This is a genomic window from Arthrobacter sp. FW306-1B-G06A (assembly GCF_058781765.1).
This window is the reverse complement of sequence record NZ_JBYSXB010000002.1, coordinates 114,369-171,736: the sequence shown is the minus strand read 5'-3', so window position 1 is coordinate 171,736 and position 57,368 is coordinate 114,369. Positions and strand designations below refer to the sequence as shown.

Here is a 57,368-nt window from a genome sequence, read left to right as displayed (position 1 = left end):
ATCCGTCTTGACCAGCCGGAAGACCTGCCGATACAGGTACCGGCAGGGCCTCCCTCACGGCCGGGAAGGCTTCTAGGGTTGAGGGCGTGGATAACCCGAATGGAAGCATGAAGCGATTGCTCGTCCCGTCTGCGGCGCTGTTGTGGGGGTTCCAGTTTGCGTTTCTCAACCCCGCGCTGGCACTCCTGCTGGTGGCGCTCTTCAATGCCACCCCGGCCGAGGTGGGGTGGGTCCTCGCGGTCTACAATGCCAGCGGCTTCGTAGCTTCCCTTCTTGTGCCGGCGTATGCCGACCGTGCAAACGACTACTTGCGCCCCATGCTGGCCTGTGGCGTCCTGACCCTGGCGCTGTCCACCCTCCTGGCCGTGAGCACTTCGCTGCCGCTCGCCGTCGTGGGCTTGATAGTCCTTGGCGGCCCGGCAGGGGTCGGAAGCTCGCTCTTGTTCGCCCACCTCAGGCACTCAGGCGCCGGAATGAGCGACGTGATGAACACCCGCGCGATTGTCTCTTTCGCCTGGGTCGCGGGACCGCCCCTCGCGACATTCATCATGGGCACGCTGGGCAATCGGGCCATCCTGCTCGCGCTTGGTGTGGTGGCCGTCCTCAACGTCGCCACGACTGCTGCCATGATTTCCCGACGGCGCGCTGCCTCCGACGAGAATCGTCCCAAGGCCCATGCCGAAGAGGATGGGCACCCGTTCTCGAAATTCGGGGTCGCCGCCGTCGTCTTCGCCTTTGTCGCCTTGCAGGCCACCAACAGCGCCGCTGTGTCCATCATGAGCCTGTTCGTGACCCAAGGGCTCGGTGTGGATGTCATCTGGGCGGGCATCGCGCTTGGCGTGTCGGCCGCGCTTGAGATACCTGCGCTCTTCCTCATCGGGCGGCTGGGGCGCCGCTACTCCAGCCGGGCGCTCATCGCCTCCGGATGCGTGGCCGGGATCGCGTACTACGCGGGCATGGCCTATGTCTCCAACCCTGCCACCCTGATTGCGCTCCAGGTCCTGAATGCCTGGTTCTTCGGGATTGTGGCGGGCGTGGGGTTGACGTTGTTCCAGCGGCTGATTCCCCGTCCCGGCGTGGCTTCGGGGCTCTACACCAACACGCGGCGCGTCGGCGCTATCGTCTCGGGCCCCATCATCGCTTTGGGATCGACGACGGCGCTCGGCTACCAGGGCATCTTCGCGGCTTGCGCCGCACTCACGGTCTTGGCGCTGGTAGTCATTGTGCTGGCCGGGCGGACGTCGCGGCGAATGCCGCCGAAGGAGCGTCCTGCTGGCCCTGCGCCAACCCATGACGCTATCGCTTGAGCCTTACGACGCGCAGGAGGATGCCTGCCGCGAACATGAGGACGCCCAGGGCCGCCGATAGCGGCGGGAGCGTGCTCACGAGGACCACACAGGCCAGGGCTCCGAACACCTGGAGCGCTTTGGGGTATCGGCGGTCTTCGGCCGGCTGGGTATACGCCGCAATATTGGCGACCAGGTAGTAGATGAGGACGCCGAACGAGGAGAAACCGATCGCGCCGCGCAAGTCGGCGAACGCGACGATCACGCAGATCACGACGGCGAGAGTGACCTCGGCCCGGTGCGGGACACGGTACCGGGGGTGGACGGCGGCGAGCCAGTGCGGCAGGTCGTGGTGCCTGGCCATTGCCAGGGTGGTCCGGCCCAAGCCCGCGATGAGGGCCAACAGTGCACCGAGGGAGGCGACGGCGGCTCCCGCGCGGACCGCCGGGACGGCCCAGGCTAAGGTCCCGGCTCCGACCGCGGCAGCGAGCGGCGTCGGGGTGGCAGCCACACCGTCCGGGCCGAGCGCGGCAAGGAGAGTCACGGCGATGATGGCGTAAATGACGACGGCGATGCCCAAGGCGATCCCGATGGCACGCGGAATCGCCCGGCGGGGGTCCCGGACTTCCTCTCCCATCGTGGCGATCCTCGCGTAGCCGGCGAAGGCGAAGAACAGCAACCCTGCGGATTGAAGGATCCCGTACCAGCCGTGCGAAAGCAGTCCGTCCCCGGGGATGTTGGCCGGAGACGGGGCAGAGCCGCCCCAAGACGCTGCCACCCCGACGGCGAGGGCCGCCAGCACTGCGAGAACCAGAATGCGGGTCAGGTCAGCCGTGCGGGTCACCCCGTGATAGTTCACCGCGGCGAGGACGACGACGGCGGCGATGGCCACGGGACGTTCCCACCCGGGAGGGGCGGCGTAGGCGGCGAATGTCATGGCCATGGCCGCCGCGCTGGCGGTCTTGCCGATGACGAATCCCCAACCGGCCAGGTATCCGGCCCAGGGTCCCAGCCGTTCACGGCCGTAAATGTAGCTTCCGCCCGACGTCGGGTACGCGGCGGCGAGCTGGGCGGAGGACGTCGCGTTGCAGAATGCCACAGCCGACGCGATGACGAGCCCGATCAGCAACCCTGATCCTGCGGCGGAAGAGGCAGGAGTGAAGGCGGCGAACACGCCGGCGCCGATCATCGAGCCCAATCCGATCACGACCGCGTCGAAGGTACCCAGCCGACGGGCCAGGCCCTGGGGGTTGCTCATGGGACTAGGACTTCCCCGTGACTGTCAGGACGATGAGGACGCAATTGAGTCCCACGATCAGTGCAGCGCTGGTCCACCCGGCAATCCTCAATGGCGTGGAATCCGTGTGGATGCCCATGACTTCGCGCTTGCCGGTGAGCCGGATCAGCGGAATCAAGGCGAAAGGAATGCCGAAGCTCAGCAGGACTTGGCTCAGCACGAGTGCCAGCGTGGGTTCGATGCCCGCGCCGAGAATGGCCAGCGCCGGGACCAGCGTAACCACCCGGCGGAGCAGTAGGGGTATTCGGATCTTAAGGAGCCCGCCCATGACCGTTGCTCCGGCGTAGCATCCGACGGACGTTGAAGCGAGGCCTGAGGCAAGCAAACCGATACCGAAAGCCACGCCGATGATCGGACCAAGGGCAGATGTCACAGCTGCATGGGCACCGGCGATCGTGTCGGTTCCTTCGACTCCCCGCAGGCTGGACGCGGCCAAAAGGAGCATGGCGATGTTCACGACCCCGGCAAGCACCAAAGCCCCCACGACGTCCACGCGGGTGATCTTGATGAGCCTCGTCCGTTCAGCGGGGTCCTCCGAGAAACCATGCCGGTCGCGGGCCAGGGCTGAATGCAGGTAGATCGCATGCGGCATGACCGTGGCGCCGAGCATGCTCGCGGCAAGAAGGACAGTGTCCGTGCCCTCGAATCGCGGCACCAGACCCGCCAGTACGCCACCGGTCTCCGGGGGATTGACGAAGAGACCCGACACGAAACCAACGGCGATGACGGCCAAGAGCATCATGATGGCGTATTCAAAGGACTTCTGGCCCCGTGACGACTGGAGCGCCAGGAGCAACATGGAAGCCACTCCGATGATGATGCCGCCCATGAGAAGTGGCAGTCCGAAGAGGAGGTTGAGGGCCACGGCTCCGCCGATGACTTCGGCCATGTCGGTAGCCCCGGCCACCACCTCTGCCTGGACCCAGAACAGTCTGCGACGGTGGGTTCCCAAGCGTTTGCCCAGGAGCTCAGGAAGGCTGTGCCCGGTGGCCAATCCAAGTTTCGCCGATTGGTACTGCACCAGGACCGCCATGATGTTCGCCGCTACCAGGACCCACACGAGGAGGTAGCCGTAATTCGCTCCCGCGGTGAGGTTTGCGGCGACGTTGCCCGGATCGACATAGGCGATCGCAGCCACGAAAGCCGGCCCCAACAGGAGCAGCCGGGACTTCCACCGGGGTTTGCTCGCCGGTCGCTCAACAATCGTGGCAGCCATGGTTTCCTCAACAGCGGGGATACGGACATGATGAGGATACCGTTAAGTTAGGCATACCGAAAAGTAGTTTTTAGGTGCAGCTTGATAAGGCACGCGCTTTGCCCAACTGACTGGCAGTAAGTGTCGCTTTGAGCCCTCAAAACGACATCAACTGCGAGTTAGTTGGGTGCGGCTCAGGCGTGGGTGGGTTCTTCCACCAATGCCGTGGCGATGCTGTCCGCGTCATCGAGTGCGGCGAGGTACCGTTCGGCATCCAGGGCCGCGGCGCAACCCGTGCCGGCGGCCGTAATGGCCTGGCGGTAGCGGTGGTCCACGGCGTCGCCGCAAGCGAAAACTCCGGAGAGGTTGGTAACAGTGGTGGGGGAATCCACCTTGATGTAGCCCTCGGCGTCGAGTTCCACCTGTCCTGCGACAAGGTCCGTCCGCGGGACATGTCCAATGGCCACGAATATGCCCGTAGCCGCATGTTCACGCGATTCACCGGATCGTGTGTCGGCCAGGGTAACCCCGGTAACCTTGGCGTCGCCGTGGATCGCCGTGATCGCCGAGTTCCATGCGAAGCGGATTTTCGGATTGTCCTTGGCCCGTTGGGCCATGATCCGGGAGGCCCTTAGCTCTTCCCTACGGACGACGACGGTCACGGTCTTCGCGAACCGGGTCAGGAACATCGCCTCTTCCATGGCGGAGTCGCCGCCCCCCACCACGATGATTTCCTGTTCGCGGAAGAAGAAGCCATCGCATGTGGCGCACCATGAAACGCCGTGTCCGCTCAGCCTCTTCTCTTCGGGCAAGCCGAGTTCTTTGTAGGCGGAACCGGTCGCAAGGATTACGGCCGGTGCCTCGTGGGTGTCGCCGGAGCCGGTGACCACGCGCTTGAGGTGCCCGGCCAGCTGGACTTGAGTGACGTCGTCGAACACTATCTTCGCGCCGAAGCGCCCGGCTTGTTCCTGCAGGCCATCCATGAGCTCGGGTCCCTGGATTCCGGCGGGGAATCCGGGGAAGTTTTCCACCTCCGTGGTGTTCATCAGCGCGCCGCCGGCGGTGACTGATCCAGCAAGGACGAGGGGGCTCAGGCCCGCCCGGGCGGCATAGATTGCCGCGGTGTAACCGGCGGGGCCGGATCCAATGATGATCAGTTGTTCTTTGCTCATGGGACAAGTGCAACAAGGTCGGGGGATTCAATCAAGGGCTCGTCAATCCATGTGCATAATGGGTGAATGTTCAGCGAAGCCGGAGCCGTCCTGATCCGGCCCATGAATCCCGAGGATTGGCCCTCGGTCCGTGCGATTTTCACGGAGGGTATCGAGACCGGGCAGGCAACCTTTGAAGCGGCAGCCCCGGACTGGGAGCAGTTCAACGCGGGCCGCCTTCCCGATCACCGATTCGTCGCTGTTGCATCCGGCCTCGTGGTGGGGTGGACTGCTGTTTCCCCTGTGTCTGCGCGCCCGGCATATGCCGGTGTCGTCGAACACTCGGTCTATGTCGCCGGTTCTGCGCGCGGACGGGGAGTTGGAGGCCTGCTGTTGAAAACGCTGGCTGCGTCGACCGAAGAGCACGGCATCTGGACCATCCAGTCGAGCATTTTCCCCGAGAACCAGGCCAGCATCCGCCTTCACGAGGCCAACGGATTCACCATTGTTGGCCGTCGCGAACGCATCGCACGCATGAGCACAGGGCCCCTTGCCGGCCAATGGCGCGACACGCTCCTGCTTGAACGGCGCTCACGCCGGGTCTGAGCAGCGCGGCCTGAGGGGGGCCGAGGGTGGCTTATGGCACTTGGCAGAGGCCGTTGAGGGCCGCCCACTGGAGGAGCATGATCGACTTTCCGTCCACGATCCGGCCGTCGTTGATCATGGCGAGAGCGTCGGCGAAGGCAATCTCGATGGTTTCGATGTCCTCGCCCTCCGCGGCTACTCCGCCGCCGGGGCCTGTCTGGTCCGCCGGGGTGTAGGGCGCGACGTAGAAGTGCAGCCGTTCGGTGACAGATCCGGGGCTCATGTATGCGTCGAAGACGTGCCGCAGCGTTCCGACGTCGACGCCGAGTTCCTCGCTTGCCTCGCGCCGGATGGCCGTTTCGGGATCGTCGTCGTCCAGCAATCCGGCAGCAGCCTCGATCAGCATGCCGTCCGGATGATCGTTGACATAGGCCGGGAAGCGGAACTGCCGCGTGAGCAGAACCGTGCCCCGGCCGGCGTCGTACAACAGAATCGTCGCGCCGTTCCCGCGATCGTAGCTTTCGCGTTGCTCGGTGACCCATCGGCCGTCCCTGCGGCGGTAGTCGATGGTGGTGCGACGCAGCACGTGCCAACCGTCGGAAGTCACTTCGACGTCGCGCACCACCACGGCGGGATTGCGGTCGAGGCCCCGGCCTGCCTGGTCGAGGCCGGTGCGGCCGCGGTGGTCGGGGACATCAATTCCAGGACGCAACGTCGTGGGAGGGGCATCGATTCTCGGAGTCATCCCGCTAGAATAGTGCATGATCGTGCAACATCAGGAAGGAACGCGCATGCTTGCTGCCGAACGGCACCAATTTCTCCTCTCGCGGCTTGCGGCCGATGGCAAGGTGATCGCCAAAGACATCGCCCGTGAACTCGGCCTGTCCGAAGACAGCGTGCGCCGCGATCTGCGCGAGCTTGCCGCGGCCGGGCTCTGCCAGCGTGTATACGGCGGTGCGCTGCCGGCTTCTCCTGCGATTGCAGACTATGCCACCCGCGCTACGGTCGAGCCGGAGAGCAAGGGTCGCATTGCTGCCTGCGCCGCTTCGATGATCCAGCCGGGTTCCGCCGTGATCCTCGACGGCGGCACCACAACCCTCGCGGTGGTCCACGCGCTGCCGGCGGAGCTCGACTGCACTGTGATTACCCACAGTCCGACCATCGCCTCGGCGCTTGTCGAGCATCCCCTCATCGAGGTGTTCCTCCTCGGGGGCCGCTTGTTCAAACACTCTGCCGTGACCTGCGGGGCTGCGGCCGTCGAGGCCACCCAGGCCGTTTCCGCCGAGTTGTTCTTCCTCGGTGTCACGGGAGTCCACCCAGACCACGGGCTGACCACCGCCGACGCAGACGAAGCCGCCATGAAGCGTGCCCTCGCCGCCCGTGCGGCAGATACGTACGTCCTCGCGAGCGCCGAGAAGATCGGGGCCGTTTCGCGCTACTCGGTGTTGCCTTTCGCCAGCGTCGCCGGCCTCATCACCGATGCGCCAGCCAACGATCCCACCATGGGGGAGCTCTCGCGCCTTGGCGTCGCCCTTGTGGGCGCTGGATAAGCGGGCTTGCCCCTACCCGGACCGGTCCTCGTGTGCACGGGTGACGAAGTGTTCAACGCGCCGGTCCGGAACCAGCCAGATCATGGCCACGACGGTGTACGCGGCGACGGCGAGCAAAGGATGGAGGAAGCAGAGGCCAAGGCCGGCCACATAGATGAGCGGCGACGTCTTCCCCTTCCAGTCCCGGCCGATCGCCTGGGCCAGCGCACCCTGCCGGCCCTGGCGCCGGATCAACGACTGCTGCAGGACGTAGTAGGCAACGGCGGCGCACAGCAGGTTGAAACCATAAGCCAGCACCGGGACCTCGGCGAAGCCCGACTCATCCATCCAACGTGTGCTGAACGGGAAGAGGGATATCCAGAACAGCAAATGCAGGTTCGCCCAGAGAATTCGGCCGTTGACCCGATCCGCCAGATGGATCATGTGGTGGTGGTTGTTCCAGTAGATCCCCACGTAGACGAAACTAAGCAAATAGCTGAGGAATGTGGGAAAGACGCTCAGCAAGGCATGCCATGTCGGTTCCGCGGGCACCCGCAGCTCAAGCACCATGATGGTGATGACGATCGCGAGGACGCCGTCGCTGAATGCCTCAAGCCGGTTCTTGTTCATCGCATTGCCTTCATGGGGACATCATCGTTGCTGCGGACTCCCGCGGCCAAGAGATTACGCCCGCCCTTCCCGCCTAGCCCAGCGTGGAGGCATCAATGACGAAGCGGTACCGCACATCGGAGGCGAGGACCCGCTCGTAAGCGTCGTTGATCTTCTCGGCCGGGATGACTTCGATCTCGGCCCCCAGCCCGTGTTCGGCGCAGAACTCGAGCATTTCCTGGGTCTCCCGGATGCCCCCGATCGCCGATCCGGCGAACGAACGCCGGCCCCCGATGAGTGCGAAGGCGTTGACCGGCAGCGGTTCCGCCGGTGCGCCCACGTTCACCAGCGCGCCGTCGAGCGCCAGCAACTGAAGGTAGGAGCTGATATCGATCGGGGCGCTGACGGTGTTGATGATCAGGTCGAAGGTCCGCGCGAGCTTTTCGAAGGTGGCCGGCTCGCTCGTGGCGAAGTACTGGTCCGCGCCCAAACGCAGGCCGTCTTCCATCTTCTTGAGCGACTGGGACAGCACCGTCACCTCGGCGCCCATGGCGTGCGCGAGCTTGACGGCCATGTGGCCCAGCCCGCCGAGTCCGACCACGCCGACTTTCTTGCCCGGTCCGGCACCCCAATGCCGGAGAGGCGAATAGGTGGTGATGCCTGCGCACAGCAGGGGAGCGGCGGCGTCGAGCGCTATCCCTTCGGGGATCCGCACCACGAAGTCCTCGGTCACGACGACGTGGGTTGAGTAGCCGCCTTGGGTGATGGTGCCGTCGCGGTCAACGGCGCCGTAGGTCCCGGTCATGCCTTTCAGGCAGTATTGCTCCTCGCCCTTGCGGCAGTTCTCGCATTCGCGGCAGGAGTTGACCATGCAGCCGACGCCGACGCGGTCGCCGACCTTGTGGCGGGTCACGTCGGAGCCGATTTCGGTGACGATTCCGGCGATTTCGTGGCCGGGGGCGAGCGGGTAGGACTGCGGTCCCCAGTCGCCGCGGACTGTGTGGATGTCTGAATGGCAGATGCCCGCGTACTTGATCTCGATGAGCACGTCGTGGGCGCCGACGTCGCGGCGCTCAATGGTGGTCGGTGCGAGGGCTTCGCTTGCGGACGGGGCTGCGTAAGCATTGACGGTCAGCATTATTCTCCTGTTGGTGGACGGAGGATTGGCACTATCCATCCAACAGGAGAATTCCGACGTGAGGGAGTCCCTGCTGGTAGGGGTACTGGCAGGGACTCCCTCAACGGAATGGGATCCGTTGCGGACTAGCTGGCGCCGAGGAAGATCGGGTTCGTCAGCGCTGCCATGGGACCGAGCGGGATGACTGTTCCCATCTCCGTGCCGCTGCCGGATGTTCCGTCGATCTTCGGATGCCGGACCTCAACGCGCACGTAAGCCGCGAGCTGCGGGGTGGTGACCCAGGTGCTCGTTCCCTGGCCCGACGCGGGAAGCGTGACCTGCTGGGTCTGTCCTTCATCCGTGATGAAGCGTACGACGCCGTTCGGCACGCCGGCGATTTTCGCCGTCACCGTGACGGGGGCACCTGCCGCGACGTTGAGCCGCTCGCCCACGGTCGCGCTCTTGCCGCCGGACGTGACCTGGAAGTCCACCGAGACGTCAGCCGACTCGGCGATCCAGTTCCGGCCATTGCGGATGCCGTCCAGCAGGGCATCGCGGGACAACGCTGCGGCGTTGACCACGTTGTGCGGGAAGCCAATGACCTGCGGGACGCTGTGGGCGTCGCTGTTGCCCATCGCCGGGAGCCACCGGCCACCGGTACGGACGGAGTGCGCGAGCATCGAATCCCAGGTGTTGACGGAGGACTCGTCGTCCAGGGTCCACGGGCCCGTCCATACCTCAACCGCATCGGCGTCGTCATAGCCGAACTTCCAGCGGCAGGCGACATACGGGCAGTACGGGTGAGCCGGAACAACAATTCCGCCCGAGGCGTGGATCCGCTGGGCTTCCTGCTCGAACCCCTTGTCGCGGGCACGGTAGCGCCAGTCGATCCATTCGCCCGGCTCCAGGCCGAGCGCGAGGTAGTGGCCGTTGCGCGTGGTGACTTCCTCGCCCGTGAGGATGAGCAGGTCGTTGCCGGCAAGCGGCCCCCAGACGCCGTGCGATGCCGGCGTGTTGTGGTCCGTCGAGATCATGAAGTCGAGGCGCGCGGCGCGGGCGCCGGCTGCGACGTCCTCGGGCGTGCGCTTTCCGTCCGAGTAGACGGTGTGCAGGTGGGCGTCCCCGCGGTACCAGCCTGCGCCGCGGCCGGCAACCTGCTGCGGCGGATACTGGGGCTTGAAAGGGGCGACGTCGGGTCCGTACTCAAGCGTGACGTTCACCGTGTAGTCAAGGCCCTGCTCGGCCACCTGGTACGGGCCAAGAACGACGTTCCACGTGCCCTTCCCAATCGGCCCCGGCAGGTAACCCGGCGTCGTGTCGCCGGCGCTGATGCTGAATTCGGTGCGGAAACCACCGGACCAGCCGCGGAATCCCTTCCCGGCGAGGTCGGTACCCTTCTCATCGAAGATTCCAATGTCGCAGGCGTTCGTGAGAAGTCCGGAGGCCACCTGGGGCTTGCTGTAGGTGTACGAAACGCTGATCTTGTTGACGCCGGCCGGGACCTCGATCGGCAAATAGACGAAGTCCGCTGCTCCCGGATCCAGATGGCCGGTGATCGTCTTGCTCTTGCTGGTTCCGGTAGCGGCTGCCGCGAACGAAACCGGGGCCAGGGTCAGAGCCGCGCCGGTCAGTGCGGCGGCCAGGAAGCCGCGCCGGGTAGAGGAAAAGGAGACATTGTCGCCCGAATGGGCTTTGCATGGTGAAGTCACTCACTCGATGTTGCACACCGTTACTGAACAGTAGGCAACGGAACCAAGAACGCAGCATGAAAGCGGAGCGTCAGCAAGCGGAGTCCATTCAGTGGACCCGTCGTCAATTGGCCCTTGCCACGAGCCATGCCCGGCCTTACTGTTCTTGGCATGCACCAAGGGCTGGGGCGACGGCGCAACCATTCCCATGTACCGAACAGGACGGTGTTTTAGATGTGCGATATTCCGGGTTTGATCAGTCGCCTTGAAGCCCAAGACCTCGCTCGATTGCGCGAGGCAGGCAAAGAAAAGCCCCTGGAACCGGGGATGATCGCCGCTATTGATGCCGCGGCCGGCGGGCCGGGCGAGGGCCGCGGGTACTACGTGGTCAGCGGTTCCCTGTATCCGATCGAAGCCAGGGACTACCACCTCAGGGAAGATGTGGCGGAGGCGCTGTTCGCGGCGGAAGGAACATCCGTAGGCGCCACGGCCTAGGCCCGGGGACGCCGTAACCCAAGCCGCAGGCACCGGCCCACACTGGAAAAAACAGGTGGGCCGGCGTTGTGGTCTGGAGGGTGCTTGTGACTACAGCGCGCCCAACAGCTCCTGCATTTCCTTGATCTCGGCCTCCTGCGCCGTCACGATGTCCTTGCCGAGTTTGAGGGCATCGGCGTTCTTACCGTCGGTGCCTTCCTTCTGCGCCATGGCCACGGCCCCTTGGTGGTGGGCGATCATGTGGGTCAGGAACAGCCTGGCTGCATCCCGGCCTTGGGCGGCCTCGAGTTTCGTCATGTCCTCGTTGTCCACCATTCCGTTCATGGTGTGGCCGCCCGACATCCCCGCGGGCTCGTTCCAGTCCTTGAGCCAGCCGGTCATCTTCTCGATCTCCGGGCCTTGGGCTGCCTTGATCCTGCCGGCGAGCGCAGTCACTTGGGCAGGGATGCCGTTCTTGGCGAGTATGACGTCGCTCATCTGGACGGCCTGGGCATGGTGGGGGATCATCATCCGGGCAAACTCGGCATCCGCCGCGTTATGGTCTCCCGCGGTCGCCGCGGCCGGGGATGCGGCCGAACCAGACGAAGAGGCGCTTCCGTGGTCCATTCCCGGCATGCTGCTGCCGCCGGTTCCGGCCGAGCAGCCGGCGAGCGCGATTGCTGTGGCCACGGTAAAGGTGGCGAGGGTCAGGTTTTTTCTCATGGTTTTGGGGTCCTTCAATCAATCAGCCTGCAGAAGCGCGGCTGCGTGGGACGCGCACAGCAAGCCCACTGTGTGGGGCGGCGCGTCAGGGTGGAGTCTTGTGCAGCGGGCCGGCAGCCCGGTGCGGCGGTGGATTTTACGTGCGGCTGATGCAGAGATCGCCCGGGGAAGGACTACCCGGGCGATGCGAATATCCGGAGACCAGGGTACCGGCCTCTGACGTGCCCGCATTGGCGTAGGGCGGGACACCTGGTAGGGGTGCTGTCAGGGTGTTATGGCCCGGAGCGGGGACGCAGACGGCGTGCAGGGCCGACATCGTGGTGCACGTGCCCGGGCTTGCACACGACTGCGCCGGAGATGAATCCGCGTGCTGAACTATGTGCGACGGGCCGATGACAGTGGCGGGGCCCACGACGGCGGACTGGCCCATAGCCGGGGTGGCGTGCATGCTGTGCCCACCCGCCATGACATGCATCCCGACGATTCCGCCGATGATCGCGAGCAGTCCTGCCAACAGGCCCGTGCGGATGAGGAAGGCGGTGGCGCGGCCCCGTGAGGGGTCGGTCATGGTCTTCCTCCTTCCGTAGCTTGTTCGCCCGGTTCGCGGGCTTTACGACGGCTTCAACGAGTATAGGCGCCGTTCAGTTTCATTCTGCCGCACTCACCCTGCCATCGTCCGTCCTGTCATGGTCCTTGGTGGTTGCGCGGCTTTCGCGGCGGCGGCTTCGCGGGCCAGGAATGCTCCGAGTTCGCCGATGGTGCTCATCAAGGGAGCCGGGAAGACGACCGTGGTGTTCTTGTCCACGCCGATCTCCACCATGGACTGCAGGTTGCGCAACTGCAGGGCCAGTGGATGGGCCATCATGGTGTCAGAGGCCATGCCCAGCGCGGCAGCGGCCAGGGACTCGCCTTCGGCGGCGATGATCTTGGCGCGCTTTTCACGCTCGGCCTCGGCCTGGCGGGCCATGGCGCGCTTCATGCTGTCCGGCAGTTGGATGTCCTTGAGTTCCACGAGGGTCACTTCGACGCCCCATTCCAAGGTCAGTCCGTCCAGGATCTGGCGGATGTTGGCATTGATGACGTCCGTTTCTGCGAGCGTTTCGTCGAGCGTGTGCTGACCCACCACCTTGCGCAGCGTGGTTTGTGCGATCTGGTCGATCGCGGCGTAGACGTTTTCGATGGCCAGGACGGACTTGATGGCGTCCACCACCCGGAAATACGCGACGGCGGAAATGTCCAGGCTGACGTTGTCCCGGGTGATGATGCCCTGGGACTGGATCGGCATGGTGACGATCCGCAGGGAGACCTTCCTCAGGCGGTCGACGAACGGGATGATGATCACAAGGCCCGGGGTCCGGAGGCCCTGGATCCTCCCAAGCCTCAACAGGACACCGCGCTCATACTGCGTGACAATGTGGACGGCCATCGCAAACCAGATGACCAGCAGGACAATCAAGACAATCAGCCAGGTGATGGCGTCCGCTGTCATGGCCGCACACCGGCTTCGTCGCTAAGTGCTAATGCGTTCATGGCGGAGATCCTTCGGTGGCAGTGGAGGGAAAAGGGAGCCCACTTTCCGCAACGAGGCAGGCGAACCCGCTTACGTTGTATCTCCAGTAAATACCTTGGATTCGCCGAGTTGTAGGGCCACAAATGAGAGGAACGCCCCTCTGGGACGTTCCTCTCAATTTCGTGGCTTAGACCCTTTCGCGGGTCCGGTCGATAACCGGCTCCGGATCGTTCCTGAGCTCACGGTAGCGGCGTGGGAAGGCCCAGAACATGAAGTCCTTCGCGTCGACCTTGGGCTCAGGGCGTTCCTCGGGTTCCTGTGAGGCATCTTTCCTGGTGTCCCGCCGGAAATCCTTGTTGTAGCCGTAGCACATCACAGACCTCCTTCTAGCAACTGCCCTTTAATCGTCCTCCCGATTCGGCAAGCAGTCCACCTTTCAACGGCTGATCCGCTTATAGGCACAATGGAGGAGTGAAATCCCCACCCGTTCCCCGGAATGCCGCGCTCGCATACCGCCCTTTCGACCTGGACACCATCGGCGAGGGACTCGTCTTCGGAGAATCGCTGGGGGAACTCGCCAAAGCCCTCGATACAAGGGGAACGGCAGGAACCGCCGTCGTGCAAGCGCCCCCGGGGACCGGCAAGACGACGCTCGTGCCGCCCTTGCTTGCCAACATCCTGCTCGCCGACGGCGCGGCCGGCGCGGTGACCGGAAGGCAGCGCCCCCGGGTGATCGTGACCCAACCACGGCGGGTCGCCGCACGCTCAGCGGCACGGCGCCTCGCCGCTCTCGACGGCAGCCGGCTCGGCGAACGGGTCGGATACACGGTCCGCGGCGAAAGCCAGGCGGGCCCCGGGACCATGATCGAGTTCGTGACTCCCGGAATCCTCCTGCGCCGCCTGCTCGCGGATCCGGGGCTTGAGACCGCCGGGGCTGTGATCCTGGACGAGGTCCACGAGCGCGGCCTGGAGACGGACCTGTTGCTCGGAATGCTCATCGAGGTCCGCGAACTGCGGGAGGACCTCACGCTCGTCGCGATGTCCGCAACCCTCGACGCGCCACGGTTTGCCGCGCTGATTGGAGGCGCCGGAGAAGGCACAAGCGGAAAGCACGACGGCGGCGGGCCGGCACCCGTCGTCGACTGTCCGTCCGCGCTGCATCCCTTGACGGTGGACTGGGCGCCCGCGGCAGGTCCACGGTTGGACGGACGCGGCGTGACCCGCGCCTTCCTGGACCATGTGGCGGACACTGCCGCGTCGTCGTACGCGGACACCCTCGCCGCTGATCCGGACATCGACGCCCTGGTGTTCCTTCCTGGTGCGTGGGAGGTCTCCCACGTCGCGTCCCGGCTGCGCGCCAGACTGGCTGCAAGGGCCAGGGACGTGGAGGTATTGGAGCTTCACGGCCAGGCAAGCCCGGCGGAACAAGACCGGGCGGTCTCCGGCCGGGAGCCCGGCGGATCTCCCCGGATTATCGTCTCGACTGCCCTGGGCGAATCCTCCCTGACCGTTCCGGGAGTGCGGCTGGTCATCGACGCGGGGCTGTCCCGTGAACTGCGGCGCGACGCCAACCGCGGCATGTCCGGCTTGGTCACGGTCTCCTGCTCCCGAGCCTCCGCCGAACAACGCGCAGGACGCGCTGCACGCCAAGGGCCAGGGCGCGTGGTCCGCTGCTACGAGCACAAAGCATACGGCGCCGCACCGGCCCACCCCACACCGGAAATTGCGGCCGCCGACCTGACGGGCGCGGCCCTCGTCCTCGCGTGTTGGGGATCGCCGGGTGGCCGGGGGCTCGCACTTCCGGACTCCCCGCCCCAAGGCGCGATGGACGATGCCATTGAAGTGCTGCGGGAACTTGGCGCCATCGACGCGGACGGACTTGCCACGGACGTGGGGAAGACCCTGGCCCGGATCCCCGCCGATCCACGACTGGCCCGTGCATTGCTGGATGGTGCCGCCACTGTCGGGCACCGGGCGGCTGCCGAGGCTGTCGCCCTCGTGGCAGGGGATCAACGGGCTCCCGGAGCTGACTTGACGCGCCTGCTGGCCACACTCCGGGCAGGCAAGGACCCCGCGGCCCGGCGTTGGGCCGAGGATGTCCGCCGCATGGAGGCGATCGCACGCCAGGAGCGATCCGGCGTCGGGCCTTCCCTGACCGCACCGCCGAGCCTGCCTTCACTGGCGAGTCCTGCCGAAGCCTTGGGGTTCGTGGTCGCGCTTGCGTTCCCCGACCGTGTTGCGCGCCGCGTTCCAGGCACCGGCCCTGAACGCTACCTGCTGACGTCGGGAACACGTGCCGGGCTGCCGGCGGGCAGTCCGCTCGCCGGCCACGATTGGCTCGCTGTGGCCGAGGTATCCCGTGCGGACGGCCGGGATGCGGCAGGCACTGGCGCCGTCATCCGTTCCGCTGCACCTTTGGCGGCGGATGCGGCGGAAGCTGCCGCCAGCCACCTCCTGAGCGATACGGTGGAAGCCGAATTCACGCGGGGCCGCGTCACCGCCAGGCGGGAACGGCGGCTGGGTGCGATTCTGCTTTCGTCGACGCCCGTACGGCCCACCATCGACGACGGTCGCGCTGCCGTGGCCCGCGCCCTGGCGAAAGAAGGCCTGGGGACCATTGGCTGGTCGACGGCAGCCGATACCTTGCGCCGGCGACTGGCTTTGCTGCACAGGGAACTGGGCGATCCATGGCCGGACGTCTCCGAGCCAGCCTTGCTGGCCAGGCTGGAGAAGTGGCTGGCACCGGAGCTCGAAGCGCTCGCAGGAGGCGCTGCGACGAACGGGATCGACCTGGCCGAGCCGTTGCGGCGGCTTTTGCCGTGGCCCGAGGCGGCCCGGCTCGGTGAGCTGGCGCCGGAATGGCTTGAGGTGCCGAGCGGTTCCCGGGTGCGGATCGACTATCCGGACGTTGCCGACGACGACGGCCGGCCGGTCGTGGCGGTCAAGTTGCAGGAGTGCTTCGGCTGGGCTGCGACGCCGCGCTTGGTAGGCGGACGGGTGCCGGTGCTGTTCCACCTTCTTTCTCCGGCCAGGCGACCGCTGGCCGTGACAGATGACCTGGCCTCTTTTTGGTCCGGCCCGTACGCCCAGGTCCGTGCGGAGATGCGCGGGCGCTATCCGAAGCATCCCTGGCCCGAGGACCCGTGGACAGCGCCAGCAACGGCCAAGACCAAGCGGAAGATGTGACCCCGGCTTGCCGGTGGTTCCAGCTGGCTGGGAGGCGTTCACAGGCTTTTTCTTTAGGATGCCACGGTGATGAACATGGAATTGCGTCCCGCTGACCTTGTCAACGACTGGTGGCAGGCCGTGCTGCGGGGATTCACCACACAAGAGGTCCCGAACCTTGCGACCCCTGTTGTGCTGGGCATCCTGGCTGCTGCCGTCGTACTGAGCATCCCGCGCGCCACCTGGCGCTGGTTTGGTCTTTATGTGACCTTCGTGCATGAACTGGGCCACGCGTTCGCTGCCCTCATGACGGGGCGGGTCGTCCACGGGCTCCGGATCGGGCTGGACCACTCCGGACAGCTCCTGAGCAGCGGGCGCGGCAAATTCGGCGCAGCCTGGTCCGGGTTCTGGGGATATCCGAGTCCCGCGGTGGTAGGCGTGGCGCTCATCTGGTCCGTGTCGGCAGGGCGGTCCGGGGCAGCCATGTCCGTCGGCGCGCTGGTGTTGCTGCTCGCACTGATCTTTCTGCGGAACTTCACTGGAATCTTCGTGGCGCTCCTCAGTGCCGCGATTGCCCAGTTGCTTGTCATGTTCGCCACTCCCTCGACGGTAAGCCATGTGGTACTCGGACTTGGCATAGCCCTCGAGGTGGGCGCCGTGCGGGATTGGTTCAAGGTGGCTTCGGTCCACACCCGTCGGCGCGACCGGCTCGCGTCGTCGGATGCCTACATCCTGGCCCGGTCCACGGGGGTGCCGTCCTTGCTGTGGCTCGTGGCTTTCGCCGTTGTCATCGCAGCAAGCGCGGTGTTTTCCCTTCGCACGGTGTGGGGCATGCTCTCCTAAGGCTGCGGTTTCGGCACGGACTGGGTCGATTGCTCTTGCCGTGCGCCAGTCCAGGGTGTGGAATCGGTTAGCAAAGGACGCGGGGGATTCGGCTTCTACTCCAGGAGGTGCTCATGTCGGTGAAAGGCCCAGGCAGTGCGACGAAGGGGTCGAACCGGACCAACCCCGATCTTCGACGGGCGGACCCGTCCTCGGCGCCAGCCGATCGGCCCGAAAACATCCGCAACGTCGTCCTGATTGGCCGCTCGGGCGCGGGAAAGACGATGCTGCTCGAATCACTCCTTTACGCTGCCGGGGTGGTGAACCGCATGGGTTCGATCGTGGATGGCACCACCGTGAGCGACTCGGAGGCGACGGCCATCCACCAGCAGCGATCCATCGGGCTGTCCGCGGCGCCCTTGGTCTTCGACGACATCAAAGTGAACCTTCTCGACACCCCGGGCTACGCCGATTTCATGGGAGAGCTGCGCGCGGGGCTGCGTGCCGCGGATGCGGCTCTGTTCGTAGTGTCGGCCGTTGACGGCGTCGACGCCGGAACCACCGCCCTGTGGGGTGAATGCGAGCGCGTTGGCATGCCCAGGGCCGTGGTCATCAGCCGGCTTGACCATCCCCGGGCGAACTACGATGCCGTCCTGGCCGAATGCCGGTCCGCCTTCGGCGATTCTGTCCTTCCCCTTCATTTGCCGGTCCGCACCGCGGACGCTGTTTCCGGAGTGCTCGGGCTGCTTTCGGGCTCGGTGTCGGAGTACACCCCCGGGGAACCACGGCCCGCGGTCCGGGCGGCGACAGCGGCGGAACTGGCCGGCGCGGAAGGTGTCCGGGGGGAACTCATCGAGGGCATCATTTCCGAGAGCGAGGACGAGACCTTGATGGACCGGTACCTCGGCGGCGAGGACGTCCCCATCGATACCCTCGTGGAAGATCTGGAGACCGCGATCGTCCGGGGGACGTTCTTTCCGGTCCTGGCCAGCTCTTCCGTGACCGGAGTCGGCACGGCCGAACTCTTGGAAGTGCTGACCCGCGCCTTTCCGCCTCCGACTGGGCGAAGCCTCCCGACGGTGACTGACCTGGGCGGGACACCCTTGGAACCCCTGGCATGCGATCCGGACGGTCCGCTCCTTGGCGAAGTGGTGCGGACTACTGTTGACCCGTTCCTGGGACGGGTGTGCCTTGTCCGGGTCTTCTCAGGGACGCTGCGAGAGGACTCTGCCGTGCATGTGGGTGGACACGGCCTGGCTGAGCGCGGGCACCCCGACCACGACAGCGACGAGCGGATCACCCACCTGTACTCCCCGTTGGGCTCAAGCCTGCGGCCGGTGCAGTTCGCCGTGGCCGGAGACATTTGCGCGCTGGCGAAGGTGGCGAGCGCCGAAACGGGAGACACGGTTTCCGCGCGCGAGGCTCCACTGCTCGTGGAAACCTGGGACATGCCCGAGCCGCTGATGCCTGTGGCGATCGAAGCAGCCTCGCACGGCGATGAAGACGCGCTGTCCAAGAGCCTGGCCAAGGTCGCGGCGGGAGATCCGACCCTGAGGGTGGAGCGCAACTCCGAGACGCACCAGCTGGTCCTGTGGTGCATGGGGGAGGCCCACTCGGAGGCAGTCCTGGACCGTTTGCGCGAGCAGGGGGTGAAGCTGCAGACCGTGGATGTCATTACCCCGCTCCGGGAGACCTTTGCCGCCCAGTCCGCGGGCCACGGACGCTATGTCAAACAATCCGGCGGCCACGGACAGTACGCGATCTGCGATATCGAAGTGGAACCCCTTGAACGCGGGGGAGGCTTCGAATTCGTGGACAGGATTGTTGGCGGGGTCATCCCCGGCACGTATGTTGTGTCGGTCGAGAAAGGCGTCCGGGCCCAGATGAGCAAGGGGGTGCGGGCAGGTTTCCCGGTGGTCGACATCAGGGTGATCCTGGTGGGCGGCAAGACCCACAGCGTCGATTCATCGGACGCGGCTTTCCAGGCCGCTGGCGCTTTGGCCTTGCGGGAAGCCGCCGCGGCGGGCAGCATTCAACTGCTCGAACCGATTTCGGCCGTGACGGTCCTTGTGGCCGACGAGCACGTGGGCGGGGTCATGAGCGATCTGTCCTCCCGCCGCGGGCGCGTCACCGGGACGACATCCGTGGGCGGAGAGCGCACGGAGATCAGCGCCGAAGTGCCGGAGCAGGAACTGCTGCGGTACGCGATCGTGCTGCGGGGACTGACGGCGGGCAGCGGTCGATTCCGCCGGGAGTACTTGCGGCACGAGCCGTTGCCGCCCGGCATAGCCGTCGCCTCGGCGAAAGCCTGAGGCTCAAAGTCTCCTTCCAGGTCAGCGGTTCTTGCGAAGGAACGCTGAAACGGGAGGTGCCAATGAGGCCCCCACCTCCGCAGCGCTCTTCTTGACTCCCGCGCGGCCAAAGGAATGGTCGCCGCCCTCCCACCACTCGATGGTGGCGGCGGGGCCGATCCGGGCCACCACGTTTTCGAGCAGCTCGGGCGTCGCGAAAGTGTCCCGCGTGCCCTGCAGGAAGAGCATCGGCAGCGTGAGCCCGTAAAGGTGCTCGTCACGGAGCTTCTCGGGTTTTCCGGGCGGGTGCAGCGGGTAGCCGAGATAGATGAGTCCCTCGGCGGGCATGCCTTCGGCCACTGCCATCGACGCCATGCGTCCACCGAAGGACTTGCCGGCCGCCCACAGCGGTTCTCCCTCCGAACGGGACGCGGCTTCCGCCATGACGGCCCGCCAGGCCGCGATAGCCGCGGGAGGCCGGTCGGGGAACTTCTTGCCGGCTTCCCGGTAGGGGAAGTTGAAGCGCAAGGTCGCGACGCCGTCGTCGTTCAAAGCGTGCGCGAGGCCGCCCAGGAACGGATGCTCCATGCCCGCCCCGGCCCCGTGGGCGAGAACGAGGGTCGCGACCGGTTTGTCCGGCCGGCCGTAGATACCGGAGACCGGTGTGCCGTCGACGTCGATCGTGACACTGGATTCGGCGGTACGCATGCTCACTCGAATCGGGAGGGATCGCCGGTGCCGCGCCTGACCACTTCCGCGGTGCCGCTCGAGAAGTCCACCACCGTGGTGGGCTCTGCGCCGGTGTCGCCGGAGTCGATCACGGCTTCCACCAGATTGTCCAGGCGTTCCTTGATCTCCCAGCCTTGGGTCAACGGCTCCTCCTCGTCGGGGAGCAGCAAGGTGCTGGAAAGGAGCGGTTCGCCCAGTTCGGCCAGGAGGGCCTGGACAAAATTATGGTCCGGAATCCGCACGCCTACCGTTTTCTTCTTGGGGTGCAGGAGGCGGCGGGGGACTTCCTTGGTGGCAGGCAAGATGAACGTGTAGCTACCCGGCGTCACGGCCTTGATGCTTCGGAACACATCGTTGTCGATCATGACGAACTGACCGAGCTGCGCGAAGTCCTTGCAGACCAAGGTGAAATGGTGCTTGCTGTCCAGCTGCCGGATCGAGCGGATCCGGTCGAGGGCTTCCCTGTTGCCGATTTGTGCGCCGAGCGCGTAGCAGGAATCGGTGGGATAGGCGATGAGCCCGCCGGACTGGAGGATATTCACCACCTGGGCAATTGCGCGTGGTTGGGGGTCCTGCGGGTGGACATCGAAGAATCTTGCCATGCCACGAGCTTACGGGCAGGCCGTACTTCAGGACAGGACATCCTTGCTGGTGAACTTGCCATAAGCCAACGCGCCGGCCGCCACGACGTAGGCCGCCTGCAGCAGGGCATTGTCGCCGAAGCTCGTCCACGAGATGGGTTGGCGCAAGAGGTCGGCGAAACCCAACCAGTAGTGGCTGAACAGCCACGGGTGCAGCCACTCCAATTGCGGCAGGTTGTCGGCCACTTGTGACACCACGGACAGGACGATCGTTGCGGCCATGGCCCCGACCGGCACGTCCGTGAAGGTGGATATTGCCAGCCCGATGGCGGAGAGCCCCAACAGTGACACAGCAATGTACGCGGCTATCAGCAGGGAACGCACCACTGATTCGCCGACGCCGATCGTGTCGCCGGAGAGCAGGGTAACGGGACCTACCGGGAAGAGCGCGACGCCGGCCAGCGCACCGGCGGCGGCCACCGTAAGGGTCGCTGCCAGGCAGAAAGCCGCGGCGGACGCGTACTTGATCAACAAGAGGCGGACGCGTCCGGCCGGGGCGACGAGCAAGTACCTGAGCGTGCCAAGGTTCGCTTCTCCTGCAATCGTGTCGCCTGCCACCACTCCGATCGTGAGGGGAAGGAACAAGGGCACGGAGACGATCATTGCCGTGACGCCGACAAAAAGCCCGTTCTGGGTGATGCGATCAAGGAACGGCGGACCACGCCCTGGCGCCACGGGATGCGAGCTCAGCTTGACCGCCGCGGCGATGAGGATGGGGATCGCCGCGAGCGCGAGGAGCATGGCCCATGTCCGCAGCCGCCTGAACAGCACAGAGAGCTCCGAGGCCATGAGTGACCACGAGCTTGATGGCCGGGTGTTTGTTACCAGGGCGCCCTGCGCGGCAGCCGTGACGTCGGTTCCGCGTTCAGCCGGCAATGTCGAAACCCTCTCCGGTCAGGGAGACGAAGCGCTCCTCCAGGCTGGCGTCCTCCACGCCGAAGCCCCGCACCCGGACGCCGTCGGACACGAGGGCAGCCACGATCGCCTCGGGAGCCACCCCGTACCCCGGCGGGCCGGTGCTGACGAGGCTCTGGCCATCGGCACCGTGCGATCCGGGCAGCGGCACTGACAGTTCCGATTGCAGGCCCAGCCTGGAGAGGACACGGACAGCGGCCTCAATATCGGGCGTGTGGAGCCGGATCGTGGCCGTTCCCGCGGCGCGCAGTTCGTGCAGTGTTCCTTGCGCCACGAGTTTGCCTACGCTCATGACACCCACATGGGTGCACATCTGTTCCACTTCCGCGAGGAGGTGGCTGGAGACGAACACGGTGGTGCCCCCGGCGGCGAGGGAGCGGACCAGGCAGCGCACCTCCCGGGTCCCTTGCGGATCCAGGCCGTTGGTGGGTTCATCGAGGACAAGCAGTTCCCTCGGCCGCAGCAGGGCATGTGCAATTCCCAGCCGCTGCTTCATCCCGAGCGAATAGGCGCGCACCTTTTTGCCCGCGGCATGGGACAACCCCACCCTCTCGAGCGCTTCATCCACCCGTGCGGCCCTGGTCCGCGGGGAGGCATGAAGATCGGCGCTGTCCAATCGCCGAAGGTTCGCCGCCCCGGACAGGAAAGGGTAGAAGGCCGGGCCTTCCACGAGCGAGCCCACGTTGGGCAGGACCGTTGCCAGTTGGCGCGGCATTTCGCCACCCAGAACCCGGATGCGGCCGTTCGTGGCGGCCGCCAATCCAAGCAGCAACCGGATGGTGGTGGTCTTGCCTGAGCCATTTGGACCGAGGAAGCCAAAGACTGAACCGCGCGGAACTGCCAAGTCGACGCCGTCGACGGCGGCCCGGTGACCAAAGCGCTTGCTGAGGCCTTGCGTCTCTATCGCCAGTTCAGCCGGCCGGGATGCCTCCGTCATTTCGTGGCGGCTGCGGCCTGCAACCGCTCAAGTGGCACCATTCCCGCGAAGACGCGGCCGTCGTCGAGCATCAAGACAGTTACCAGGCTGGTAGTCACTGCACGGCCGCCCGCTACCGGCTGGGTGAGCTGGGCCACCATCGGAGCCGAGCGGACATCGGCGGGCACGGTCCCCGAGGGCATGGCGATCACTGCGTCCCAGCCGGTTCCCGTGACTGTTGGCCGGCCCCCGGTTGCCTTTACCTGCGGTGCTTGCCCGGTCTTACCGGGGAGGGTACGCGGTTGCGGGGTTGCCTTCTCTTCCACGGCGGCACCGCGGGGCGGAGTGAAACTGAACAGGGCGGCGTCGGGCGCCGACAAGCTCACGTCAGTGAACGCGAGCGAAAAGGCCGCCGCGGCCTGGCCCCGTGCCCGCACCTCGACGCCGAGCGGCAGGCCGGAGGCGGAGTCGACGGCGATTGTCACGGAATCGACCAGCGTGCCGGTACTCCGCGGCTTGATCACCAGTTGGTAGGCCGTGCGGCCGGCCACCGTGGTTCCGTCGCCCACGGTCACGTCTGTTGTAGGCCCGACGGCGGCGAGGAAGTGCTGCGCGACGACATCAGGCGTGATCGCTCCGGGAGTAGGCGTCGCGCGCGGGGCCGCAGCGCGGGCCGGTTCGGCGGGCATCGTCATGTGCGCCGCACTGTTGTCGGCCGAGTTGTAGAGCCAGAGATCGTTGCCGTTGCGGACGAGGTCGCGCTCGGCGAGCATGTCCATCACCTGGAACCTGGCCTTGGCGGGGCCGTCCAGGTAGACCCGGACCGTGTGGGATCCGCTCAACAGTTCCATGACCGAAGCGGGGCCTTGGGTTGCCGTTGGCCCGACGGAGGGGAGCTGGGGGAGTCCCAGATCGGAACTCTGTTGAAGGGTTCCGGACAAAGCATGGACGTCGGCCCGGCCGATCATCGCGATGACTTCCTCTGCCGTTTTAGGAGGCAGGCTCGTCGCAGCTCCCGCCTGGTAGGAACCAGCGAGGGCCGCCGCAGCAAGGGCTACCGGAACCAGCGCGGCCGGCAACCAACGCAACCAAGGACGGGTCATGACAACCTCGCGAACCATCCACCATCGGCGAAGTTCATGCTTCCAGCGTACGCCTGCTGCCCGGAGTGATCACCCGTTCTTGGCCCCTAAGCTTCCAGCGTCCTCCGCACGAAGTCCGCGCTGGGCCGTGAATAGGCGGCCCCCAAGCGCTCGAACAAGGCGATTCCCGCCATGCCCGGCCAATCCTCGGGAAGGAATTCCGCCGGCAGCCCCGGATCAAGGTACGGAATGATCCGCCAGCGGTCGATGCAACGGACGTAACGGGCGAAGGTTTCGGCCGAGGCCGGGCCGCCGTCGGAACCGCTGTCTTGGCCGCCGTCGTCCGCCGCGGAACCATGATGCCGGATGAAGTCGCGATGCAGTTCTGCCACGGTGTCCAGGTCCCACCATGCGGATGCGGCCTCGCGGAGGCTGCCGCCCACCAAGGGGGTGTCCGTCACGAACACCGTGGCCATTCCGCGCAACCCCAGGTCCTCGAGGATCTCCTCCACTTCCACCCTGAGCGAATCCGGGCAGATCCACAGCCCTGCTGCCACCGTGCCGCAGCCGATCCAGTGCAATCTCCGCCGCAATTGGTGCCGCTTTTCCCGCTCCGTTTCCGGAATGGAAAAGGACACGAGGCACCAGCGGTCCGCGGGGGACATCAGGCGGGGGTTGAAGATCCGGCGGTCTCCGCGGGCAAGCATCGTGGCGGCGCCCTCGGTGACGGCGAAGCCGGGAACACCTTCACGGAGCTGAGGAAGGACGATTTCCTTCTTTTTCAACCGTGACAAGGCCGTTCGGGACACGGCAGCGGTCACGCCAAGGGCCTCCATGAGGACGATGATGTGCCTTGAGGACATCCATCCGCCGGCATCGCGGAGATATAAGCCGATGACGGTCCGCAGCAACGACGTGGTACTCCCGGGCCGGGAGTCCATGTCGTCGAGGACGGCACTCACAGGAGTTCGGTCAGGGCGTCCCGGATGGCGGTCACTCCCAGCTCAACCTCCGCGTAGCTGGTGCTGAGCGGCGAGAGCCCGATCCGCAATCCGTGCGGCGGACGGAAATCCGGAATGACACCCCGCTCCCAAAGCGTCCGGGTCACCTCGCCGAACAAGGGATGGTCCACCGTGATGTGCGAGCCACGCTCTGCGGTGTTGCGCGGGCTGACAATCTCGACGCCGAGGGGGGCCAGCATGTCCTCAGCCAAGGCGACTGCGTACTCCGTCAGCTTGATGGACTTCTCCCGCACCGCATCCATGCCCACTGATGCGATCAGCTCAACCATGTCCTTGAGCGGCTGCATGGCCAGCACCGGGGGAGTTCCGGTGATGAAGCTGCGGATCCCACGGGCCGGGGTGTAGCTTTCCGTCATGCCGAAGGGGTTGTCGGCGCCCATCCAGCCCCAGATCGGCTGTTGCAGTCGGTCCTGCTGCGACGCGTTGACGTACGCGAACGCGGGGGAGCCCGGGCCGCCATTGAGGTATTTGTAGGTGCAACCAACAGCAAGGTCCACACCCCAGGCGTCCAGTTCGAGGGGCACCGAGCCTACCGAGTGGCACAAGTCCCAGAGCATGAGCGCTCCGGCTTCCTTGACCATCGCGGTGATCGCCGCGGCATCCGCCAGGAAACCCGAACGGTATGCCACGTGGCTGAGTACGACGACGGCGGTCCGCTCGCTGAGCAGTCCCTCGAGGTCCGTGGTCCGGACGCCGCTGGCCGGGTTGGAAGCGACCCACTTGATGGTGGCGCCCTTCTCCGCGGCGATGCCCTCGATGATGAAACGGTCCGTGGGGAAGTTGTCCCGGTCCACCACAATCTCATCGCGGCCCGCTTGGGCGTCGACCGCTGCCCGGATGAGCTTGTAGAGCATCACGGACGTGGAGTCTCCCACGGTCACCTGGCCGGCGGCCGCGCCCAGGGTCACGACGCCGATGCGGTCGCCCACTGCGGTGGGCTCATCCATCCACTGTTCGTCCCAGCCGCGGATAAGGCGGCTGCCCCAGGCGTCCTCGACGAAGGACGCGAGCTTCGCCGATGTCGCCTTGAGCGGCCTGCCGAGCGAGTTCCCGTCAAGGTAGGCCGTGAGCTGGCCGTCCGACGGGGCGTAAAAGGCCTCACGCTGCCCGGCGAGGGGATCCGCGGCGTCGAGCTCTGCCGACGTCGGCCGTTGCGTTTGCTGCACGCTGTTCATGTCTCTCCTGAAGAAAGCGATGGGGTTGCTTGGAATTTGCTGTTCAGTTGCCGATCTCGGTGCGGACGGCGTAGAGCTCCGGGAAGAAAGTCAGGTCAAGGGCCCGCTTGAGGAAGTCGACGCCGGAGGAGCCTCCCGTGCCCACCTTGAATCCGATGGTCCGCTGCACGGTACGCAGGTGGCGGAAGCGCCACGCGTGGAAGTTGTCCTCGATGTCCACAAGGTCTTCGCACGCTTCGTAGAATCCCCAGGGTGTGGCTTCCGATTCGTAGATCTCCTGGAAGACCGGTACCAGATCCTTCTGGAACGTCCACGGTTCGCTCGTGTCACGTTCAAGGATTTCGGCCGGAACGGCATAACCGGCCCGCGCCAGCACTGCGAGGAAGGCGTCGTAAAGGGTCGGCTCCTCCAAGAGGGTACTGAGCTGGCTGTGCGCTGCCGGATCGCTCTCGAAGACCCGGAGCATGCCGCGGTTCTTGTTGCCCAGGAGGAACTCGACGCCGCGGTACTGGTGGGACTGGAAGCCTGACGAACTGCCCAGGAAGCGCCGGAATTCGGAATACTCGCGGGGAGTGAGCGTGCCCAGGACAGACCACTGCTCGGTCATGGTCCGCTGGATCGCCTTGACGCGTGCGATGCATTTGAGGGCTTTGGCAAGGTTGTCCACATCAAGGAGCCGGCGGGCTTCAAGAAGCTCATGCAGGATCAGCTTGAGCCACAGTTCGCTGGTCTGGTGCTGGATGATGAACAGCATTTCGTCATGGTGTTCCGGGGTGCTCAACGGGTGCTGGGCCGTGAGGAGGCGGTCAAGGTCCAGATACCCGCCATAGGACATGGCCTGGCTGAAGTCGGTGCGGACCGAATCCTCGATGGGCCTGATTCCTCGGGCCCTGATGGTCTCTTCGGAGTGGCCGGTGCGGTTTTCCATGCATTGAGATTATCACTTATGTGACGAACGTCAAGATAGTGAATTTCCGGACGGTCCCGGTGGCGTTCCAAAGCGCTTGCCTTACGCTGGCCTTGTTGGCACGTCCGGGAGGGGGCTGCATGACCACCGTGTCGCTGTATCTGGATGTCGACGGCGTGGTGAACCCCTTCGGTCCCCTGGGCTTCACCGATTGGGGTACGGAATGGAAAATCGCCGACGCCGGAATCCTGGACGTCGTCTACGCCTCCGAACTGGTTGACGAACTCAATGACCTGGCCGCCCACCCCGCGGCGAGGTTTGTATGGTTGACCACGTGGCAGCGGCTCGCGCCCGAGTTCCTGTGCCCGGCCATCGGCCTCCGCGGCGAGCATTGGCCCGTCTTGACCAGCGATGGTTGGGACCAGACTGCCGATTGGTGGAAGCTGGACGTCTTGCAGAAGGACGTCCAGGAGTCCGGAGCCGAACGGATCGTGTGGATGGACGATCAGCTGAACCATGAAGCCGCGGCCCGGTCCTGGGCCGAGTTCCTCGGCAACCGTGTGCTGTGGATCTCACCGGATCCGCGGCGGGGCCTGTCACGCAGCGATATCGCGGCTGTTCGGCAATTCCTTGGATGATTCGATGTTTGGCCATGCCGGCAATGGCACGTAAGATTCTTAAGGTTTCACGCCCGCCATAGTTAATTCCGCCAGTACAGTCAGATGAACGCGTGCTGAACTGTTTTTTGTTGGGCAGGCCCCGGGGAAGTGGAACTGCGCATCATCGACTCTGCAGATTGGGCACCAGGTGGGAATCACCTTCATGGTCGCGCTTGTCATAGCGCTGGCCTTATTTTTTGACTTCACCAACGGCTTCCACGACACTGCGAACGCCATGGCGACTCCGATCGCCACGGGTGCCATCAAACCCAAGACGGCTGTTGCCTTGGCCGCGGTGCTCAACCTCGTGGGCGCGTTCCTCTCGACCGAAGTGGCAAAGACCATATCGGGCGGCCTGATCCGCGAGGGCACGGACGGTATCCACATCACGCCGGAGATCATCTTCGCCGGGCTGATGGGGGCCGTCCTGTGGAACATGTTCACGTGGCTCAAGGGGCTGCCGTCCAGTTCTTCGCACGCGCTTTTTGGCGGCCTCATCGGCGCTGCGATCGTCGGCATCGGATTCCACGCCGTCAACTTCGACACCGTGCTCCAGAAGGTGATCCTTCCGGCCGTCTTCTCGCCACTGCTCGCCGGTGCCGTGGCCTATCTATGCACCAAGCTGGCCTACCTCCTGACGTCCCGGCATGACCCCGAAACCGGCGACAAGCTGACCCAGAAGCGCGGCGGATTCCGTACCGGCCAGATCTTCACCTCGAGCCTCGTCGCCTTGGCCCACGGTACCAACGACGCGCAAAAGACCATGGGCATCATCACCCTCGTCCTGATCGCCGCCGGAACCCAGCCGGCCGGCAGCGGCCCGCAGCTCTGGGTCATCGGGGCCTGCGCACTCGCCATCGCCATCGGAACCTATGCGGGTGGCTGGCGCATCATCCGGACCATGGGCTCGGGGCTGACCGACGTCAAGCCAGCCCAGGGCTTCTCCGCGGAAGCCAGCACGGCGTCAGCCATCCTCGCTTCCTCCCACCTCGGCTTCGCGCTCTCCACCACGCAGGTGGCCTCCGGTTCGGTCATCGGCTCGGGACTCGGACGCAAAGGCACCACGGTGCGCTGGGGAACGGTGGGGCGCATCGCCACCGGCTGGCTCTTCACCCTCCCTGCGGCCGCAATCGTGGGCGCTTTGACGGCGTTCCTCATCGGCACCGGTACCGTCGGCGTGGTCATCGCCGCAGTCGTGGGCACCGCCGTCGTCGTCTACATGTTCATTTACTCGAGGAAATCGCACGTAGGCCACCACAACGCCGTCGAAGTCGAGGAAGCCGGCACCGCAGTCCGCTTCCGCAAGAAGAAGGCTAGAAAACAGAACCTGAGCAAAAGCGCGAGTAAGGACATCCAGGCATGAAGTGGTTTGATCTGGTGGAGGTAGCCGGCGCGACCCTTGTGGCGGCCGTTCTCCTCGTAGTGCTGTATTCGCTCGGTGTCCGCCTCACCGCCATCGCGGGCGACGCCCGGCAGAAATCGCCGGGCATGGTCCGGTCGCTCGCCTACGCTTGTTTTGCGGCCTGCGGAATCGCCGTGCTTTTCGGGATCTACCTGATCGTTCCGTACTTCTCGAAGTAGCTGTGAAGGCTGCTGCCTGATGGGTAGGGTGGGGCCATGGCGGATTTCCAGTACTACGTGGCATCCTCGCTTGACGGGTTCATCGCCACGAAAGAAGACGATCTCGGCTGGCTGCTCCAGTTCGAAGAGGCCGAGGGCGTCACCGAAAGCTACGAAGACTTCATGGCGGGCATCGGCTGCATTGTCATGGGCGGCCAAACGTACCGCTGGCTCATGGAACACGAACCGGGCAAGTGGCCCTACCAAGGTGTTCCATGCTGGATCTTCACCCACCGCGAATACGCCGCGCCGCCCGGCGCGGACGTCACATTCGTCCGTGGCGAGGTTGAGGAATTCGCGCCGGACCTGATTGCCGACGCCGGCGACAAGAACGTGTGGCTGGTTGGCGGCGGTAACCTCGTGGCCCAGTTCGCCAAGGCCGGCCTGCTGGACGAGATGATTGTCACCCTGATCCCGGTCGCTTTGGGTTCCGGCAAGCGCTTGTTGCCTGTTGAAAGCCCGACGGCGCCGCTCGAGTTGGTCTCCTCCCGCACCCTGGGTAGCGCGGCAGTAGAGGTGCGCTACAGGTTCCCCGCGCGTGCCGGTTCAGCGGGCCCTGTTCTCCCGGATCATGTTGGTGATCCGGGCAGTTGAGAGTCGCCGGCCGTGATCGTCGGTCATGACAATTTCATGGGTGGCGAGCGTGCCGCCCAAGTGGATGGCCGTGCAAGTGCCGGTGACCAGGCCGCTCGCAATGGAGCGATGGTGGGTTGCGCCCACCTCGATTCCCACCACGTGGCGCCCGGCTCCGGCATGCAGGGCTGCCGCGAAGGAGCCCAGGGTTTCGGCGAGGACCACGTGGGCTCCGCCGTGGAGGATGCCGGCAACCTGGGTATTGCCTTCGACCGGCATGGTGGCAACGGTCCGTTCAGGGCTCAGTTCCAGGAACTTGATGCCCATCTTCGCTACGAGGGAACCCACGCCATAGCGGGAAAGCCAACCGTGCAACTCTTGCGGAACGCCGGCCGCATTGAGTTCGTCGGTGAACGGGCCCGGCGTGAAATTGTCCATCATGGCAACTAGGCTGGCACCTGTGAGCGAAACAACCAAACCGGACTCAGTTCCAACGGCAACGTCAACGGCAACCGCAAGCGCAGTGTCAACTGCCACCGCAACGGCACCAGACCCTTCAACAACCACTGCGGGCACGGCGGCCGGTGGCCGGCCGAGGCTCCTGGTCCTCGACGGTCACTCGATGGCGTTCCGGGCGTTCTATGCCCTGCCGGCGGAGAACTTCGCCACATCCTCGGGCCAGCACACCAACGCCGTGCATGGCTTCACCTCGATGTTGATCAACCTCATCAAGGACCAGAAGCCCACCCACGTTGCGGTGGCCTTCGACGTCTCGGACGACACGACGTTCCGCAAGGCGGAGTACAGCGAATACAAAGGTGGCCGCAACGAGACGCCGCAGGAATTCCGCGGGCAGATCGATCTCATCGACCAAGTCATGGAAGCGTGGGGCATCAAGACCATCAAGATGCCCGGGTACGAAGCAGACGACATTCTTGCCACACTCGCGGCCCGGGGAGAGGCCGCAGGTTACGAAGTCCTCCTGGTTTCAGGGGACCGTGACGCTTTCCAGCTCATCACGGACAACGTGTTCGTCCTGTACCCGAAACAGGGTGTTTCCAATATTCCCCGCATGGACGCGGCAGCGATCGAAGAAAAGTACTTCGTTCCCCCGTCCCGCTACTCCGATCTCGCCGCGCTGGTAGGGGAGTCCGCCGACAACCTCGCCGGCGTTCCCGGCGTCGGCCCCAAGACCGCGGCCAAGTGGATCAACCTGTACGGCGGCCTCGAAGGGATCCTGGAGAACCTGGATTCGATCGGCGGCAAAGTCGGTGGAGCCCTCAGGGAAAACATCGACGCCGTCAAGCGGAACCGCCGCCTCAACCAGCTGCTCAAAGACCTTGAGCTCCCTGTGACGCTCGCGGAACTCGAGGAGCCGCGCCCGAACCGCCAGGAGGTCGAGACTCTCTTCGACACCCTTGAATTCAAGACCCTCCGCGCCCGGCTGTTCGCACTCTATGGCGACGACACCGCCGGCCCGCCCCCCGAAACCATCGACGCGCCCGACTACAAGATCCTGGACGACGCCGCCGCCCTGGAGGAGTTCTTCGCCGCCGGTACGGGGAGCCGTGCCGCCGTCGCCGTGCAGTTGGTTCCCGGGCGGATCGGTGACGACGCCGCTGCCCTCGCCATCGTGCGTGCCAACGGGGCGGCCTACATCGAGTTGTCATCCTTGGACGCGGCGGCCGATGCCGTCCTTGCCAAGTGGCTTCAAGACCCCGAAGAAGCCAAGGTCATGCACGAGTTCAAGGACGCGTTGAAGGCCCTGAACCACCGTGGACTCGGCCTGGAAGGCGTGGTGGACGACACTGCCATTTCGGGCTATCTGATCCAGCCGGACCGCCGCAGCTACGAACTCGCCGAGCTCGCCCAGCACCACCTGAGGATCACCGTCGCGGCTGCGGCTGTACAAGCCGGCCAGCTGGAACTCGATCTTGGTGATGGGCCGGACGGGGCCGCCGCCAGCGCGCTCGTCCAGCAGGCCGCCGTCGTGCACACACTGAGCAAGCACTTCGAAAGCGAGCTCGCCGAACGCAAGGCCGAGGCGCTCCTGACCACCTTGGAGCTGCCGGTCGCACGGGTCCTGGCCCAGATGGAACTGTCGGGCATTGCCATCTCCACGGAACGCCTGAACGAACAGCTCGCGGACCTGGCGAAGGTGATCGACAACGCCCAGGAGCAAGCATTTGCCGCGATCGGCCACGAGGTCAATCTTGGCTCGCCCAAGCAGCTCCAGACCGTCCTCTTCGAAGAGCTCGGCCTGCCGAAGACCAAGAAGATCAAGTCCGGCTATACGACGGACGCTGCCTCGCTGAAGGCCCTATTGGAGAAGACCGGCCACGAGTTCCTGGTGCAGCTCATGGCCCACCGGGAATCCTCCAAGCTGGCCCAAATGCTGGAGACCCTCAAGAAATCGGTGGCTGAGGACGGCCGCATCCACACCACGTACGCGCAGAACGTCGCGGCCACGGGGCGTATTTCCTCGAACAACCCCAATCTGCAGAACATCCCGGTGCGCAGTGAGGAAGGCCGGCGGGTCCGCGGAATCTTCGTTGTCAGTGAGGGCTACGAATGCCTGCTGTCTGCCGACTACTCGCAGATTGAAATGCGCATCATGGCCCACCTGTCCGGCGATGAAGGCCTCATCCAGGCGTACAAGGACGGCGAGGACCTGCACCGCTATGTGGGCTCGCACATTTTCAACGTGGCACCGGAAGACGTCACTAGTGCCATGCGCTCCAAGGTCAAGGCCATGTCCTATGGGTTGGCCTACGGACTGACCTCGTTCGGCCTGTCCAAGCAACTGGAAATCTCGGTCGACGAAGCCAGGACCCTCATGAAGGACTACTTCGACCGCTTCGGCGCCGTGCGCGACTATCTGCGCGGCGTGGTGGAGCAGGCCCGGATCGACGGCTACACCGCCACGATCGAAGGCCGCCGTCGCTATCTTCCGGACCTGACCAGCACGGACCGCCAGCACCGCGAGATCGCCGAGCGCATTGCACTGAACTCGCCGATCCAGGGTTCGGCGGCGGACCTCATGAAGCGGGCCATGCTCGGCGTTTCGGCCGAGTTGACCAGCCAGGGGCTGAAGTCCAGGATGCTGCTGCAGGTCCACGACGAACTCGTCCTCGAGGTCGCCCACGGCGAACGCGAAGCCGTCGAAAAGCTCGTCACCGAACAAATGGGGACGGCGGCCCAGCTCACGGTACCGCTCGACGTGCAGGTAGGCGTCGGCTCCAGCTGGTACGACGCCGGGCACTAGCGGGCCCGCCGGCCTCCATAGCCGTTCTGCATGGGGGCACGCCGCCGATATGGTGGCGTGCCCCCATGCTGTCTGGCTAGGCTCGGGAGGTGGCTGATCCCAAGGAAACAAACGAAAAGTACAACGTCAAGCGCTTTCGTTCCGTCGGCAAGGAGAACCCGGACTACGGACAAGCCCGTGATTGGCTCCGCGCCGTCGGCTTCGGATTCCATGACGAGCAGCGAAGCGATGAGCTCATCGACAAGATTCTCGCGATGTACCAAGCGGACAACCGTGAGTTGACCGGTGTTTACGTCAACGAAGAACCTCCGTTGCATGCGCTCAACCCGGGATTTCCGGTGGCGACATTTGGAACGCTGGAAAACAAGCTGAATGTTGGCTTCGGCGAAGAGCTGCGGACGCGCCAGATCACCGCGGTCACCGTGCGCGGAACGCACCGGCGGCATGGGATCCTGCGCGGGATGATGACCGCCGACCTCGCCGATGCCAAGGACGGCGGCTTCGCCATGGCCGCACTGACCGCATCCGAAGCGTCCATTTACGGCCGCTTCGGTTTCGGCGTCGCGACCTTCGAGCGAAGCATCAAGGTGGACACCGGTCCGAAGTTCCGCATCCGTCATGAGCCCGTTGGCCGGGTGGAGATCGCCGATCCACGCGTCCTCCTGGACCTAGCGCCCGAGGTATTCGAACAGGTCCACCACCGTACGCCGGGGTCCATCGTGAGGCAGGACTCCTACCGCCATCACGTGTCCGGGGCGATGACTCGTGACGGCAGCGAAGACAAGGCCATCAAATGTGCGCTCCACTATGCACCGGACGGCATCATCGACGGCTACGTGTCATACAAGTTCGCCGGCTGGGACACCAAGCCGTACACGGTGGAAATCGTGGACCTTGTCGCCGCGACGGACTCCGCGTACCTGGAACTGTGGCAATTCCTGGGCAGCATCGATCTCGTCGAACAGGTTTCCTGGCCCGACGCTCCCGTTGAAGACCCCCTTGTATGGGCGCTCGAGGACGGACGCTGCATTGCGTCTTCCGACTACCGCGACATGTTGTGGTTGCGCGTCCTGGACGTCCCTGCAGCCTTGTCAGCCCGCCGCTACAGCGCCGATGGAGGGTTGGTCCTGCAGATCCGGGATGCGCTCGGTTTTGCCGACGGTACCTGGGAATTGACGTCCGACGGCGGCGTTGTCACCGTCAATGCGGCGGATGGCGGGAGCCCTGACCTGAGCATGGACGTCACCGATTTGGGGTCTGTCTATTTGGGTGCCGTCAATCCTGTAACCTTGGCTTCGGCTGGCCGGATCCGCGAGCACACGGCAGGAGCAGCATTGGCTGCCCGGCACATGTTCGCCGTCGAACGTCCAGCCCATTGCCTGACGCACTTCTAGGCGCATCTCCACCCACACACTCGATCTACAACAGAAGAGGATTCCATGGGGGAATTCCAGCCGGGGGGCCACTCCTCCGGCCCATCAGGGCTGCCGGGCCGGCGGTCCTTGCTGGCGGCTGCCGCCGGACTCGCGATGACCGGCCTGGCGGCCTGCGCCCAACAACCGGCAGCCGCCCCCGCGCCACGCCCCGCAACGGTTTCAACGCCGGTCGTGGACGAGGCCGGCCAGAATCCGGTGGTGCCCGAAACGCGGCCGGTGCCGCCGTCGAGGTCCCAGGTTGTAGCTGAATTTTCCGCGCGCAAGCCCGTCGAATGGGGTCTTGGGGTCCCCGGCGTGGTCTCGAAAACGGCGTCGACGCATGCGGTCCTCACGTTCGATGCTTGCGGTGGCCCCCAAGGCTCGGACTGCGATCAACGATTGCTCAAGACCCTCCGCAAGCTCAACGTTCCCGCCACCTTGTTCGTCAATGGCCGGTGGATCAAGGCCAATCCCGGGCTGGCGGCCGAGCTCGCGGCCGATCCTTTGTTCGAGCTCGGCAACCACGGCTTCCGGCACCAGCCCCTATCGGTCAACGGACGCTCGGCGTACGGAATCCCGGGCACCGCCAATGCGGGTGAAGTGTATGACGAAATCATGGGCAACCAAGAGGTCATGGAGCGGCTTTCCGGCAAAGCCCCACGCTTCTTCCGGGCCGGAACCGCCTACTACGACGACGTCGCGGCGGCGATCACCAATGCCCTCGGACTGGTACCCGTGAGCTTCACGGTGAACGGCGACGGCGGCGCGACCTTCCCGGCACCGACGGTCGCGGGCGAAGTGGGGAAAATTGCCGCAGGTCACGGCGCCGGCCAGATTGTGATCTCGCATTTCAACCAGCCCGCCGGCGGTACCGCGGAGGGCTATGCCCGCGCCCTTCCGGGCCTGCTGGACCGTGGCGTGACGTTCGCGCGGCTTGGTGACACGCTGCCGCTTTGACCCTCCTTGAGGCAAACGACTAGAATGAACGGGCGCATACTACGTGCGCGCAAATTTACAATCCACAATTCAGGATGACCCGGCGTTTGCCGTGTCCTGCGGACCGGCAACGGGAAGCGGGCGGTTTGCCTGACCGATACTCTATCCACAACGGAGCCCCTACTACATGACCATCACCTCCACCGAGAAGCCCGGTACCCCCGTAGTCGCGATCAACGACATCGGTACCGCTGAGGACTTCCTCGCAGCTGTCGACGCCACCATCAAGTACTTCAACGACGGAGACCTCGTCGAAGGTATCGTCGTCAAGGTTGACCGCGACGAAGTTCTGCTCGACATCGGTTACAAGACCGAAGGTGTCATCCCTTCCCGCGAGCTTTCCATCAAGCACGACGTTGACCCCGGGGACGTCGTCTCCGTTGGCGATCAGGTCGAAGCCCTGGTGCTCACCAAGGAAGACAAAGAAGGCCGACTGATCCTCTCCAAGAAGCGTGCTCAGTACGAGCGTGCCTGGGGCGACATCGAGAAGGTCAAGGAAGAAGACGGTGTTGTCACCGGTACCGTCATCGAGGTTGTCAAGGGTGGTCTTATCCTCGACATCGGCCTGCGCGGCTTCCTGCCCGCATCCCTCGTCGAGATGCGCCGCGTCCGCGACCTTGCTCCGTACATCGGTCAGCAGATCGAAGCCAAGATCATCGAGCTGGACAAGAACCGCAACAACGTTGTTCTTTCCCGCCGTGCATGGCTCGAGCAGACCCAGTCCGAGGTTCGCTCCACGTTCCTCAACAAGCTGGAAAAGGGCCAGGTTCGTCCCGGCGTCGTTTCCTCCATCGTCAACTTCGGTGCATTCGTGGACCTTGGCGGCGTAGACGGCCTCGTTCACGTTTCCGAGCTGTCCTGGAAGCACATCGACCACCCGTCCGAGGTTGTCGAGGTTGGCCAGGAAGTCACCGTCGAGGTTCTCGAAGTGGATCTGGACCGCGAGCGCGTGTCCCTGTCTCTCAAGGCCACGCAGGAAGACCCGTGGCAGACCTTCGCCCGCACCCACGCCCTCGGCCAGGTTGTTCCGGGTAAGGTCACCAAGCTGGTTCCGTTCGGTGCGTTCGTCCGCGTCGAAGACGGCATCGAAGGCCTCGTTCACATCTCCGAACTGGCTGTCCGCCACGTTGAGCTTGCTGAGCAGGTCGTCTCCGTTGGCGACGAGCTCTTCGTCAAGGTCATCGACATCGACCTCGAGCGCCGCCGCATCTCGCTCTCCCTCAAGCAGGCTAACGAGGGCGTTGACGCTGAGAGCACCGAGTTCGACCCGGCTCTGTACGGCATGGCCGCTGAGTACGACGAAGAGGGCAACTACAAGTACCCCGAGGGCTTCGACCCCGAGTCGAACGAATGGCTCGAGGGCTACGAGACGCAGCGCGCCGCTTGGGAGCAGCAGTACGCTGACGCCCAGGCACGTTGGGAGGCTCACAAGAAGCAGGTTTCCCAGCACGCTGCTGACGACGCCGCTGCTGCCGCTTCCGGCGAGAGCGACTCCGGCACCACCAGCTACTCCTCCGAGCCGGCTGCCACCGAGTCCAACGCGGGCACCCTGGCATCCGACGAGGCACTCGCCGCCCTGCGCGAGAAGCTGACCGGCAACTAATTGCCACTGGCCCGGGTTTCCGGGCCGGATCAAAACGGCTCCTGCGATTCATTCACGAATCGCAGGAGCCGTTTTGTTTAACCCTCTTGCACTGGTTGCCTGCTTGCCTGTGCCTCTCACCCGCGTCCCTCTTGCCCGGCTCCCCACGTGACAGGGGAGGGCATGTCCCGTGGGTGCTCAGGCCTGGACGTCGACCCATTCCGTTCCCCGCAAGTGGAGGCCCGAGGCGCCGCCGGTCAGGGATGCCAGCCGCTCACGGGCGTCCGCGATTGCGCCTGGATCATCGGGTAGCGCCACGCGCAGGATTGTCTCCGAGGGCTCGTAGCTAGTTTCGGCCATGAAGTAGCCCGCGGAGCGCAGATCGTTTTCCAGCCTCCCGGCCGCTTGGTGGGGCACGGGGATGTCGCACATCCGCAGGCGGCGGCGCTGGACCAGGGGAGCGGAGTCCAGCGCGGCCGAGATCGATTCGGAGTACGCACGGACCAGTCCGCCCGCGCCCAGGAGGATCCCACCGAAATAGCGCACGACGACGGCGCTCACGTCGCTGAGGTCAGCCACCCCAGGCAAGGTCTCGCGTTTGATGAGCGCCTCAAGCATGGGGATGCCAGCTGTTCCGGAGGGTTCGCCGTCGTCGTTGGACCGCTGGATGACGCGGTCCGGACCGAGGACGAATGCCGAGCAGTGGTGCCGGGCGTCATGGAATTCCTTGCGCAGTTCCGCCACCAGGGCGCGGGCGGCGTCCTCGTCGGAAGCGCGGCGCAGCACCGTGATGAAGCGCGAACGTTTGATCTCGAGTTCGTGGCGGAAATCGTCTCCCGGCGCCAATGTTGTGTACGCGGTCGCCCGGCTTTCTTCCTGTTCTGCCACCGACCCAGTCTAGTGTGGAGGGGTGCTGAAGATTGGACTTACCGGCGGGATCGCCTCCGGCAAATCGCTCGTGTCCGCCCGGCTGAGGGAGTTGGGCGCTGTCTTGATTGACGCCGACGCGCTGGCCCGCGAGGTCGTGGAGCCGGGCACTCCGGGCTTGGCGGACGTCGTGGCCGAGTTCGGTAAAGACATCGTCGACGCCGAGGGGCGCCTTGACCGGGCACGCCTCGGCGCGATCGTGTTCGCCGAGCCGGATCGCCGCGAAGCGCTCAACGCGATCATCCATCCCCGGGTCAGGGAGAAGGCTGCGGCGATGCTCGCGACCGCGAAACCCGGCGACATCGTCGTCCAGGATATTCCACTCCTGGTCGAAACCGGGCAGGGAAGCAGCTTCCACCTGGTGCTCGTCGTCGATGCGCCGGACGAGGAACGGATCCGGCGCATGACGGAGATCCGAGGCATGACAGCGGAGGACGCGGTGTCGCGGATGGCCGCGCAAGCCAGCCGGGATGAACGGCTGGCCGCGGCCGACATCGTGTTGGACAACTCCGGAACCGTGGCGGAAGTCACCGAGCTGGTGGAAACTCTCTGGGAAGAACGATTGGTGCCGTTTGCCCGCAACCTCGCGGCGGGCCGTCCGGCCCCACGAGCCGGCGGACCTGTATTGCGGCCGCCAAACCCCGACTGGCCGGCCCAGGCCGGGCGGCTGCTTGCCCGGATCCGGCGGGCATCCCCGGAGGTGTTGGGCGCAGACCACATCGGTTCGACGTCGGTACCCGGCCTTCTTGCAAAAGACATCATCGACCTGCAGGTCAATGTGTCCTCGCTTGAAGCCGCAGACCGGATAGCGGGGGTCTTGGGCGAGGCAGGTTTCCCGTTGCGGGAGGCCTCTGCCCGTGACACACCCAAGCCACCGGACTTGGATCCATCGGCATGGCAAAAGCGCTTCCATGCCAACGCGGACCCCGGGCGGGCAGCCAATGTCCATGTCCGGGTGCTTGGAAGCCCGGGCTGGCGTTATGCGTTGTTGTTCCGGGATTGGCTCCGCGCCAACCCCGAGGCCGTGGCAATGTATGCGGCCCTGAAGCAAGAGCTTGCCGCGCAGTACGCCGGTGACGGCCGGACCCTGGCGTATGCGGAAGCCAAGGAGCCCTGGTTCACCGAGGTCGCGTGGCCGCTCATGGATGCCTGGGCCAGCAGCAGCGGTTGGCAGCCGCCGTCGTACTCCATGGCGCAAGGCTAGGCATGGCCCCGAAACGGAGAATCACGCCGCACCTTGAGGGACAGCGGCTCGGCGCCGTTCGTGCGTTGGCGTGGGGCGGCGTCGTCCTCATGGCCGGGGCCGCGCTGCTGTGGTTCCTTGCCGGCGGCCGCGAGGAGTTCGTCGCTGGAACGCAGCCGGCGACGTGGCGCGTCCTCGTGCCGGGCACAGCTTTCTGGTTGGCATGGACCGCCTGGCTTGGGGCAGGAGTGTGGTTCGCCGTCAAGATGTTCCGTTCCATCATGGGGCGACTCGACGACGGTTGGACCAGGCCAGGCGGAGGTGACGGTTCCACCGGATAACGCGGACAGTAACTGTCCGCGGGCGGGGGTACATTGGATTCATGAGTCTTGCCCAGGAGATCAACCGTGTGGTCGCGCCTTTTGAGGTCATCAGCGAATTCAAGCCGGCAGGTGACCAGCCGGCCGCAATCGCCGAGCTGACCGAAAGGATCAACAACGGCGAGAAAGACGTCGTCCTGCTCGGCGCCACCGGTACGGGCAAGAGTGCCACCACCGCCTGGTTGATCGAACAAGTGCAGCGGCCCACCTTGGTGATGGTCCAAAACAAGACCTTGGCCGCGCAGCTCGCCAACGAGTTCCGGGAGCTGCTGCCCAACAACGCGGTGGAGTACTTCGTTTCCTATTACGATTACTACCAGCCTGAAGCCTACGTCCCCCAGACGGATACCTTCATCGAGAAGGACTCCTCCGTGAATGAGGAGGTGGAGCGGCTGCGGCACTCGGCCACCAACGCGCTGTTGACCCGCAGGGATGTCATCGTTGTGGCTACCGTGTCGTGCATCTACGGCCTGGGCACCCCGGAAGAATACATCGCCGGGATGGTCACGCTCACCAAGGGCGCCGAAATGAACCGGGACGATCTCCTGCGCAAGTTTGTCGGCATGCAGTACACCCGCAACGACATGGACTTCCACCGCGGCACGTTCCGGGTCCGCGGAGATACCGTGGAGATCATCCCGATGTACGAAGAGCTGGCCCTGCGCATCGAGTTCTTCGGCGACGAGATCGAGAACATCTATACTCTGCATCCGGTAACGGGCGACGTCATCCGCGAGGAAACCGAGATGTACATCTTCCCGGCCTCGCACTATGTCGCCGGTCCGGAACGCATGTCCCGCGCCATTACCGCCATCGAGAACGAGCTCGGGGAGCGGCTCAAGGTCCTCGAAGGCCAGAACAAGCTGGTGGAGGCCCAGAGGCTGCGCATGCGCACCACCTACGATCTCGAGATGATGCAACAAATGGGTTTCTGCAACGGCATCGAGAACTACTCACGCCACATCGATGGCCGCGGCTCCGGCACGGCCCCGCACTGCCTCATCGACTACTTCCCGGACGACTTCCTGCTGGTCATTGACGAATCCCATGTCACGGTTCCACAGATCGGCGCCATGTACGAGGGTGACATGTCGCGCAAGCGCACACTCGTGGACCACGGTTTCCGGCTTCCTTCGGCCATGGACAACAGGCCGCTCAAATGGGATGAATTCCTGGAACGGGTGGGCCAGACCGTCTATCTTTCCGCGACCCCCGGCAAGTACGAGCTGGGCAAGGCCGACGGGTTCGTCCAACAGATTATCCGCCCTACCGGACTGATCGATCCCGAAGTCATCGTGAAGCCGACCAAAGGCCAGATCGACGACCTCCTTGGCGAAATCAGGACGCGCGTGGAGCGCGACGAACGCGTCCTGGTCACCACCTTGACCAAGCGCATGGCCGAGGACCTGACCGACTACCTGCTGGGCCATGGGGTCAAGGTCCAATACCTGCACTCCGACGTCGACACCCTCCGTCGCGTGGAACTGCTCCGGGAGCTCCGCATGGGCAGCTTCGACGTCCTGGTGGGCATCAACCTGCTCCGAGAGGGCCTCGACCTGCCCGAAGTGTCACTTGTCAGCATCCTCGACGCCGACAAGGAAGGATTCCTCCGCTCGGCCACCTCCCTCATCCAGACCATCGGGCGCGCCGCCCGAAACGTCTCGGGCCAGGTCCACATGTACGCCGATCGGATCACGGACTCGATGGCGAAGGCAATTGAGGAAACCAACCGCCGCCGGGAAATCCAGGTCAAATACAACACGGACAACGGTGTCGATCCCCAGCCGTTGCGCAAGAAGATCGCGGACATCACTGATCAGCTTGCCCGCGAAGACGCCGACACCCGCGAGTTGCTGGCCGCAGCCGGAAAGGGCGGCCGGACCGGCAAGGGCAAGGGCGCTTCGAAGGTCCGGCAAGATGGCCTGGCCGCGGCGCCGGCCGAAGACCTCGTGGGCCTGATCGAACAGCTGACCGAGCAGATGCACGCGGCTGCCGCTGAGCTCCAATTCGAGATCGCTGCGAGGATCCGTGACGAGGTGGGCGACCTCAAGCGCGAACTCCGCCAAATGCAGTCCGCCGGGCACGCTTAGGGTAAAGTTGGGGCTACGTAGGGGAGTATCCCAAGCGCTACGTCCGTCAACACGCAAGGCACAGACGCCTCGCCGGGCCTAGCGGATCGCCGTTTGAGCGTTGTTGCCTTCGGGCATGGAGACGCAGGCAGGTCGGAGAGACTTACGCCGTTTTGGCGTACCTGCGAAAGGCATTCTAGATGCAACTCCCCGCCTGGTTTGAGATCGGCTCGTTCGTCGTTCTCGGAATCATCCTCCTTGTCGACCTTCTCCTGGTGGTCAAGCGTCCGCACGAACCCTCGATGAAGGAAGCAGGCCTTTGGGTCGCCTTCTACGTCACCCTCGCCTTGGTGTTTGCCGGAGCGATGTTCGCCTTTGCCGGCCCGGAACATGGCAGCCAGTTCATCGCCGGCTGGGTGACCGAATACAGCCTGAGTATCGACAACCTCTTTGTCTTCATCATCATCATGGCGCGGTTCTCCGTGCCCCGTAAGTACCAGCAGGAAGTGCTCATGGTGGGCATCATCATCGCCCTCGTCCTGCGCGGTATCTTCATTGCCCTGGGTGCCGTGGTGATTGAGCAGTTCAGTTGGGTCTTCTACATCTTCGGCGCGTTCCTGCTCTGGACCGCGTGGAAGCAAGCCACGGACAACGGCGAAGACGAGGAAGACGGTGCCGAAAACCCGCTGATCGCCCGTATCCGCAAAGTTGTCCCGATGTCGGAGAAGTTCGACGGCGGCAAGCTTCGGACAACGGTCAACGGCAAGAAACTGTTCACTCCCATGCTGATCGTCTTCGTGACCATCGGCATGACGGACCTCCTGTTCGCCGTGGACTCCATTCCGGCCATCTTCGGACTGACGCAGAGCGCCTTCATCGTCTTCACCGCCAACATCTTCGCCCTCATGGGCCTGCGCCAGCTGTACTTCCTGCTTGGCGGACTCATGAGCCGGCTGATCTACCTCAAGCACGCATTGTCGATCATCCTCGCCTTCATCGGCGTCAAGCTGGTCCTGCACGCCATGCACGTCAACGAACTGCCCTTCATCAACGGCGGCCACCACATCGAATGGGCTCCGGAGATCCCGACCTATGTGTCCCTCGCGGTCATCCTCGGCACCATCGTCGTGGCGGTTGTCGCGAGCCTCCTGACCCCGGCGGGCAGCAAGTCCAAGCTGGATGCCCGGCTCGAAGAAGATTCCCGCAAGAGCATGAACAAAGTCAGCGGCAACTAACACGGGTCAACTGCGGAACGTTTCGGAGCCCCGGCCCTTACTGTGGCCGGGGCTCAGCGTTTGGCGGAGATATGCTCTTGGCATGGCGTTGACCTCTCCGATGACCCTCGATCCGGCAGCAGTACAGCGACGCACAGTCCGATTGCTGAGCACCACACAACTGCTGAGCGGTGTGGGCAACGGCGCCACCCTGTCCATCGGATCGTTGCTTGCCGTCCAGCTCAGTGGATCGAGCGCCTGGGCGGGATCGGTCACCACTATCCTCACGCTCGCCGGTGCCGTCACTGCTTTGCCCCTGGCCGGTCTTGCCGAGCGCAGGGGGCGCCGTGCCGGACTCGTCACCGGTCTCCTGGCCGCGATGCTTGGGGCAATCTTCATGATTGTCGCGGCGGCTACGGGGGCTTTCGCGGTGCTCCTCCTTGGTGCAGCCCTGCTGGGTCTCGGCACGGCATCGAACCTCCAGGCGCGATTCGCCGCCGTCGATCTCGCCGCACCGGAGCACCGCGGACGATCGCTTGCAACCGTTGTCTGGGCAATCACCATCGGCGCCGTGGCCGGTCCGAACCTCATCCAACCTGGCGCTGCGGTGGGCGAAGCTCTGGGCCTGCCCGCAATCTCCGGGCCATTCGTCTTCTCCGTTGCCAGCCTCCTTCTGGCCGCGGTGTTACTGATGGCCGCACTGCGCCCCGACCCGCTGTTGCTGGCAAGGCGCCTGGCCGAGGGGACGCACGACGACGGCGGAAGCGCTGGCGACCGTGCCGAAGCAGGAGGGCCCCGACGTCGTTCATTGACTGCCGGATTCCAGGCCGTGCGGGCGTCTCCGCGCGCCAAACTGGCCCTGACTGCGGTGGTTGCGGCGCATGGAATCATGGTGGCGGTCATGTCGATGACGCCGTTGCACCTGCAGGAGCTCGTCTCCACCGGGCCGGTTGGGGGCCATGTGGGTCACGAGGGCGGCCACGCCATGGGTACCGACGCCCTGGTGATCATTGGATTTACGATTTCCCTCCACATCGCCGGCATGTTCGCTTTGTCGCCGCTGATGGGGTGGCTGACGGACAGGGCGGGCCGGATCCAGACGATCGTGCTGGGCTTCGTGCTGCTGGCGGTGGCTGTCGCCGTGGCCGGCTTCGGGCAGCAGGACCCGGCCCTGGTCACGGTGGGGCTCGTTGTGCTCGGCCTAGGGTGGTCGGCCGCGACGATTTCAGGATCCACCCTGTTGGCCGAGAGCGTCGAGCGGCAGCAACGCGTCATCGTCCAGGGAGTCTCAGACACACTCATGGGGGCTGCCGGTGCCTTGGGCGGAGGCTTCTCCGGGCTCGTGCTGGGCTGGGTGGGCTACGAGGGTCTGAACATGGCTTCCGGTGCCGTGGCCGTCGTCGTGCTGGCCGTCGTCGCGGCTTCGGTGAAGCGTCCGGCAGTACGGCCGGCGGGCTGAGCTGAACAGCAGAACCTCAGTTCTTGCCGCGCACCATCCCCAGGAGCCGGTTGAAGATTCCTTCCCCGTCTTCGCCGATGCCATCGTGATGGAAATCCCCTGTGGTCCAGGCCTGCAGTCCGCGGACGGCGGCCGCGGTTTCCATGGATAGCTGGAAGTCCACATAGATGTCGTCGCGGTAGACAGCTGCCGCGACCGGCACAGTATTCGCCTTCAGCCGGGACACATCGTAGAGCGGTTTCCAGTCTTGTTTGTTGGCCAACAGCGCAGCCACATCCTGCAGGGGCACAAGCGCTGGATCCTGTTCGAAGTACCAGGGGTAGACCATTTCGCCCGTCAGGAGCGGCTCCGCGGCGTCGGGATGGAACTCGGGGAACTCCCCGCTCACCCGCCACGCCGCCCAGCCGGTCGCCTGCCCCTGTCCGTAGATGGACTCGTGCAAGACCGCGTACAGGGGATTCGATGCCCGGGAAACGAGGCCGTAGACCTGTTCCAGAAAGGCGTCGGAGAGGCGTTCGCCCGCCGGAGACGGCACGAAGGCGTCCTCCAGGAGGGTGTGCAGGGCATCCACGCGGGCGTTCCCGCCCAGGAACGATCCCACCATTTGGAAGCGTTCCGTGGTGAGGCGTTCTCCGCTGGGCAGCCGCTCGTCCGTCGATTCCAGATGCCGCGCGATCCGGGTGACCCGCTTGCGGTCCTCCGGGTACCACCCGAAGTATTCCGCGTTGCGTTCCGCGACCCGTTGGAAAGTCGCCTTGTAGACGCGTTCGGCCGGACCTTCCAGCGGCGCCAGACCTCCCGTGATGAGCACTTCGCTCAAACCTTCCGGCGCGAAGGACAAGTAGGTCAGCGCGCAGAAACCGCCGAAGCTCTGGCCCAGGACGGTCCACGGTTCCGAACCGAGGGTCTTGCGGATGAGTTCGGCGTCGGCCACGATCGAATCCGCCCGGAAATGCGTGAGGTAGTCTGCCTGTGCGGCGGCATCGCCCCGGAGCGGCAAGGTATTTCGGTCCGCCGGCGTGGACAGGCCCGTGCCGCGTTGATCCAGCATCAGGATGCGGAAACTCCTCGCGGCAGCCTTCATCCAGCCGGACAGGGAGGTGGTCCGGGTTCCGCGTCCGCCGGGCCCGCCCTGGAGGTAGAGCAACCACGGTAGCCGGGCTGTGTCCTCCTCCGAGTGCTCGGCGGAGACGAACTCCCGCGCGAAGACTGTGATCGTTTCCGCGGTGCTGTCGGCTTCCACACCTGCGGACGCCCAATGGTCGAGGGGGACCGCGAAGAAGTGTTCGGTGGTGCGGACGCCCCGGAATTCGTGACGTGCCCGGATGGTGTGGGCCACGCCCTCAACCACGCGCTCAGCCACGAGCCATGACCTTGTCGCTGCCGAAGGCACCCAGCGCTTCGCCGGTCAGCCGGAAGGTCGACCAGCCGTCCATGGGCACCGCTCCGAGGCCGCGGTAGAAGTTGATGGACGGTTCGTTCCAGTCCAGGACACTCCATTCCACCCGTGCATAACCGCGTTCGACGGCGGTGGCGGCCAGGTGCTGCAGGAGCGCCTTCCCGTGGCCTTCGCCCCGGGCATCGGGCGTGACGTAGAGGTCCTCGAGATAGATGCCGTGGACGCCTTCCCACGTGGAGTAGTTCAGGAACCACAAAGCGAATCCCTGGACGTCTCCTGCCGCGTTTTCCGCCATGTGCGCGTACACCCGTGGATTCTCGCCGAACAAGGCCTCGGTGAGCATTTCCGGCGTGTTCTTCACGGCGTCGGGCTCTTTTTCGTAGACGGCAAGCTCATGGATCATCTGCAGGATCGCGGGGACGTCGGACACTGTGGCTGGGCGGACAACACTCATGATTCGAGCTTACTAGGCGCCTACAGGCGGTTGACCGAGGTCACCCTGACCACGGCGGTGCCGCTCTCGTCCGAGGCTGCCAGGTCCACTTCGGCGGAAACGCCCCAGTCATGGTTGCGGGCCGGGTCATCGAAAATCTGCCGCACCCGCCAGATGCCTGGTTCCTCCGTGATCATGAGGAGTCCCGGGCCGCGGGCATCGGGGCCGGTTCCGATGTCGTCGTGCTCGTCGAAGTAGTCGTCCAAAGCGTCTTCCCAGCGCTCCGCATCCCAGCCGCTGCCGGCGTCGAGCTCGCCCAAGGCAGCCGCATCCTCGTCCGCGAACAACTCAACGCGCCGGAACATTTCGTTGCGGACCATGACCCGGAAGGCGCGGATGTTGGACGTGAGCGACGGCGGCGGGGGAGGTGGAGCGTCGTGCGGCGTCGGAGCCACCCCGGAGGTGAGCTCTTCCCACTCGTCGAGCAGGCTGGAGTCGACTTGGCGGACCAGTTCACCCAGCCAGGCGATGAGGTCCTCGAGGTCTTCGCGGAGCACGTCCTGCGGGACCGTCTGGCGCAGGGCCTTGAAGCCGTCGGCCAAATACCGCAGCACGATTCCCTCGGAGCGGGCCAGCCCATAGAACTGCACGAACTCACCGAAATTCATGGCGCGCTCATACATGTCGCGGACCACCGACTTCGGAGCCAGCTCAAAGTCGCCCACCCAGGGTGCGGCCTTGCGGTACACCTCGAACGCTTCGCCCAGGATCTCCGCGAGGGGCTGCGGGTAGCTGACCTCTTCAAGCATCGCCATGCGCTGGTCGTAATCGATGCCGTCGGCCTTCATCGCGGCGACGGCCTCGCCGCGTGCCTTCTTCTGCTGCGCGGAGAGGATCTGCCGGGGCTTCTCGAGGGTCGCTTCGATCACGGACACGACGTCCAAGGCGTACGACGGCGACTCCGGATCGAGGAGCTCGAGCGCGGCAAGCGCAAACGGTGAAAGCGGCTGGTTCAGGGCAAAGTTGGCTTGCAGGTGAACGGTCAGCCGGACGGATCGTCCTTCTTTCTCCTGCTCGGCCTCGGGAATGCGTTCAACCACTCCGGCTGCCAACAGCTCGCGGTAGATGCTCAGGGCCTTCTTCATGAGCTGCAGTTGGGCGGGCCGTGCCTCGTGGTTCTCAGTGAGGAGACGGCGGGCAGCGGCGAACGGGTCGCCGGAGCGCTCCATCAGGTTGAGCAGCATCGCATGCGTCACAGTGAAACTCGAGGTCAACGGGTCCGGCACGGACTCCACCAAACGGGTGAAGGTGGGCTGGCCCCAGGAGACAAAGCCTTCCGGCGGTTTCTTCCGCACCACTTGCCGCAGTTTCTTCTGGTCGTCGCCGAACTTCGCGGTGGCTTTCGCCATAGCCTTCGCGTTTTCCACCACGTGTTCGGGAGCCTGCACCACAACCGTTCCGGCCGTGTCGTAGCCCGCCCGGCCCGCGCGGCCCGCGATCTGGTGGAACTCCCGGGAGTTCAGCAGGCGGGTGCGGACGCCGTCGTACTTGCTGAGCGCCGTCAGGAGGACAGTGCGGATGGGAACGTTGATCCCGACCCCGAGCGTGTCGGTGCCGCAGATGACCTTCAGGAGTCCTGCTTGGGCCAGCTGCTCAACGAGGCGGCGGTACTTGGGCAGCATGCCGGCGTGATGGACGCCGATCCCGTGGCGGACCAGCCGGTTCAGGGTCTTGCCGAAGCCGGCGGCGAACCGGAATCCCGCGATCAGCTCGGCAATCTTGTCCTTCTCCTCGCGCGAGCACATGTTGACGCTCATGAGGTTCTGGGCCCGCTCGATGGCCTCCACCTGGCTGAAATGCACCACGTACACGGGAACCTGCTTGGTGCTGAGCAGTTCTTCGAGGGTTTCGTGGACCGGTGTTTCCTGGAAGTAATAGTGCAGCGGGATGGGCCGTTCGGCCGAACTCACGGTGGTAGTGGACCGTCCGGTGAGTTCGCTCAGGCCGGCTTCGAAGCGGCTGACGTCTCCCAGGGTGGCCGACATCAGCAGGAACTGGGCCTGGGGGAGCTCCAGGAGCGGTACCTGCCATGCCCAACCGCGCTGGGGATCGGAGTAGAAGTGGAATTCGTCCATGATGACCGTGCCGAGCTCGGCTTCCTTGCCTTCGCGCAAAGCGATGTTGGCGAGGATTTCGGCGGTGCAGCAAATGATCGGCGCATCCTGGTTGACTCCCGAATCTCCGGTGATCATGCCGACGTTCTCTGCTCCGAAAATGTCGCAAAGCGCGAAGAACTTCTCCGAGACCAAGGCCTTGATGGGGGCGGTGTAGTAGCTGCGCAAGCCGCGGGACATCGCCTCGAAGTGCGCGGCGATCGCCACGAGGGATTTTCCGGAACCGGTGGGGGTTGCCAGGATGACATTGGCGCCCGACGCGAGTTCCATGATGGCCTCGTCCTGGGCGGGGTAGAGCTGAAGTCCGCGGCTCTCCGTCCAGGCGACGAAGCGTGTGTAGATTTCGTCCGGGTCAACGCGTCCGCCGTCGGGGAGCTGCTCAAGAAGTTTCATTGCCTTCCAGCTTAGTGTGGGTGGAGCAGACCACGGGGACCGACCATGGAGGATGCAGTGAAGTGGGATCCAGCCAAGTACATCGAGTTCGGCAATCACCGCGACCGGCCGTTTTTTGACCTGACGTCGAGGATTCTGGCGGAGGACCCCCGGCACGTCGTGGATCTGGGCTGCGGTCCGGGGAACTTGACGGCGACCCTCGCGACGCGATGGCAGGGCGCCGCCGTCGTCGGGCTGGACTCCTCAGCCGAAATGCTGGCAAAAGCCCAAGTCCTCGCTGCCGCGCAACCGGGCCTTTCGTTCGTGCAGGCAGACATTGCCGGATGGGCACCGGAAGCGGACACCGACGTCGTGGTCAGCAACGCGGCGCTGCAATGGGTGCCGGGCCACTTGACGATGCTCTCCGCGTGGTTGGAAGCGCTGAGACCTGGTGCGTGGTTTGCGCTCCAGGTCCCCGGAAACTTCAGTGCGCCGTCCCACGTGCTCATGCGCGAACTGGCCGCTTCGCCGGAATGGTCCGGAAGGCTGTCCGGCGTGCTCCGCCATGACGACGCCGTGGGCGAACCGGCCGACTACCTGCGGATCATGCTCGACGCCGGATGCGACGCCGACGCCTGGGAAACCACCTACCAGCAACTCCTGCCGGGAGCCGATCCGGTACTGGAGTGGGTGCGCGGGACCGGCCTGCGTCCAGTGCTCGCAGGGCTTCCCGAAGACGAAGCACGCGAGTTCGAAAACCACTACGCAGCCGCGCTCCGCGAGGCCTATCCGCGGGGCCGGCACGGAACAGTGTTTGCCTTCCGCAGGGTTTTTGCGGTGGCACAAAAACGAGGCTGAGCGGGCCCGCGTCCAAAGCACGCCGGAAGTGCCGCGTTTACAAGGTTTCGCACTGTGTTCTGAACTACAATGGCAACGCGATCTCGGGGTGGCATCGTGTGGAATCCGCTGCTCCGGAGGCCAACGATTGGAGGCAGTGTGCTGGCATCCTTGCTGTTGCAGCGCCTCGCCCCCTACAAGCCCCACGTGCTGGCCATCGTTCTCCTGCAGCTCGTCCAGACCGGCGCCACACTCCTCCTGCCCACCTTCAACGCGAAGATCGTCGACGACGGCCTGGTCGCCGGGAACAGCGAGGTAATCCTGCGCCTGGGTACCTGGATGCTGGTCCTCACGGTGATCCAGGTGCTCGCCGCGGTGCTCGCCGGCTACCTCGGAGCGATTGTCGCCATGAAGGTCGGCCGCGGGCTGCGGCAGGAACTCTTCGACAAGATTCATTCCCTGCCCGACCAGGACGTCGCAGCCTTCGGACCGGCCAGCCTCGTGGTCAGGACGACGAATGATGTCCTGCAGCTGCAGAACATCATGGTCCTGGTTTTCGGCATGCTGGTGGCGGCGCCCGTCATGGGCATCGGAGGCGTGATCCTGGCGGTCGAACAGGACGTTGCCCTGTCTTGGATCGTTTTCGCCATCGTTCCCGTGTTGCTCGCCATCATGCTGTTGATTGTCCGCAAGCTCGTCCCGCTGTACCGCGAGGGCCAAGGCTTGGTGGACCGGATCAATAGCGTCCTCCGGGAACAGATCCTGGGGACCGCGGTCATTCGTGCGTTCGTCCGCCAGCCGTTCGAGATGAAACGGTTCGAGGCCGCCAACGACGCACTGACAAGGAACAATCTCCGTTCGGCCAGGATTGTCGCGGCCATGCTTCCCCTCGTCATGACCGTGGTCAATCTTTCATCCGCGGGCGTGGTCTGGCTAGGCGGGCACCGCATCATCGCGGGAGACATGGAGCTGGGTGCGCTCACGGCGTTCATCGCCTACATCATGCAGATCCTCCTCGCGATCATGATGGCAATGTACGTGTTGAGCACGGCCCCCCGGGCGGCTGTCAGCGCTGAACGCGTCACCGAAGTGCTCAACACGGAATCAGAAATCACGCAGCCGGGAAACACTGCCGGCGGGATGGTGGCACGCCCCTCGCGGGCTGAAGGCCTGCGCTTCGACAATGTCGTTTTCGCCTACCCGGGAGCCGAAACACCAGTAGTGGAAAGCATCACATTCCACGCGGCTCCGGGAAGCACGACGGCGGTCATCGGCTCCACGGGAAGCGGCAAGTCGACCATCGTCAGCCTTGTGCCGAGGCTGCTTGAGGTGAGCAGTGGAAGTATCTCGCTCGACGGCCGGGACATCGCGGCCGTTCCGCTCAATGCCTTGCGCAACCAGCTCGGCGTCGTGCCCCAGGAGAGTTGGCTGTTCCGCGGAACCATCGCCGAGAACCTGCGGATTTCCTTGCCTTCCGCGACAGATTCGCAATTGTGGCATGCCCTTGAGACGGCCCAGGCCGCGGATTTCGTGAACGAGTTGCCGCAAGGACTGGAGACCATGTTGTCCCAGGGCGGCGCCGGTCTGTCCGGCGGCCAGCGGCAGCGCTTATGCATAGCCCGCGCGATTCTGCGCCCTGCATCCGTCTATTTGTTTGACGACAGCTTCTCTGCGTTGGACACGGTGACGGAAGCAAAGCTCCGGGCCGCGCTTGAACCGGAACTCCGGGGGGCGACCGTCATCATTGTCGCCCAGCGCATCAACACCGTGGTGTCGGCGGACCAGATACTGCTCATCGACGAGGGCCGCCTGGTGGCACAAGGAACCCATGCCGAACTTCTCGAGTCCTCGGAAACTTACCGGGAAATCGTAGCGTCCCAGCTGGAAACGGACGACGCCGCGTGAGCAGCGAAGGCGAACACCTCGCCATTCCAGCGAAACCGTCGCGGTCGCTCCTCCGCCTGGTGGGCTTGATGAAGCCCTCCCGGGGAATCATGACCGCCGCGATCCTGTGCATCTGCGGCTTTGTCACGCTCAATGTCGCCGCACCCAAAATACTCGGTGACGCTACCGACGTCATCGCCGCCGCCGTGTTCGGCGCGCAGTTCGACGCCGGGCGCTTCGTCTTCCTCTTGCTCCTGGCCGCAGGCATGTATTGCGTCACGTCGCTGCTTAGCTGGGCGCAGGGCCGCCTCAACGCCCTCGCCGTCCAGCGCCTCGCGCACGACCTCCGCGAAGCCGTGGAAGGGAAACTGCATCGCCTTCCCGTGGCCTACTACGACGGACGCTCCCGGGGCGACGTGCTGAGCCGCGCGACGAACGACCTCGACAACGTGTCGCAGACGCTCAACCAGCTCCTCTCCCAGCTCCTGACCTCAACACTGATGGTCATCGGCTCGCTCGTGATGATGCTGCTGCTTTCGCCGCTCCTCGCCGTCGTGTCCCTGCTGGCCGTTCCGGTTTCGGCGCTGGCGTCGATTATCGTGACCCGACGCTCGCAGAAATACTTCGTCCGGCAGTGGGAAGCCACGAGCGACGTGAACTCGCTTGTGGAGGAGACAGCCACGGGTCACGAGACCATCAAGCTTTTCAACGCCCAGTCATCGATGGCGGTCCGCTTCGCTGATCACAACGACGGGCTTTACGCGGCCAGTTCCAAGGCACAGTTCGCTTCAGGGTTGCTGGTGCCCCTCATGGCTTTCGTGTCCAACGCCAGCTACGTGGGGGTTGCCATTGTCGGTGCCCTGCAGTTCCTCGCCGGGGCGATGAGTATCGGGGGCATTCAAGCGTTCATCCAATTCAACCGCCTCTTCAGCCAGCCGCTGGGCCAGATCGGCGGATTGGCCCAGGTCCTGCAATCATGCGCGGTTTCCGCCAGCAGGGTCTTCGAGCTGCTGGACGCCGCCGAACTGACAGGGGAACGTGCGGAACAGGGCGCAAATGCGCGCGCCGACTCCGGTCCGGGCCTTGAGTCGCGGTTTGACGCGCAGTTTGATGCCCCTTCGGGACGCGTTGCCTTCGAACACATCTCCTTCAGCTACCGGCCGGATGCGCCCCTCATCGAGGACCTGTCCTTCCAGGTGGAACCGGGACAGACAGTTGCGATTGTCGGGCACACCGGAGCCGGGAAGACCACGCTGGTCAGCCTCCTCATGCGTTTCCACGAACTCGGCTCCGGACGGATCACCATCGACGGCGTTGACATCGCGGGCATGGGACGCGACGCACTCCGCCGGAATTTCGGCGTCGTTCTCCAGGATCCGTGGATTTTCACCGGCACCATCCGGGAGAACATCGAGTATGGCTTTCCGGGCGCCAGCGAGGCCGAGATCGTGGCCGCAGCCGAGGCGAGCCACGTCGACCACTTTGTCCGCTCGCTGCCCAACGGGTACTCAACCATGCTCAGCAACGGAGGCGAACCCCTCAGCCAGGGCCAGAGGCAATTGCTGAGCATCGCGCGCGCACGGCTCTCGGGCCGCCCCATCCTGATCCTGGACGAGGCGACAAGTTCGGTGGATACCCGCACCGAAGTCCTTATCCGCCAAGCGATGCACCGGCTCCGGAGCAACAAGACGTCATTCGTCATTGCGCACCGCTTGTCCACCATCCGCGACGCTGATCTAATTCTCGTCATGGACCACGGACGGATCGTTGAACACGGCACGCATCATTCGCTGTTGGCGCTTGGCGGGCACTACGCCCACTTGCATGAAGCGCAGTTTGCCGCCGGAGGCGGCGAACTCGCCGCGATGCCGGTGAGGTCCGCGAAGCACCGCGCCGGGCAAGGAGAGAGGGAAGCATCATGAGCCCGCTTGAGTTTCCCGGTTCGTGGCGTCCCAATCAGTCCAGTACCGTCGCGCTGTACGAACAGCTTCGGCTCCGCGTCATCGAGTTGGCCGACGGCGGCATCCTGGCTGTCGGTACCAAGCTCCCCGCGGTGCGCAGCTTGGCCGAACAATTGGATGTCGCCCCCCACACGGTGGCCCGGGCCTATAAAGAACTTGAAGCTGCTGGAGTAGTGGCCACCCGTGGCCGCAACGGAACAGTTGTGTGCGCCCGGGATGACCGCTGGAGCGCATTGGCAGCCGTGGCTGCGAGCTACTCGGCGGCGGCCAAAGCGCAGGGCGCCAGTTTCGCGGAGGCGGTGCAGCTTCTGGCGGCTGCCTACGACGCCGATTGATACCCGTCGGTAGGCTGTGGGAAGCCACATGGAAATTCGAAGAAGTTTTCGATTAGCATTAGTGGGTGCCTAAAGCCGTAGCTGAAGTCCCCGCCGTCGAATCCTTCGCAAGTGTTTCCGAGCAGCAAGCTGCCACGCCCGTAAGACATGACCTGTCCCGGCTCGTGGTCAAGGGAGCGCGTGAACACAACCTCCGCAACGTCGATCTCGATCTTCCCCGTGACGCAATGATCGTTTTCACGGGCTTGTCAGGTTCAGGCAAGTCGTCCTTGGCTTTCGACACTATCTTCGCGGAGGGCCAGCGCCGGTACGTGGAGTCATTGTCGGCATATGCCCGCCAGTTCCTGGGCCAAGTGGACAAGCCGGACGTGGATTTCATCGAGGGCCTTTCGCCGGCAGTGTCCATCGACCAGAAGTCGACGAGCAAGAACCCGCGCTCCACAGTGGGCACCATCACCGAGATCTACGACTACATGCGCCTTCTCTGGGCACGTGTCGGCCGGCCGCATTGCCCCGTGTGCCACGAGCCGATCACGCGCCAGACGCCGCAGCAGATCGTCGACCAGTTGCTGGAACTCGAATCCGGCACCCGATTCCAGATTCTTGCCCCTGTGGTCCGCGGACGCAAGGGCGAATTCGTCGAGCTCTTCAAAGAGCTCACGGCCAAGGGATACTCACGCGCCCGGGTGGACGGAGATCTCGTCCAGCTGAGCGATCCGCCCAAGCTCGGCAAGCAATTCAAGCACTCCATTGAAGTGGTCGTGGACCGGCTCGTTGTCAAGGAAGGGATCAGCCAGCGGCTGACCGACTCGATCGAAACCGCGCTCCGGCTTGCGGAAGGCCGGGTACTGGTCGAGTTCGTGGATCTCGACGCCGAAGACCCAGCCCGGATCCGGGCCTTCTCCGAAAACCTTGCCTGCCCCAATGAGCACCCGCTGGCCATCGACGAGATCGAGCCACGCTCCTTCTCGTTCAACAACCCCTTCGGCGCATGTTCGGCCTGCAGCGGTATCGGCACCAAGCTCGAGGTCGACGAAGAGTTGGTTGTCCCCAATCCGGAACTTTCCTTGAACCAGGGTGCCATCGCACCTTGGTCGCTGGGTACTGCCACCACGGAGTACTGGAACCGGCTCCTCGAAGGCCTGGCCCTGGAGCTCGAGTTCTCCATGGACACCCCGTGGGAGAAGCTGCCGCAGGAAGTCCGGCAGACGGTGCTGCACGGCAAGGACCACAAAGTAGTCGTCCAGTACCGCAACAGGTTCGGCCGGGAGCGCAAGTACAGCACCGGCTTCGAAGGCGCCACCCAGTACGTTCACCGCAAGCACGGCGAAACGGATTCCGACTGGGCCCGCGACCGCTACGAAGAGTACATGCGGCAGGTTCCTTGCCCCGCATGCAACGGTGCGCGGCTCAACCCGGCGTCGCTGTCCGTGCTGATCAACGGCAAGTCCATCGCCGAAGTTGCGGCCCTTCCGATGCGTGATTGCGCGGATTTCCTCGGTAGCCTCACGCTCACCGACCGCGAGGCCCAGATCGCCCACCAGGTTCTCAAGGAGATCCAGGCGCGCCTGACATTCCTCTTGGACGTCGGGCTCGAATACTTGAATCTCGAACGGCCGTCCGGGACCTTGTCCGGTGGCGAAGCCCAGCGTATCCGGCTCGCCACGCAGATCGGCTCCGGCCTGGTGGGCGTCCTGTATGTCCTGGACGAGCCGTCCATCGGGCTGCACCAGAAGGACAACCGCCGCCTGATCGAGACGCTCACCCGATTGCGCGATCTCGGCAACACGCTGATTGTGGTCGAACACGACGAGGACACGATCCACGAGGCCGACTGGGTTGTGGATATTGGACCCGGCGCCGGTGAGCACGGTGGCCAGGTGGTGCACTCCGGTTCCTACAAGGAGCTCCTGGAAAACACGGACTCGCTGACCGGCGACTACTTGTCCGGCCGGCGCAAGATCGACATCCCGGCCAAGCGGCGCAAGTATGACAAGAAGCGCGAGCTCAAGGTCATCGGCGCACGCGAAAACAACCTGAACAACGTTGACGCGACGTTCCCGCTGGGCCTCTTCACGGCAGTCACTGGCGTCAGTGGATCGGGGAAGTCCACCCTGGTGAACGAGATCCTTTACAAGGTCCTTGCCAACAAGCTCAACGGTGCCAAGCAGGTCGCCGGCCGGCATCGCTCCGTGGCCGGCCTTGAGCACCTCGACAAAGTGGTGCACGTGGACCAGAGCCCCATCGGGCGGACCCCGCGCTCCAACCCTGCCACGTACACGGGCGTCTTCGACAACATCCGGAAGCTTTTCGCGGAAACCACCGAAGCCAAGGTCCGTGGATACCAGCCTGGACGGTTCTCCTTCAACGTCAAGGGCGGCCGCTGCGAGGCGTGCTCCGGTGACGGCACCCTGAAGATCGAGATGAACTTCCTGCCGGATGTCTATGTTCCCTGCGAGGTGTGCCACGGTGCCCGGTACAACCGCGAGACCCTGGAGGTCCATTACAAGGGCAAGACCATCGCGGACGTCCTCAACATGCCCATCGAGGAGGGTGCCGAGTTCTTTGCCGCTTTCACCCCCATTGCCCGGCATTTGAACACCCTCGTCGACGTCGGCCTAGGTTATGTCCGGCTCGGGCAGCCGGCCACCACGCTTTCCGGCGGCGAGGCGCAGCGCGTGAAGCTGGCCTCGGAACTGCAGAAGCGTTCGAATGGCCGGAGCGTCTACGTCTTGGACGAGCCCACAACGGGCCTCCACTTCGAGGACATCCGGAAGTTGCTCATGGTGCTGCAGGGTTTGGTGGACAAGGGCAATACGGTCATCACCATTGAGCACAACCTCGACGTCATCAAGTCCGCTGACTGGATTGTGGACCTTGGCCCCAATGGCGGTTCAGGCGGCGGGCGGATCGTGGCAACGGGCACGCCCGAACAGGTTGCCAAGTCCACGGAAAGCCATACCGCAACCTTCCTGGCGGAGATTCTCGGTTAGCCCTGCGTGAACGGCCGGGGAATTTTTCGGCAGTGGTCGAAGTATTCCCTGGCCGGCATGTGAGTTTCAGGCATGCCTCAACTCGTGAGAAACTAACCCGGTGACTCAAACAATGGTGCCCGTAATCTTTGATCTGGACGGCACCCTTGTCGATCCTGCAGGCGGCATAACCGGCGGTATCGCCGCGGCCCTGGGCGAAATGGGGCTCCGTGTCCCGGAACAGGCCGTGCTGGACTCCATGGTCGGGCCCAAGCTCAGCGATTCCCTGGAACACATTGCCGGGGTTCCCACAGGAAAAGTCGACGAAGTCATTGGGCTGTACCGCAGCTATTATCGTTCCGTCGGAATCGCTCAAAGCCGGCTCTACCCCGGAATCCGTGAGCTCCTGCAGTTCTTCGCGGAGTCGCGGCGGCCGGTTGCCGTCGCCACCCAGAAACCCCAGGGCTTGGCCCACATCGTGTTGGAGCACCATGGCATTGCCGGTTTCTTTGCCTCCATCTGCGGTGCGCCGGACGACGAGTCAATAGCCGCCAATACAACTCCGGGTAAGGTGGCAATCGTTGGTGCCGCTCTGGCCACGTTGCGTTCCCAGCCTGCGGTGATGGTCGGAGACCGCCACCAGGATGTTGCCGGTGCCATGGCCAACGGCCTTGACTGCATCGGGGTCAGTTGGGGATTTGCGCCCGACGGCGAACTTCAGGAGGCAGGCGCCGTCGCCGTCGTGGACACCGCGGCGCAGCTGCTGAAGAAGATCGAAGAACTTGACGCTGTCCGCGCGGCGGCCCTGAGCGAGGTGCAGAACGATGGAA

The 57,368-nt window shown here is 64.7% G+C and carries 51 protein-coding genes (2 of these 51 cut by a window edge); 27 read left to right on the top strand and 24 right to left on the bottom strand.

Annotated features, from left to right (window positions below; all coding sequences use genetic code 11):
• The first annotated feature begins 107 nt into the window (after positions 1 to 107).
• Entirely contained in the window at positions 108 to 1,307 is a 1,200-nt protein-coding gene (locus tag AC3WJM_RS01815; RefSeq protein ID WP_492271078.1) for an MFS transporter, read from the top strand.
• Here AC3WJM_RS01815 and AC3WJM_RS01810 read toward each other — a convergent pair.
• The 3 genes from AC3WJM_RS01810 to trxB form a co-directional block, all read right to left on the bottom strand.
• Positions 1,297 to 2,544: an APC family permease gene (locus AC3WJM_RS01810; RefSeq protein WP_492271077.1), complete on the bottom strand. Its 1,248-nt coding sequence runs from the start codon at positions 2,542 to 2,544 to the stop codon at positions 1,297 to 1,299. The genes AC3WJM_RS01815 and AC3WJM_RS01810 overlap by 11 nt on opposite strands.
• Before the next feature lie 4 nt (positions 2,545 to 2,548).
• Positions 2,549 to 3,799, bottom strand: coding sequence for an Nramp family divalent metal transporter (locus tag AC3WJM_RS01805; protein ID WP_492271076.1), 1,251 nt, complete (start codon positions 3,797 to 3,799; stop codon positions 2,549 to 2,551).
• Between the two features lie 173 nt (positions 3,800 to 3,972).
• A complete protein-coding gene (gene trxB / locus AC3WJM_RS01800) occupies positions 3,973 to 4,950 on the bottom strand; it encodes a thioredoxin-disulfide reductase (RefSeq protein WP_307052987.1) in 978 nt (325 codons plus the stop codon).
• Between the two features lie 66 nt (positions 4,951 to 5,016).
• Here trxB and AC3WJM_RS01795 point away from each other — a divergent pair, with 66 nt between their 5' ends.
• Positions 5,017 to 5,535, top strand: a complete 519-nt coding sequence (locus AC3WJM_RS01795) for a GNAT family N-acetyltransferase (protein WP_332602096.1) — start codon at positions 5,017 to 5,019, stop codon at positions 5,533 to 5,535.
• Between the two features lie 31 nt (positions 5,536 to 5,566).
• On the opposite strand, the gene AC3WJM_RS01790 is transcribed toward AC3WJM_RS01795, so the two are convergent.
• Positions 5,567 to 6,259, bottom strand: a complete 693-nt coding sequence (locus AC3WJM_RS01790; RefSeq protein WP_492271075.1) for an NUDIX domain-containing protein — start codon at positions 6,257 to 6,259, stop codon at positions 5,567 to 5,569.
• Positions 6,260 to 6,275: 16 nt separating this feature from the next.
• On the opposite strand from AC3WJM_RS01790, the gene AC3WJM_RS01785 reads away from it, so the two are divergent.
• On the top strand, positions 6,276 to 7,064 hold the full coding sequence (locus AC3WJM_RS01785; protein WP_492271074.1) for a DeoR/GlpR family DNA-binding transcription regulator: 789 nt from the start codon (positions 6,276 to 6,278) through the stop codon (positions 7,062 to 7,064).
• A 12-nt stretch (positions 7,065 to 7,076) separates the two neighbouring features.
• Here the strand turns inward: AC3WJM_RS01785 and AC3WJM_RS01780 are convergent, their stop codons facing one another.
• The 3 genes from AC3WJM_RS01780 to AC3WJM_RS01770 all read right to left on the bottom strand — a co-directional run bounded on the left by AC3WJM_RS01780 (position 7,077) and on the right by AC3WJM_RS01770 (position 10,478).
• The gene (locus AC3WJM_RS01780) at positions 7,077 to 7,673 is read right to left on the bottom strand and encodes a TMEM175 family protein (RefSeq protein ID WP_332602098.1); all 597 of its coding nucleotides are present in this window, start codon (positions 7,671 to 7,673) and stop codon (positions 7,077 to 7,079) included.
• 73 nt (positions 7,674 to 7,746) lie between these two features.
• Positions 7,747 to 8,790, bottom strand: a complete 1,044-nt coding sequence (locus AC3WJM_RS01775) for an NAD(P)-dependent alcohol dehydrogenase (protein ID WP_476910151.1) — start codon at positions 8,788 to 8,790, stop codon at positions 7,747 to 7,749.
• Between the two features lie 125 nt (positions 8,791 to 8,915).
• Entirely contained in the window at positions 8,916 to 10,478 is a 1,563-nt protein-coding gene (locus tag AC3WJM_RS01770; protein ID WP_284988255.1) for a CehA/McbA family metallohydrolase, read from the bottom strand.
• A 306-nt stretch (positions 10,479 to 10,784) separates the two neighbouring features.
• Here AC3WJM_RS01770 and AC3WJM_RS01765 point away from each other — a divergent pair, with 306 nt between their 5' ends.
• Positions 10,785 to 10,952 carry a hypothetical protein gene (locus AC3WJM_RS01765; protein ID WP_492271073.1) on the top strand — a complete coding sequence of 56 codons (168 nt, stop codon included), beginning with the start codon at positions 10,785 to 10,787 and terminating at the stop codon, positions 10,950 to 10,952.
• Between the two features lie 90 nt (positions 10,953 to 11,042).
• Here the strand turns inward: AC3WJM_RS01765 and AC3WJM_RS01760 are convergent, their stop codons facing one another.
• The 4 genes from AC3WJM_RS01760 to AC3WJM_RS01745 all read right to left on the bottom strand — a co-directional run bounded on the left by AC3WJM_RS01760 (position 11,043) and on the right by AC3WJM_RS01745 (position 13,537).
• Entirely contained in the window at positions 11,043 to 11,654 is a 612-nt protein-coding gene (locus AC3WJM_RS01760; protein ID WP_306959555.1) for a DUF305 domain-containing protein, read from the bottom strand.
• A gap of 136 nt (positions 11,655 to 11,790) precedes the next feature.
• Positions 11,791 to 12,222, bottom strand: coding sequence for a hypothetical protein (locus AC3WJM_RS01755; RefSeq protein WP_284988252.1), 432 nt, complete (start codon positions 12,220 to 12,222; stop codon positions 11,791 to 11,793).
• Positions 12,223 to 12,315: 93 nt separating this feature from the next.
• Entirely contained in the window at positions 12,316 to 13,143 is an 828-nt protein-coding gene (locus AC3WJM_RS01750; protein WP_059389307.1) for a slipin family protein, read from the bottom strand.
• Between the two features lie 208 nt (positions 13,144 to 13,351).
• Positions 13,352 to 13,537: a hypothetical protein gene (locus AC3WJM_RS01745; RefSeq protein WP_492271072.1), complete on the bottom strand. Its 186-nt coding sequence runs from the start codon at positions 13,535 to 13,537 to the stop codon at positions 13,352 to 13,354.
• Positions 13,538 to 13,635: 98 nt separating this feature from the next.
• Between AC3WJM_RS01745 and hrpB the strand changes: the two genes are divergently transcribed.
• The 3 genes from hrpB to AC3WJM_RS01730 all read left to right on the top strand — a co-directional run bounded on the left by hrpB (position 13,636) and on the right by AC3WJM_RS01730 (position 19,463).
• Complete coding sequence (gene hrpB / locus AC3WJM_RS01740) at positions 13,636 to 16,350, top strand: ATP-dependent helicase HrpB (RefSeq protein ID WP_492271071.1); 2,715 nt, start codon at positions 13,636 to 13,638, stop codon at positions 16,348 to 16,350.
• A 69-nt stretch (positions 16,351 to 16,419) separates the two neighbouring features.
• Positions 16,420 to 17,172, top strand: a complete 753-nt coding sequence (locus AC3WJM_RS01735; protein WP_492258961.1) for a M50 family metallopeptidase — start codon at positions 16,420 to 16,422, stop codon at positions 17,170 to 17,172.
• Positions 17,173 to 17,285: 113 nt separating this feature from the next.
• Complete coding sequence (locus AC3WJM_RS01730; protein ID WP_492271070.1) at positions 17,286 to 19,463, top strand: elongation factor G-like protein EF-G2; 2,178 nt, start codon at positions 17,286 to 17,288, stop codon at positions 19,461 to 19,463.
• Positions 19,464 to 19,484: 21 nt separating this feature from the next.
• Here the strand turns inward: AC3WJM_RS01730 and AC3WJM_RS01725 are convergent, their stop codons facing one another.
• From AC3WJM_RS01725 to kynA, 8 genes are all read right to left on the bottom strand, one after another.
• Complete coding sequence (locus tag AC3WJM_RS01725) at positions 19,485 to 20,150, bottom strand: alpha/beta hydrolase family protein (RefSeq protein WP_492271069.1); 666 nt, start codon at positions 20,148 to 20,150, stop codon at positions 19,485 to 19,487.
• A gap of 2 nt (positions 20,151 to 20,152) precedes the next feature.
• On the bottom strand, positions 20,153 to 20,773 hold the full coding sequence (locus tag AC3WJM_RS01720) for an L-threonylcarbamoyladenylate synthase (protein ID WP_059389303.1): 621 nt from the start codon (positions 20,771 to 20,773) through the stop codon (positions 20,153 to 20,155).
• 27 nt (positions 20,774 to 20,800) lie between these two features.
• On the bottom strand, positions 20,801 to 21,601 hold the full coding sequence (locus AC3WJM_RS01715) for an ABC transporter permease (protein WP_306959564.1): 801 nt from the start codon (positions 21,599 to 21,601) through the stop codon (positions 20,801 to 20,803).
• A gap of 76 nt (positions 21,602 to 21,677) precedes the next feature.
• Positions 21,678 to 22,664, bottom strand: coding sequence for an ABC transporter ATP-binding protein (locus AC3WJM_RS01710; RefSeq protein WP_492271068.1), 987 nt, complete (start codon positions 22,662 to 22,664; stop codon positions 21,678 to 21,680).
• Entirely contained in the window at positions 22,661 to 23,746 is a 1,086-nt protein-coding gene (locus AC3WJM_RS01705; RefSeq protein WP_307052997.1) for a LolA family protein, read from the bottom strand. The genes AC3WJM_RS01710 and AC3WJM_RS01705 overlap by 4 nt, the downstream gene beginning before the upstream one ends.
• A gap of 86 nt (positions 23,747 to 23,832) precedes the next feature.
• Positions 23,833 to 24,687: a PaaX family transcriptional regulator gene (locus AC3WJM_RS01700; protein WP_332602104.1), complete on the bottom strand. Its 855-nt coding sequence runs from the start codon at positions 24,685 to 24,687 to the stop codon at positions 23,833 to 23,835.
• Complete coding sequence (kynU, locus tag AC3WJM_RS01695) at positions 24,684 to 25,922, bottom strand: kynureninase (RefSeq protein ID WP_284988245.1); 1,239 nt, start codon at positions 25,920 to 25,922, stop codon at positions 24,684 to 24,686. Before kynU ends, AC3WJM_RS01700 begins: the two co-directional genes overlap by 4 nt.
• A 43-nt stretch (positions 25,923 to 25,965) precedes the next feature.
• Positions 25,966 to 26,850, bottom strand: a complete 885-nt coding sequence (gene kynA, locus AC3WJM_RS01690; RefSeq protein WP_492271067.1) for a tryptophan 2,3-dioxygenase — start codon at positions 26,848 to 26,850, stop codon at positions 25,966 to 25,968.
• Positions 26,851 to 26,969: 119 nt separating this feature from the next.
• On the opposite strand from kynA, the gene AC3WJM_RS01685 reads away from it, so the two are divergent.
• The 4 genes from AC3WJM_RS01685 (at position 26,970) to AC3WJM_RS01670 (ending at position 29,702) form a co-directional block, all read left to right on the top strand.
• Complete coding sequence (locus AC3WJM_RS01685) at positions 26,970 to 27,467, top strand: HAD domain-containing protein (protein WP_492271066.1); 498 nt, start codon at positions 26,970 to 26,972, stop codon at positions 27,465 to 27,467.
• Between the two features lie 169 nt (positions 27,468 to 27,636).
• Positions 27,637 to 28,851: an inorganic phosphate transporter gene (locus AC3WJM_RS01680; protein ID WP_059389297.1), complete on the top strand. Its 1,215-nt coding sequence runs from the start codon at positions 27,637 to 27,639 to the stop codon at positions 28,849 to 28,851.
• Positions 28,848 to 29,069 carry a hypothetical protein gene (locus AC3WJM_RS01675; protein WP_059389296.1) on the top strand — a complete coding sequence of 74 codons (222 nt, stop codon included), beginning with the start codon at positions 28,848 to 28,850 and terminating at the stop codon, positions 29,067 to 29,069. The genes AC3WJM_RS01680 and AC3WJM_RS01675 overlap by 4 nt, the downstream gene beginning before the upstream one ends.
• A 36-nt stretch (positions 29,070 to 29,105) precedes the next feature.
• A complete protein-coding gene (locus AC3WJM_RS01670) occupies positions 29,106 to 29,702 on the top strand; it encodes a dihydrofolate reductase family protein (RefSeq protein WP_284988242.1) in 597 nt (198 codons plus the stop codon).
• Here AC3WJM_RS01670 and AC3WJM_RS01665 read toward each other — a convergent pair.
• Positions 29,655 to 30,122, bottom strand: coding sequence for a hotdog fold thioesterase (locus AC3WJM_RS01665; RefSeq protein ID WP_284988241.1), 468 nt, complete (start codon positions 30,120 to 30,122; stop codon positions 29,655 to 29,657). The genes AC3WJM_RS01670 and AC3WJM_RS01665 overlap by 48 nt on opposite strands.
• Before the next feature lie 181 nt (positions 30,123 to 30,303).
• Here AC3WJM_RS01665 and polA point away from each other — a divergent pair, with 181 nt between their 5' ends.
• From polA to rpsA, 4 genes are all read left to right on the top strand, one after another.
• Positions 30,304 to 32,946 carry a DNA polymerase I gene (gene polA, locus AC3WJM_RS01660; RefSeq protein ID WP_492271091.1) on the top strand — a complete coding sequence of 881 codons (2,643 nt, stop codon included), beginning with the start codon at positions 30,304 to 30,306 and terminating at the stop codon, positions 32,944 to 32,946.
• Positions 32,947 to 33,035: 89 nt separating this feature from the next.
• On the top strand, positions 33,036 to 34,340 hold the full coding sequence (locus AC3WJM_RS01655; RefSeq protein WP_492271065.1) for a GNAT family N-acetyltransferase: 1,305 nt from the start codon (positions 33,036 to 33,038) through the stop codon (positions 34,338 to 34,340).
• Between the two features lie 45 nt (positions 34,341 to 34,385).
• A complete protein-coding gene (locus tag AC3WJM_RS01650; protein ID WP_284988239.1) occupies positions 34,386 to 35,318 on the top strand; it encodes a polysaccharide deacetylase family protein in 933 nt (310 codons plus the stop codon).
• A gap of 166 nt (positions 35,319 to 35,484) precedes the next feature.
• Complete coding sequence (gene rpsA / locus AC3WJM_RS01645) at positions 35,485 to 36,960, top strand: 30S ribosomal protein S1 (protein WP_284988238.1); 1,476 nt, start codon at positions 35,485 to 35,487, stop codon at positions 36,958 to 36,960.
• Between the two features lie 177 nt (positions 36,961 to 37,137).
• Here rpsA and AC3WJM_RS01640 read toward each other — a convergent pair whose 3' ends face one another.
• Positions 37,138 to 37,827: an IMPACT family protein gene (locus AC3WJM_RS01640; protein ID WP_492271064.1), complete on the bottom strand. Its 690-nt coding sequence runs from the start codon at positions 37,825 to 37,827 to the stop codon at positions 37,138 to 37,140.
• A 22-nt stretch (positions 37,828 to 37,849) separates the two neighbouring features.
• Between AC3WJM_RS01640 and coaE the strand changes: the two genes are divergently transcribed.
• From coaE to AC3WJM_RS01615, 5 genes are all read left to right on the top strand, one after another.
• Positions 37,850 to 39,070, top strand: coding sequence for a dephospho-CoA kinase (gene coaE, locus AC3WJM_RS01635; RefSeq protein ID WP_492271063.1), 1,221 nt, complete (start codon positions 37,850 to 37,852; stop codon positions 39,068 to 39,070).
• Between the two features lie 2 nt (positions 39,071 to 39,072).
• On the top strand, positions 39,073 to 39,390 hold the full coding sequence (locus AC3WJM_RS01630) for a hypothetical protein (RefSeq protein WP_284988235.1): 318 nt from the start codon (positions 39,073 to 39,075) through the stop codon (positions 39,388 to 39,390).
• A gap of 41 nt (positions 39,391 to 39,431) precedes the next feature.
• Positions 39,432 to 41,519, top strand: a complete 2,088-nt coding sequence (gene uvrB, locus AC3WJM_RS01625; RefSeq protein WP_059389294.1) for an excinuclease ABC subunit UvrB — start codon at positions 39,432 to 39,434, stop codon at positions 41,517 to 41,519.
• Between the two features lie 179 nt (positions 41,520 to 41,698).
• On the top strand, positions 41,699 to 42,733 hold the full coding sequence (locus AC3WJM_RS01620) for a TerC family protein (protein ID WP_059389293.1): 1,035 nt from the start codon (positions 41,699 to 41,701) through the stop codon (positions 42,731 to 42,733).
• An 82-nt stretch (positions 42,734 to 42,815) separates the two neighbouring features.
• Positions 42,816 to 44,171, top strand: coding sequence for an MFS transporter (locus tag AC3WJM_RS01615; protein WP_492271062.1), 1,356 nt, complete (start codon positions 42,816 to 42,818; stop codon positions 44,169 to 44,171).
• A gap of 16 nt (positions 44,172 to 44,187) precedes the next feature.
• Here the strand turns inward: AC3WJM_RS01615 and AC3WJM_RS01610 are convergent, their stop codons facing one another.
• The 3 genes from AC3WJM_RS01610 to AC3WJM_RS01600 are packed head-to-tail and all read right to left on the bottom strand — an operon-like array spanning position 44,188 to position 48,570.
• Positions 44,188 to 45,534, bottom strand: coding sequence for an alpha/beta fold hydrolase (locus AC3WJM_RS01610; protein WP_492271061.1), 1,347 nt, complete (start codon positions 45,532 to 45,534; stop codon positions 44,188 to 44,190).
• A complete protein-coding gene (locus AC3WJM_RS01605; RefSeq protein WP_284988232.1) occupies positions 45,527 to 46,024 on the bottom strand; it encodes a GNAT family N-acetyltransferase in 498 nt (165 codons plus the stop codon). The genes AC3WJM_RS01610 and AC3WJM_RS01605 overlap by 8 nt, the downstream gene beginning before the upstream one ends.
• Before the next feature lie 20 nt (positions 46,025 to 46,044).
• Positions 46,045 to 48,570, bottom strand: coding sequence for a DEAD/DEAH box helicase (locus AC3WJM_RS01600; RefSeq protein ID WP_492271060.1), 2,526 nt, complete (start codon positions 48,568 to 48,570; stop codon positions 46,045 to 46,047).
• A 57-nt stretch (positions 48,571 to 48,627) separates the two neighbouring features.
• On the opposite strand from AC3WJM_RS01600, the gene AC3WJM_RS01595 reads away from it, so the two are divergent.
• Positions 48,628 to 49,407, top strand: coding sequence for a trans-aconitate 2-methyltransferase (locus tag AC3WJM_RS01595; protein WP_492258972.1), 780 nt, complete (start codon positions 48,628 to 48,630; stop codon positions 49,405 to 49,407).
• Between the two features lie 138 nt (positions 49,408 to 49,545).
• Complete coding sequence (locus AC3WJM_RS01590) at positions 49,546 to 51,291, top strand: ABC transporter ATP-binding protein (RefSeq protein ID WP_492271059.1); 1,746 nt, start codon at positions 49,546 to 49,548, stop codon at positions 51,289 to 51,291.
• Positions 51,292 to 51,380: 89 nt separating this feature from the next.
• Positions 51,381 to 53,192: an ABC transporter ATP-binding protein gene (locus AC3WJM_RS01585; protein WP_370872109.1), complete on the top strand. Its 1,812-nt coding sequence runs from the start codon at positions 51,381 to 51,383 to the stop codon at positions 53,190 to 53,192.
• The gene (locus tag AC3WJM_RS01580; protein WP_284988227.1) at positions 53,189 to 53,566 is read left to right on the top strand and encodes a GntR family transcriptional regulator; all 378 of its coding nucleotides are present in this window, start codon (positions 53,189 to 53,191) and stop codon (positions 53,564 to 53,566) included. Before AC3WJM_RS01585 ends, AC3WJM_RS01580 begins: the two co-directional genes overlap by 4 nt.
• A gap of 65 nt (positions 53,567 to 53,631) precedes the next feature.
• Positions 53,632 to 56,559, top strand: a complete 2,928-nt coding sequence (gene uvrA, locus AC3WJM_RS01575) for an excinuclease ABC subunit UvrA (protein ID WP_492271058.1) — start codon at positions 53,632 to 53,634, stop codon at positions 56,557 to 56,559.
• Between the two features lie 100 nt (positions 56,560 to 56,659).
• On the top strand, positions 56,660 to 57,368 hold the 5' portion of the coding sequence (locus tag AC3WJM_RS01570) for an HAD hydrolase-like protein (protein ID WP_059389286.1). 8 nt of this gene lie beyond the right edge of the window; 709 of the gene's 717 nt are visible here — the first part of the coding sequence; it begins with the start codon at positions 56,660 to 56,662; its stop codon lies beyond the right edge, outside the window.
• Positions 57,363 to 57,368: the 5' portion of a lysophospholipid acyltransferase family protein gene (locus tag AC3WJM_RS01565; protein WP_059389285.1), read on the top strand. Its footprint extends 663 nt past the window's final position; only the first 6 of its 669 coding nucleotides appear in the window; the start codon lies at positions 57,363 to 57,365; the stop codon falls past the right edge of the window. Before AC3WJM_RS01570 ends, AC3WJM_RS01565 begins: the two co-directional genes overlap by 14 nt.

Coding starts and splice junctions, on each gene's coding strand:
- kynU (WP_284988245.1), bottom strand. CDS start 25,922: ATGAACAGCGTGCAGCAAACGCAACGGCCGACGTCGGCAGAGCTCGAC.
- AC3WJM_RS01720 (WP_059389303.1), bottom strand. CDS start 20,773: ATGGCAAGATTCTTCGATGTCCACCCGCAGGACCCCCAACCACGCGCA.
- AC3WJM_RS01810 (WP_492271077.1), bottom strand. CDS start 2,544: ATGAGCAACCCCCAGGGCCTGGCCCGTCGGCTGGGTACCTTCGACGCG.
- AC3WJM_RS01715 (WP_306959564.1), bottom strand. CDS start 21,601: ATGGCCTCGGAGCTCTCTGTGCTGTTCAGGCGGCTGCGGACATGGGCC.
- AC3WJM_RS01670 (WP_284988242.1), top strand. CDS start 29,106: ATGGCGGATTTCCAGTACTACGTGGCATCCTCGCTTGACGGGTTCATC.
- AC3WJM_RS01705 (WP_307052997.1), bottom strand. CDS start 23,746: ATGACCCGTCCTTGGTTGCGTTGGTTGCCGGCCGCGCTGGTTCCGGTA.
- AC3WJM_RS01780 (WP_332602098.1), bottom strand. CDS start 7,673: ATGAACAAGAACCGGCTTGAGGCATTCAGCGACGGCGTCCTCGCGATC.
- AC3WJM_RS01750 (WP_059389307.1), bottom strand. CDS start 13,143: ATGACAGCGGACGCCATCACCTGGCTGATTGTCTTGATTGTCCTGCTG.
- AC3WJM_RS01765 (WP_492271073.1), top strand. CDS start 10,785: ATGATCGCCGCTATTGATGCCGCGGCCGGCGGGCCGGGCGAGGGCCGC.
- AC3WJM_RS01585 (WP_370872109.1), top strand. CDS start 51,381: ATGACCGCCGCGATCCTGTGCATCTGCGGCTTTGTCACGCTCAATGTC.
- AC3WJM_RS01710 (WP_492271068.1), bottom strand. CDS start 22,664: ATGACGGAGGCATCCCGGCCGGCTGAACTGGCGATAGAGACGCAAGGC.
- AC3WJM_RS01605 (WP_284988232.1), bottom strand. CDS start 46,024: ATGAGTGTTGTCCGCCCAGCCACAGTGTCCGACGTCCCCGCGATCCTG.
- rpsA (WP_284988238.1), top strand. CDS start 35,485: ATGACCATCACCTCCACCGAGAAGCCCGGTACCCCCGTAGTCGCGATC.
- kynA (WP_492271067.1), bottom strand. CDS start 26,850: ATGGAAAACCGCACCGGCCACTCCGAAGAGACCATCAGGGCCCGAGGA.
- AC3WJM_RS01745 (WP_492271072.1), bottom strand. CDS start 13,537: ATGTGCTACGGCTACAACAAGGATTTCCGGCGGGACACCAGGAAAGAT.
- AC3WJM_RS01600 (WP_492271060.1), bottom strand. CDS start 48,570: ATGAAACTTCTTGAGCAGCTCCCCGACGGCGGACGCGTTGACCCGGAC.
- AC3WJM_RS01755 (WP_284988252.1), bottom strand. CDS start 12,222: ATGACCGACCCCTCACGGGGCCGCGCCACCGCCTTCCTCATCCGCACG.
- AC3WJM_RS01735 (WP_492258961.1), top strand. CDS start 16,420: ATGAACATGGAATTGCGTCCCGCTGACCTTGTCAACGACTGGTGGCAG.
- AC3WJM_RS01730 (WP_492271070.1), top strand. CDS start 17,286: ATGTCGGTGAAAGGCCCAGGCAGTGCGACGAAGGGGTCGAACCGGACC.
- AC3WJM_RS01725 (WP_492271069.1), bottom strand. CDS start 20,150: ATGCGTACCGCCGAATCCAGTGTCACGATCGACGTCGACGGCACACCG.
- AC3WJM_RS01760 (WP_306959555.1), bottom strand. CDS start 11,654: ATGAGAAAAAACCTGACCCTCGCCACCTTTACCGTGGCCACAGCAATC.
- AC3WJM_RS01675 (WP_059389296.1), top strand. CDS start 28,848: ATGAAGTGGTTTGATCTGGTGGAGGTAGCCGGCGCGACCCTTGTGGCG.
- AC3WJM_RS01790 (WP_492271075.1), bottom strand. CDS start 6,259: ATGACTCCGAGAATCGATGCCCCTCCCACGACGTTGCGTCCTGGAATT.
- AC3WJM_RS01630 (WP_284988235.1), top strand. CDS start 39,073: ATGGCCCCGAAACGGAGAATCACGCCGCACCTTGAGGGACAGCGGCTC.
- polA (WP_492271091.1), top strand. CDS start 30,304: ATGGCGTTCCGGGCGTTCTATGCCCTGCCGGCGGAGAACTTCGCCACA.
- AC3WJM_RS01815 (WP_492271078.1), top strand. CDS start 108: ATGAAGCGATTGCTCGTCCCGTCTGCGGCGCTGTTGTGGGGGTTCCAG.
- AC3WJM_RS01775 (WP_476910151.1), bottom strand. CDS start 8,790: ATGCTGACCGTCAATGCTTACGCAGCCCCGTCCGCAAGCGAAGCCCTC.
- AC3WJM_RS01795 (WP_332602096.1), top strand. CDS start 5,017: ATGTTCAGCGAAGCCGGAGCCGTCCTGATCCGGCCCATGAATCCCGAG.
- AC3WJM_RS01665 (WP_284988241.1), bottom strand. CDS start 30,122: ATGATGGACAATTTCACGCCGGGCCCGTTCACCGACGAACTCAATGCG.
- uvrB (WP_059389294.1), top strand. CDS start 39,432: ATGAGTCTTGCCCAGGAGATCAACCGTGTGGTCGCGCCTTTTGAGGTC.
- AC3WJM_RS01650 (WP_284988239.1), top strand. CDS start 34,386: ATGGGGGAATTCCAGCCGGGGGGCCACTCCTCCGGCCCATCAGGGCTG.
- AC3WJM_RS01805 (WP_492271076.1), bottom strand. CDS start 3,799: ATGGCTGCCACGATTGTTGAGCGACCGGCGAGCAAACCCCGGTGGAAG.
- trxB (WP_307052987.1), bottom strand. CDS start 4,950: ATGAGCAAAGAACAACTGATCATCATTGGATCCGGCCCCGCCGGTTAC.
- AC3WJM_RS01580 (WP_284988227.1), top strand. CDS start 53,189: ATGAGCCCGCTTGAGTTTCCCGGTTCGTGGCGTCCCAATCAGTCCAGT.
- AC3WJM_RS01620 (WP_059389293.1), top strand. CDS start 41,699: ATGCAACTCCCCGCCTGGTTTGAGATCGGCTCGTTCGTCGTTCTCGGA.
- AC3WJM_RS01685 (WP_492271066.1), top strand. CDS start 26,970: ATGACCACCGTGTCGCTGTATCTGGATGTCGACGGCGTGGTGAACCCC.
- AC3WJM_RS01615 (WP_492271062.1), top strand. CDS start 42,816: ATGGCGTTGACCTCTCCGATGACCCTCGATCCGGCAGCAGTACAGCGA.
- AC3WJM_RS01785 (WP_492271074.1), top strand. CDS start 6,276: ATGATCGTGCAACATCAGGAAGGAACGCGCATGCTTGCTGCCGAACGG.